Below are 51,161 nucleotides of genomic sequence, written 5' to 3'. Positions count from 1 at the left end.
CCGCGCCGCCTCCGCCGCGAGACGCTCCTGCTCCGCGCGCTCCGCCGCGGCCTTCTCCGCCGCCGCGCGCTCCGCGGCCGCCTTCTCCGCCTCGGCCTTCTCCGCCGCGGCCTTCTCCGCTGCCGCGCGCTCCGCCGCCGCCTTCTCCGCCGCTGCGCGCTCCGCGGCCTTCTCCGCCGCCGCTCGCTCCGCGGCCGCCTTCTCCGCCGCCGCGCGCTCCGCCGCGGCCTTCTCCGCCGCGGCCTTGTCGGCAGCCGCCTTCTCCGCCGCCGCACGCTCGGCGGCGGCCTTCTCCGCCGCCGCCTTCTCCGCGGCCGCTTTCTCCGCCGCGGCTTTCTCCGCGGCAGCCTTCTCCGCCGCGGCCTTGTCGGCGGCAGCCTTCTCCGCCGCAGCCTTCTCCGCCGCAGCCTTGTCGGCGGCAGCCTTCTCCGCCGCGGCTTTCTCCGCCGCCGCCTTGTCGGCGGCGGCCTTCTCTTGCGCCTGCTTCGCCGCGTTCTTGAGCGTCGAGTCGTCGATCTGCGTGGCCGTCTCGTCGGGGCGGCGCGCGGGCTTGGCCTTCGGCTCCGGGATCGACGGCGGCATCATGTGCGGAGGCACGACCGGCGGCGACAAGGTCTGGAGCGTGGGCTCGTCGTCGTCGTCCCACTCGTCGTCCGGCGGCGGCGGAACGGGCTGCGGCGGAGGTGGCGGCGGGGCCGCGACCGCGGGCGAGGACGACGTGGGCGCGGGCGGCGCCGCCGGCCCCGACTGCGAGACCGGCTGCGCGGCCCGCGTCGTCGTCGACTGCGCGACGACGTTCTTGATGACCTGCGGCTGGATCTGCGCCGTCGCCTTCACCGCCGTCATCGGCGTCGGCGGACGCTGGCCGCTCGCGGTCGGCGACGCGGGCTTCACCTGCGCGGGCGACGGCGTCGGAGGGGCGGCCGGGATGTTGCGGCTGCTCTGCGTGGCCGGCTTCGGCGCGGGAGGCGGCGCCGGCTTCGCGCCTTGCGGCTGCGTCGCGGTGGAGGAGGGGCGCGGCGCGGGAGGCGCCTCCCGCTTCGCGACGGTGAAACGTGCCTGGACGATGTCCTTCCGGAGGATCGCGGCGACGGCGATGACGCCGACGCCCTCGAGCTTCGTCGTCCACTGCACGGGCTTGTCGCTGAGCGAGTCGACGTAGCGAGCGCCGCCCATCGTCACGAGCATCTGCATGAGGCGCTCGTTGCTCGGCGCCTCGTCGTCGACGGGCTCGAACTTGCCTCCGATGTTCACGCTCGGAAGGCGATTCGTAACGAGCCCGAACTCCAATACTTCCGGGCGCGAGAGGTTCTTGAGGAGCTCCTCGATCGTTTTCATGAGGCAGCCGACGGCACGCTGTCCTCAGAGTACACAAATCCCTTCTGGGATGGCCAAAACGTCGACCACCCGTTCACGGCCGCGCGGGTCAGTGGCGCGTGAAGGGCGTTTTTCCGGCGTAAACCGCGCCGCGGCCGAGCTCGAACCCGATGCGGAGGAGCTGGTTGTACTTTGCAACCCGGTCCGAGCGCGACAGCGAGCCGGTCTTGATCTGACCCGCGTTCGTCGCGACCGCGAGGTCGGCGATGAACGTGTCCTCCGTCTCGCCGGAGCGGTGGCTGATGATGCTCCGGTAGCCGGCCTCGTGCGCCATCCGGATCGTGTCGAAGGTCTCGGTGAGCGATCCGATCTGGTTCAGCTTCACGAGGATCGAGTTCCCGATCCCCTGCTCGATGCCGCGCTTGAGCCGCTCGACGTTGGTGACGAAGAGGTCGTCGCCGACGAGCTGGACCTTCTTGCCGAGCTTGTCGGTCAAGGACTTCCAGGTCTCCCAGTCGTCCTCCGCGCAGCCGTCCTCGATCGAGATGAGCGGGTACTTGCTCGCGAGCGCCTCGTAGATGCCGACGAGCTCCGCGCCCGTGATCGTCTTCTTGTCGAAGGTGTACTTCTTCGAGCCCTTGTCGAAGAACTCGCTCGCGGCGCAGTCGAGCGCGAGGAAGAAGTCGGTGCCGGCCTTGTAGCCCGCGCTCTCGATCGCGCCCATCAGCGCCTGGATCGCGGCCTCGTTCGACTCGAGGCGCGGGGCGAAGCCGCCCTCGTCACCGACGGCGGTGACCATCCCCTTCTCCTTCAGGTTCTTCTTCAGCGCGGCGAAGACCTCGGCGCCGGCGCGGAGCGCGTCGTTGTAGTTGGCAATGCCGGCGGGCACGACCATGAACTCCTGGATCTCGAGCCCGTTGTCGGCGTGGGTGCCGCCGTTCAAGACGTTCATGAGCGGCGTCGGCAACACGCGCGCGTTCGCGCCGCCGAGGTAGCGCCAGAGCGGGAGGCCGACGACGTCCGCCGCCGCGCGCGCGACCGCCATCGACACGCCGAGGATCGCGTTCGCGCCGAGCTTCGACTTGTTCGGCGTGCCGTCCGCCTCGAGCAGCACCTTGTCGACCTCGGCCTGATCGAGCGAGTCGAGCCCGATGATGGAGGGGCCGAGCGTCTGGGTGACGTTGTCGACCGCCTTCTGCACGCCCTTGCCGCCGAAGCGCTTCTTGTCGCCGTCGCGGAGCTCGATCGCCTCGTGCTCGCCGGTCGACGCGCCGCTCGGCACGGCCGCGCGGCCGCGACCGCTCGCGGTCTGGACTTCGACTTCGACGGTGGGGTTTCCGCGCGAATCGAGGATTTCGCGCGCGATGACTGCGGTGATCTCGCTCATGGCGAGAGTCTTAGTCCAATGCCTGCCAGAAGTCGCGCGCCTCGTCCATCGTTCGCACCCGCCGCGCCGGGGGGAGGCTCTCGAGCAGCGCGCGCCCGTAGCCGCGCTTCGTCGCCCTGCGATCGAGAAGCGCCACGATCCCGGCGTCCTGGCGCGTCCGGATGAGCCGCCCGAAGCCTTGCTTCAGCGTGATCGCGGCGGCCGGGACGGTGTACTGCGTGAACGGGTTGCCGCCCTCGGCCTCGATCTTCGCGCTGCGCGCGGCGACGATCGGCTCGGTCGGCACCGCGAACGGGATCTTGTCGATCACCACCAGCCGGAGCGCGTGCCCCGGGACGTCGACCCCCTCCCAGAAGCTCATCGTCGCGACGAGGATCGCGTTCGTCGCCGCGCGGAAGCGCTCGAGCAGCGTGTGCTTCGGCGCCTCGCCTTGGAGGAGGAGCGGGCCGTGGAGCTCGGCGCGCGCGAGCTCGCCGTGGATCGCGCGCATCGCGCGGTTCGAGGTGCAGAGCACGAACGCGCCGCCGCCGGTCACGTCCGCGAGCTCCTTCGCGCGCCGCGCGCACGCCTGCTCGAAGCCGGGCGCGTTGGGCTCGGGCATGTCCTCCGCGACGTAGAACGCCGCGCGCGCCGCGAAGTCGAAGGGCGAGGGCACGACGAGCTCCTCCGTCCCGGCGTGCGCGCCGAGCCGGCCCTTCGCGAAGTGGAACGACGGCCCAGCGTGGGTCGCGGTCGCGAGCGTCGCGCTCGTGCAGACGACGCTCGCGACGCGATCGAACAGCTTCTCGCGCAGCACCGGCGACAGGTCCACCGGCGAGGCGCCGAGCGACACGCTCCGCTCCCGCGCGTCGATCCAGGTGATGCCGCCTTCGAAGCCGGTGCGCGCCTTCTGCATGAGGATCGCGTGCTCGGGGTGCCGCGGGAGCGAGCCCGGCGGCGGCTCGTCCTCGTCCGCGGTCCAGTGGGGAGCCTCCGCGCTCGCGTGCACCTTCCCGAGATCGGTCCTGAGCTCCGCCGCGCGCCGCGCGATCATCGCCATCGCGTCGTCCTCGTCGTGCGAGCCCGCGAGCGCGGCGAGCGCCTGCACCGCGACGTCGAGGCGCCCGATCCCTTCGCGGCGCGGCGGCGTCCACTCCTTCGCGGTGAGGAGGCGCCGCCCTTCGTCTCCCCTCCCCCGCCAGGCGAGGAAGAACGCGTGCGCCGCGCGCTCGACGTCGTCGAGGATCCGCATCGACGACGAGTCGAGGATCCGCGCGCCCAGCACCGCGCGCCGCGCGTCCGCCACCAGGCGATCGATACGCGCGGTGGAGATGCGCACGCCGAAGAAGTCCGTCGCGACGCCCTCGATCTGGTGCGCCTCGTCGAACACGACCGCGTCGTACGGCGGGATCGCGCCGCCGTAGCCGCCGTTCTTCCCCGTCTTGAGCGCGAGGTCGGCGAAGAAGAGGTGGTGGTTCACGACGATGACCTGCGCCGTCTCCGCCGCGCGCCGCATCCGCGTGACGTGGCACTCGTCGAAATACTTGCATCCTGCACCAATCCGGGTGTCGGTGCCCGAGTGCACGTCGCGCCACGCGGCGGCCTCCTCACCGAGCGCGCTGAGCTCCGCGCGGTCGCCGGTCTGGGTCTCGAGCGCCCATCGCTCGATCGCGACGAGCTCCGCGTTCACGGGCTCCCCGCTCCGCATCCGCTCGTGAAACCGCCGCTTGCACAAGTAGTTCGATAGGCCCTTCATCAAGGCGGCGCGCAGGTCGATCCCGTGCTCGGCGAGGACGGCACGCACGAACGGGATGTCCTTTTCGAAGATCTGCTCCTGGAGCGCGTGCGTCGCGGTCGACACGACGACGGTGCGCCCCGACAGCACGGCCGGCACGAGGTACGCGAACGTCTTCCCGGTCCCGGTCCCGGCCTCGACGAAGAGGTGCCGGTCCCGCTCGAGCGCGGCGTGGACCGCGCGCGCCATCGCGAGCTGCCCCTCCCGCGTCTCGTACCCCTCGAGCCTCCGCGCGAGCGGCGACCCGGGCCCGAGCACCTCGTCGACCGACGGCATCGCCCGTCCTTTCTACCGCAACTGCCGGAGCCGCGCGCCGAGGACGGGGAGTTTTTCCGTTCGATTCGGGGTCGCGTACCATGCTGGCGTGGGCCGGAATGCTCGGGCGAAGGCGAAGCCGCGGGTCGAGGCGCCGGCGATCGACCGGGCGGCCGGGTCGGCGCTCGGGCTGCGGCTCGCGATCGGGCGCGAAGGGCTCGGGATCGAGCTCGCGCGGACGGCCGCCCTCGCGTGCGTCGACGTCGTCGAGCTCGTCGTGCGCCTGCCGAACGTGCGGTTTCCGTTCGACGTCACCGGCGGCGTCACCAAGTTCCGCCATCGCCGCGGCGAGCTCGAGCGCGTCGCGATCGAGCTCGATGCGCGCAAGGTCGCGCGCTGGGCCGAGCCGCGGCTGCGAGGCCTCCTCGGACCGGAGCGGCCTACGCTCTCGATCCTCCCCCGCGCGTTCGGGGCGACGATCGCGGTCCTCGACGGGGCGGCCGTGGCCGCGCCGCCGGCGCTCGCGTTCGAGGTCGCGCTCGTCGCCGCGCCGCAGCCCGTCCTCGTCGTGCACGGCGCGCGCGGCGCGAACCTCCCCGCCCCCGCGACCGTCCTCGCGCTCCGCGCGATGACGATGCTCCTCGGCGAGCACGCGACCCGCGAAGGAGCGCGCTTCTCGCTCCCGCGGCTCGGGGCGCGGATCGCGCGCGCGCTCCTCCCCGACGCCGGCGTGCGCGCGCCCGGCGGCGACGACGTCGTCCTCGCCGGATCGGGCGAGAGCGACGGCGTGCTCTTCGTCGCGTTCGCGCGCGCGCCGGCCGAGCCCGCGATCCCGCGGCCCGCGACGCTCGCGCACGAGGCGGCGCTCCTCACCCGCGCGGCGGACGACGCGCGCTTCGCCGGCGACCACGCGCGGGCGCGGCAGCTCGACCTCGCGGCGCTCGAGCGCGCGCCGCGGCACGGCGAGATCGCGCGGCGCATCGCGGAGCTGGACGCCCACGCCGGCGGCCGCGCCGAGGCGGCGATCGCGACGCTGCGCTCCGCCGATCGCCTCCCCTACCAGGGCCAGCTCCTCGGCGACCTCCTCGTCGAGGCCGGCGACGCCGACGGCGCGATCGCCGCGCTCCTCCGCGAGGGCGAGCGCGATCCCGCCGCGCCGGTGGCGGCGCTCGCGTTCGCGCGCGCGGCGGCGCTCGCCGGCGATCCCGCCGACGCGCTGCGGTGGCTCGACGCCGCGATCGCGCGGTTGCCCGCGCTGCTCGAGCTGCGCTGGGAGCGCGCGACGCGGCGGCTCGCGCAGGGGCGCCTCGCCGACGCGCGCGCGGACTTCCAGGAGCTCGAGGCGGTCGCGATCGGGGCGCCGGAGCGCCACCGCGTGCTTCGCCGCGCGGCCGACGTCTACCGCGCGCGCGGCCTCGGCGCCGACGCCGCGCTGCTGTACGAGCGCGCGCTGCTCTATCGCCCCGACGATCCCGACGCCGTCGCCGGGCTCGGCGTCGCCCTCGCCGCGGAAGGACGCGGCGCGCGCGGCGCGACGCTGCTCGCGCGCGCGATCGAGCTCCGCGAGCGAGAGGTCCCGCCGCCGAACACGGCGTGGATGCAGGTCGCGCTCGCCCGCGTCCTCGCCGATCGCCTCGGCGATCGCTCCGCCGCGGTGGCGCGCCTTCGCCTCGTCGCCGACGAAGCGGCGGAGGCGATCGAGGCGCGCGGGCTCGAGGGCCGCTACCGCGCCGCGCTCGGCGACGCGGCCGGCGCCTCCCTCGCCTTCGCGCGGCTCCGCGAGCGCGCGGGCCGCGACCCCGCCGCGCTGCCGTGGCTCGACGAAGCGGCGACGTTCGAGGAGGGCCGCGGCGAGCTCGCCCTCGCGCAGGCCCACCTCGCCGTCGCGCTCGCGATCGCGCCGGACCACGCCGACCTCGACGGCCGCTACCGCACGATCGGCGCTCGCCTCGGCCGCGCGGCGCGGTCCGGCCACGACGCCCCGTTCGTGCCGAGCCACGACTCGCGCGAGGTCCGCATCGCGATCCTCCCCGAGCCCGACGTCCGCGACCGCGCCACCCTCGCCGCCCCGCCCGTGCCGGGCGACGTGAAGCCCGCGCCGGTCCGCGATCGCACCACCCTCGCCGCGCCGCCGGAGAGCACGGAGGACAAGCCCGCGCCGATCGTCGTCGAGCACCTCCTCGCGCGCGCGACGGAGAGCGCGTCGGAGAGCACGCGCGAGACGCTGAGCGCGCCGGCCTCCGGCCCCCGCGGCGCGTCCACGCCGGAGGAGGACGAGGTGAAGGTCGAGGCGCTCACGCGCACGCTCCAGGGCGATCCCACGAACGACGCCGTCGTCGACGAGCTCGCCGAGCGCCTCACCCGCCTCGGCCGCAGCATGGAGCTCCTCGCGCTCCTCTCCGCGCGCCTCGAGGACGCGCCGCCCGATCGACGCGCCGAGCTCCTCCCCCGCCACCACGCCGTCCTCGAGCGCCTCGAGCTCGAAGCCCGCGCCGCCGGCCGCGACGGCGAAGCGGACCTGTTCCGGATGGCGCGGGATTCTTCGTAGCGTCTCCTGAATTCGCGGGGCTGTGCCTTGCCTACATTGTCGGGGCAAGTCATACATCCCCACCATGAAAGCGAGGCTGTTCGCGCTGGGCCTGCTGATGCTGACCGCCGCTTGCGGGCAGGCTCCCGCTCCGGTGGCCGAGACGACGGCCGCCGTGAACGCGTGCACGGACGTCGGCGACGAGGAGCTCGACGCGCTCGTCGCCCGGTCGGCCGCGGGCGGTACGGAGCTCGCCGACGTGTTCCGATGCCTCTCGGAGGATCAGCAGCGGCACGTCATCGAGGACGCGGAGCTCGCGATCGACGAGGCCGCGGTCGACCTCTCGTCCGAGGAGGCTGCGCCGCTGCGGGCCCGTCTCATGCGCGAGGTCGAACGCGCCGCGCGCGTCTGGTGGGACACGATCCTCGAGGGCCCCTACAGCCTCGAGGGCGACGCGGAGATCCGCGACGTCGAGGAGCTCCTCTTGAACGGAAGGCGCATCGCGCTGCGGCTCTCGTTCGGCGCGCCGGCGGTGATGACCGAGTCGTGCGAGACGACGAACGACGAGTCCGACGAGGGCTGGCCGGAGGACTGCACGCGAGGCACGATCTCGCAGACCCTCTACTTCGACGAAGACCTCGACCCGATCGAGCCGCTCGCCGGCTACGCGGACTTCGACGACTGAGCGCGCTTCAGGCTCGGAGCGACGCTCGCACGTCGTCGATGGCGCGGTCGACGGCGGCTTCGCCGAGCTTGCAGGCGGAGGCGATCTTCGTGAGGACATTGCGTTCGACGTCGCTGACGTCGTCGCTCACCTGCGCGATGAGGGCGGCGATGCGGAGGACCTCGAGGGCTTGCTCCTCGCGCTGGATCCCCTCCGCGAGGCGCTCGACGCGGCGGTCGAGGCCGTCCTCCTGGAGCTGGTCGGCGAGGTCGGCGACGAGGTCGGCGACGTGGTTCTGCGGGACGGAGCCGCCGGTCGAGGCCGCGACGACGCGCTCGAACGTCGTCCGCTCCTCGTCGTCGAACACGCCGTCCGCGGTCGCGACGAGGTACGCGCCCTCGATGATCGCCTCGAAGAGCGCGGCGGCGAAGGGATCGAAGCCGGTCGGGATCGTGGACTCGCTCGTGGGACGCGCGCCGTAGGACGCGGCGGCGAGCATGAGGATCGAGCGATCGGTCGAGGCCTGCTTGTCCGTCACGTCCGCGCCGGCGACGTTCGCGCGCGCGACCTTGGCAAGGAGGTTGATTCGATCGTCGAGCTCTTGCATGTCGCTTGGGCCTCGGCGAATCATACGTTCAGCGCGGTCCGGGTGCGAGAAGGATCTCCACCTGCCCGTTCGCGTCGGACACCGCGCTCCCGATCTCGACCGGCGCCGGATCGGGCGTCTCGTCCTCGAGCTCGGTGCCGCGCGTCACGCCCGGCACCGCGAACACGCGGACCACCGCGTTCGCGACGACGGCCTCGATCCCGGGCCGCGGATCCCGAAGCGTGAACGTCAGCGGCGACGGCGCCGGGACCTGGATGTCGGGGAGCTCGGCCCGCTCGGTCGGGATCTGCGGGCGGACGACGACGCGCGGAAAGCCGCTCCCCTTCTTCGGGATGACCGTGATCACGTAGGGCCCCGGATCGAGCAGCATCTCGAACCGCCCCTCCGGTCCTGTCGTGCCGCGCCCTGGACGCGGGATCGGCAGCTCCGACGTGGTCCCGCTCTGCGGCGTCGCCAGGATCTCGGCCTCCGCGAGGGGACGGCCGTCGGTGAGGAGGACGCGCCCGAGCACGCGCGTCCGCCGCGGAGGCTGGAGCGTGAGGGCGGTGAGGTCGCGGTCGATGATGGCCGGCTGACGGTACTTCGCGAAGCCCGTCCCCTCCGCCGGCTCGACGACGACCCTGTATTCGCCGGGCGGAAGCACGGTCGCGAACCGACCGCTGTCGTCGGTGCTCACCTCGGTCTCGTAGGAGAGGAGCCTGCTCGGCGTGGCGGAGACGACGGTGATGGCGGTGCTCGTGAACGAGACGCGCGCGGGGTAGCCGAGCAGCTGCGAGTCGCCGTTCGGCTCGGCGACGACCCCCTCGACGCGCACCGGCGGCGGGATCGACGGATAGCTCAGCGTGCCGAACGAGCCGCTGAAGGGAACGGTCACGTAGCGCGGGACCGCGAGGTACGAGGCCGGCGGCGCGAGCACCGCCTCGACGTCGTTGCCGAGGCCGCCGGCGTCGGTCCGGCGCTCGCCGGTTGTGTCGACCTGCACGCGCGCGGATCGTCCGGTGAGCGTCCGCACGGTGGAGATCCGCCGGCGCGTGGGCATGTCCCGCAGCCAGACCTGCCAGCCATCGAGCCCCTCCTCGCGCTCGACGTCGAGGCTGCGCGACTGCGGCGGGTCGAGCGTCTCCTCGTCGAGGACGAACTCCTGGCCGAACAGCGTCGCCTTCGTCTCGGTTTGCGGCGGGAAGAGCTCGTCGAACGGAGGCTCGGGATAGAGGACGCGGAGGTACGTCCCCGCCGCGAGCGGCTGACTGAACTGCGCGAACGGGGCCTGTCCGCTCGGCGCGACTAGGGTCGGGAACGCGTTCGTCGGAGCGAGCGGGAGACCGCCGACGAGCGCGGAGGTCGCGGCGAGGGCTGCCGGCGAGAGCGGCGGTGCCGACGGAGACAACGGGGGAAGCGGAAACTGCGGCGTCCCCACCGGGAAGTAGGCGGCGCGGACGGGGATCGACGCTCGCTCGTCGAGCGGATAGCCCGCGCGGAGCGAGAGCGCGGCCGACACGCGGTAGGTGCCGCTCCCGAGGGTCAGGTCGCCGAGGCGAAGGCACGTCGGACGGATGCAGCGCGCGCCGGGACGCGGCGTCTCGGCGATCCTGCTCAAGAACGCCGGCTGTCCGCTCTCGTTGCTGTAGAACACGAACGTCGAGCCCGGCGCGTAGGACGACGACGTCGGGACGTTCACGACGATGAAGAACGGGAACTCGGGCCGGTTCAACGTGGTCGGGATCTCGCAGCGGCCTCGCCGGCAGCGCGGTGCCTGGCTCGCGCCCGCGGCGAACCCTTCGCACGGACACTCGTTGACGGGGGCGTTCGTGAGCGGGACGGGCTCGATCGGCCTGCACGCCGCGCCGAGGACGACGGCGATCGCCGCGCCGCCCGCCGCGCGCAGGATCACAGACCGGCCTCCACCGACAGGAGCGCGGAGGCGTCCGGCTGGAGCCCGGACTCGACCGGCGGGCAGCCCGCGAAGTCGCCGCTCGGGTTGTAGAACCACGACACGCTGTCGCCGCCGCTCGCCGGCAGGGCGTGGGGATCGGACTCGCTGAGCGTCGTCGCGACCACCACCTCGATGACGTGACAGCGGGGCGGCGTCCGCTCCGGATCCGGGTTCGGGATCGTGATCTCGAGCACGCGCGGCACGCTCGCGGTGACGCCGATCTCGAGGGTGCTCTCGTCGCGCGAGACGAAGCCTTCGCGCGTGAGCGGGTTGAAGTCGACGAAGTAGCTGTAGAAGAACGAGGCGCGCGGGTTCGTGAGGCTGACCGGGACGATGAACTTGTCCGGCCACCGCGTGACGATGCGGTCGGCCGGCGGCACCACGCTCGTCCGCAAGATGCGGGGCGGCTGCGGCGGCAGGACCGGCAGGTCGGTCGCGGGCTCCGCGATGACGCAAGCGCCCACCACCGCGGCGGTGATCGCGAGGCCGGCGGCGAGGCGGAGGTTCATACCGGTCGGAGCTTACCGGAAGCGAGGCGCTGCGCGGCCTGGGTCGGGAGGTGCCAGCGCGCGTCGGCGTATTCGGGGCGGACCGCGAGGCGGAGGAGGTCCGCGAGCGCCGGCAGCTGCCGCGCGAGGCGCTCGAGGCCGCCGGGACGCTCGAGGTCGGCCGCGTCCGCCTGCGGGAACTCGAGGAGCGTGCGCCGCGCGGCGTGGCCGAAGTCGCCGGTGAGGAACATGCCGACGCGGCGCGCGCTCTGCTTCGCGCGCTCGAGGACGAGCTCGAACGGCGTCGCGTCCGCGTCGCCGAGGAGCTCCTTCAACCGGCGCTGCGTGCGCGGGGCGAGGGTCTGCCACAGCATGTCCGCGAGCTGCGCGTCCTTGCGATCGATCGTGACCGCGCCCGGCGGGCCGAACGCGCCGACGAGGACCGTCCAGAGCGCGCGCGCCTCCGCGTCGCCGAGCCCGACGAGCAGCGCGTTCTGCGGGAGCACCGCCGCGAGCGCGGCGCCGAGGATCCAGCGGAGATCGGTCGTGTCCTCCGTCGCGTCGCCGGTGAGCACCGCCGCCGGCGACGCCGTGAGCGCGACCGAGAGCGAGAGCGGCGTCCCCGCCTCCGCGAGCGGGAGCTCCCCGCGCTGCGGCGCGCCGAGGCCGATCGTGCGCTTGTGGAAGAGGGTGAAGCGCGGCGGATCGAGGAGCCGGAGCGAGACCTCGTAGAGGCGCGAGAGCGCGGTGGCGCCGCCGGGCACGACCCGCTCGAGGCCGTTGAGGCCTGCCGCGGCGGGCGACTTCGCGAAGATGGCCGGCGCGCCGTCCCACGCGACGCCGAGCGCCTCGCCGCCCGGCTCGTGCGAGTGGCGCGTGAGGAGCGTGAGGATCCCGGGCTGCGCGTTCTGGGCGCTGAGCGGAGGCGGCGGGAGCGGGCCGGCGCCGGGATCGAACGCGCGGAGCACGTGGTCGATCGCGCGGACGTAGTTCGTGTTCTGGTCCGCCTTCGCCGCGTCGCGGAGCGCGACGAGGCGCGCGGCGACGCCGGGCGCGAGCTCGACCGCCTGCCGCCGCACCTTGATCAGGACCGCGCGCTGCGACGGCTCGTCCGAGAGGAGCTGATCGAGCATGTCGGCCGCCTCGATCGAGCCCTCGCGGAGCGCCTCGGTGAGGAGCTTCTCCGCCTCCTCGCGGCGGTTGTTGATGAGGCGCGCCTTCGCCTTCGCGACCTTCCCCGCCGGCGTGGTCGGGATCTCGCTGATCGAGACCGGGGCCGGCGTCTCCTCGAGGACGGGCGCCTCCGGCGGCGGCGGGCGGTCCGAGCCGAGCGGAGGGTGGCGGATCGACTGGACCGCCGCCTCGTCCACCGTCGACACGACGATCGGCGGGGGAGGCTTCGGGATGTTCGGTATTTCCAGCGAAATCCGCGGATTCGGGACATTCATCGCAACCGGCGAAGGCGCCGGGCTCTCCGCCGTCGCCTCCGTCGTGCCGAGGGGCGGCGTCGCGGTGCGCGCCGGCATCGGTCCCGCGCGCACCGCCGCCATCTGCGGGGTCGAGGGCTGGCGGCCGCGGAACGCCTCGAGCTCGGTGCGGAGCGCGCTCGCGAGCTCGGGCGACGCGGCGTCGATCGCCTCGCGCATCGTGCGATCGCCCTCGAGCCGATCGGCCGGGCTCTGCGAGCGGAGGAGCGCGCGCGCGAGCTCGGCGAGGACCTCCCCGCGCTCCCTCCCCTCGAGCGAGTCGGCGAGCGTCTTGATCATCGGCTTCGCCTTCGCGAAGTCGCTGCGCGCGAGCGCGAGCTTCGCCATGCGGCGGAGCGCGTCGAGCCGCGTGTCGTTGTCCTTCGCCGCCTCGGTGAGAAAGCGCTGCGTCGCGGCGACGTCGCCGGCGCTCGCCGCGCTCTCCGCCGCCGCGAGCGCGACGCGGCCGGGGCGGCGGAGGCCGAGGAGGTTGCCGTAGACCGCCTCGGTGTAGAACCGGTATGCCTCCTCGTGGCGGTGCGCCTTCGCCGCGCGCTCCGCGAGCCCGAGCGCGATGAGCGGCTGCGCGCCGACCTCGGCCAGGGTCTTCCGCAAGATCGCGGTGCCGGCGCCGACGCCGTCGAGGACGTCCTCTGCCTCCGCGACGAGGAAGGCGCGGAGGGCGAGGTCCTCCGGCTCGAGCGGCGACGTCTCTGCGGCCTTCGTCGCCTCGATGAGGCGGCCGAGCGACGCGATCGTCGCGCGCGCGTCGTCCTTCGTCCCCGCGCCGCGGAGGCGGTACTCGAGGCCGCGCGCGAAGAGCTGCGTCGACGCGATGTCGGGCGCGAGCCGCGCGGCGTCGCGGGCGCGGGTGAGCGACGCGTCGCGATCGCCGGAGCGCGCGGCCGCCTGCGCCGCCTCGACGAGCAGCTCGCTGCGGACGCGCGGCTCCTCGACCGAGATGCGCGCGAGCTCGGCGAGCGCGTTGCCGAGCTCCACCGGCGCGCCCGCCGCGCGCGCGACCTCGACCCGCGCCTCGGCGACGGCGAGGACGTTCGGCGTCCGCGCGACGAGGTCCGCGATCCCGCGCTGCGCCTTCGGCAGATCGCCGATCGCGAGGAGCGCGCGCACGCGGCGCACGCCGAGGTTCACGAACTCGAGCTCCTCCGTCGTCGCGGCGAACAGCTTCTCGAGCGCGGGGAGCGCCTTCGCCGGCTCCCCCGCGCGCTCGTAGAGATCGGCGAGCCACCGCAGCGCGCTCGGGTTCCCGGGCTGATCGGCGAGCACGAGCTCGAGCTCGGCGCAGGCCTCCTCGATCCGACCGAGGCGCTGCTCGAGGATCGCCGCGCGGCGGAGGCGCACCGCGCGGACCTTCTCCTTGTCCTCCGGGCCGTCGCGCTTCGCGTAGCGGGAGGCGCGCTCGGCGAGGTGCTCCACGAGGTCGTCGAAGCTCGCGCGCGAGACGAGGAGCGCCTCGATCGCGGCGTCGGCGTCGGCGTCGTCGGGATCGACGTCCATCACCTCGCGCCACGCCGCCTCGGCCGCGTTGAGGGACCCGCGCGCGCCCTCGATCTGCGCGAGCCGCTTGAGCACGTCGCGGAGCTCCACGACCGCGCCCGCGGAGCGCGCGAGGACGGCGAGGTGCTGGAGCGCGTCGACCTGGACGTGATCGCGCCCCGCCCGCGCCGCGGCCTGCTCGACCGCGGCCCAGCGCTCGGCGGTGGGCTCCTCCGTCGCGGCCTGGAGGAGCGCGTCGGCCGCGCCGGCGGCGTCGCCGCCCTCGTCGCGGACGCGGGCGAGCTCGACCCAGCGCAGCGCGCGATCGGCGCTCGTGAAGTCCGGGCGCGCGAGCTCGCGCAGCACCGCGTCCTCGCTGCGGCCCGCCTTCACCAGCGCGCCGTTCAGCTCGTTCGCGACGTCCGGCTTCTGCTCCGGCGCCGCGATGACGGTGGCGCGCTCGAGGCGGCGGACCGCCTCCGCGGCGTCGCCCTTCTCGAGCGCCTTCCGCGCGACGCCGCGGAGCGCCTCCGTGCGGCGGAAGTTGCCCGCGCGCTTGTTGAGCCGCTCGAGCAGCGCGGTGTCGCCGTGCGCGATCACCGCGTCGTCGGCCTCGACCACGAGCGCGTCGTCGTCCCACTCCTTCTCGACCGCGCGGACGAGGCACTTCGCGCGTTTCTCGTGATCGCCGAGCTCCTTCGCGATCGCGGCGATGAGGCGGAGGAGCGCGATGCCGACGTTGGAGTACGGCTTTTCGACCTCGCCCATCACGCGGTCGAGCGCCGCGCGCGAGTCCGGCGCTCCCGCGAACAGGGCCGCGTGCGGGAGCAGGTCCACGTATTCGTCGACGTCGGCGTCGGCGCCGATCGCGCGCTCGAGCGAGCGCCAGCCCCACCCCGCGTCCCCGAACAGGGAGACCGCCATCGCGACGAACGTGATCGCGATGCGCGCGCCGTCGGGCCCCTCGAGGCCCTTCGCGAGCTGCTCGCTCGCGCGCTCGAGGCGGAGCGCGACCGCGGCGTCGTCCTCCGGCGCGAGCGTGACGATCGCGCGCGCGGCCTCGGCCAGCATCTCGAGCGCGCCCGGCGTCGGCACGAGGATGGTCGCCTTGAGGAGGAGGTCCATCTTCTGGCGCGTGCCTTCGAGGTCGGCCGCGGTCATGCTCGCCGCGCGATGGAGCCACGCCGCGCGCGCCCCCGCTCCGCGCGCGAGCTCGGCGACGTGCTCGACGGTGCGCACCGCGACGCCCTCGCGCTGCGCCTTCTTCGCCGTGCGCTGGAGGAGGAGGAGCGTGGAGCCCTCCGACGGCACCGCGATGAACGCCTGCGCCGCGTGCTTCAGCGCGAGCATGACGACGCCGCCCGCCTCGAAGAACCGCGCCGCGCGATGGTGCGCCGCGCGCCGGCCGAAGCGACCGCGCGCCCGCCGCGCGACCTGATCGTAGATCGCCGACATGTCCGGGACGCGCGCGAGCTCCGCGCACGCGACCTCCGCCGTCTCGAGCGCGTTCGCGTGACCGGGGTCGCGCTCGAGGGCCGTCTTCGCGAGCCCCAGCGCGCGCGCGAACGCCCGCACGTCGAGCGCGGCGCGCGCGGCCTCGGTCGCGATGACGCCGGAGCGCACGCGCACCTTCTCGCGGTCCACCAGCTCGGAGAGGCAGTCGACCGCGTACTGCGCGTCGGCGAACGAGGCGAGGTCCTGGCGCAGCGTCGCGTAGCCGTACGCGACGTCCTCCTGCGCGCCGCGGAGCCAGGCCTGGACCGCGCGCGGGCGATCGTCGGCCATGTCCCAGAGCGCGGCGCCGAGATCGCGGTACGCCTCCGCCGCCTGCGCGCCGTCCCCCTCCCCGTCCCGGAGCGCGGCGCGCGCCTCGAGGAGCGCGAGCTCGCCGTCCGGCGTCGTAGGCATCAGCGCGTCGATGCGCGCGGCGTGCGCGCGCAGGTCGACGCCCTCGCGCGCGGCGCGAGCGAGCGCGTCGGCCTCGGCGTCGGCGTCGCCGGCCTCGGCGTGGAGCGCCGCGAGCTCTCGGAGGAGCGGACCGCGCTCGGCGTGCGGCGCGCCCGCCGCGATCCAGCGCTCGATCAAGGTCGCGCGGAGCTTCGCGTCGCCAGTCTTCTCGATCGCACGGCGCAGCGTCGCGCTGCGCGGGCCGAGCACGTCGAGCGCGCGGCGCGCCACGGCGGCGGCGCGCTCGCGATCGAGGTCCACGAGCGTCTCGAGCGCGGGGCCGATCCGCTCGGCCATGTCGCGGCTCGGCTGCGGCTGCGGCGCGAGCCACACGAGCGCGTCGGCGAGCGCGCCGGCGTCGCCGGCGGAGAGCGCGCGGTCGACGAGCGCCTGCGCCGCCGCCGGCTCGCCGGGGCGGAGCGCGACGCGGCGGCGCGCCCAGCCCACCGCCGCCTTCGCGTCGCCGAGGAGCCCGAGCACGTCCGCGAGGCGCTCGCACCAGAGCGCGGAGGGGCCCGCCGCCTCGATCGCGCGCTCGATCGTCGCCTGCGCGAGGCGCCCGTCCGTCACCGCGACGAGCCGCGCGAGCATCACGTGCGCCCGCGTCTCGTGCCCCTCCGATCGGCTCGCGTACTCCGCCGCGCGCCGCGCGCCTTCGGCGTCGCCGTGGTCGGCGAGGATCTCCGCCGCCACCGCCGCGATCGCGCCGCCGGCGGAGAGGCCGCACGTCGGCGCGACCGCCGCGAGCGCGCGACCGCGCGTCTCCTGCTCGCCCGCGGCCGCGGCGGTGATCCACGCGACGGAGCACGTCCAGCGCGTCGCCGACTCCTCCGCGAACGCGCGGCACGCGTCGGAGGCGCCGCCGAGATCGCCCTTCCGCCGGAGCGCGGCGACGAGCACGCCGCGCACGCTCACGTTGGGTCCGCGCGCGTCGAGGCGCGCGCGCGCGACCTTCGCGATGGCGGCGTGATCGCCGACGCGCTCGGCGACGCGCACCGCCTCCGCGAAGATGCTCTCGTCCTCGATCGGCGCGCTCCACTGCGCGTCGAGCGAGCTGCGGGGGACGAGCGAGTCCTCCGCGAGCTCCACCAGCGCGCTCGCGAGATCGCGCGAGTCGTCGGGGAGGCTCCGCGCGATGCGGACGATCTCGAGGAGGGCGGCGACGCGCCCCTCCGCCGCCGACGTCTCGAGCGCGCGGCGCGCGAGGGCGAGCTCCTCCTCGTGGCGGCGCACCGCGCCTTCGAGGCGCGCGGCCGCGGCGCGGGCGCGCTCGTCGCCGGGATCGATCGACGTCATCGCGCGGTACGCCCACGCCGCGAGGAGCGGATCGCTCTTGTCCTCCGCCACCGCCGCGAGCTCGCGCGCGGCCGCGAGCCGGCCGTGCGTGTCGGCGCCGCCCATCACCCCGCGGATCAGCGCCTCGATCAGCCACGCCGCGTCGCCCGTCTTCGCCGCGAGCGCCGAGAGCGCGTGCATCGACTCCGCGTTCGAGGGATCGGCCGCGACCGCGCGCGCGTAGGCCTCGACCGCGCGCTCCGGCGCCGAGAGCGGACCGGCGAGGAGGCGGCCGAGCTCGCTCCAGCGCACGCTCGCGCGCGCGGTCTTGTCGCGCTCGGCGCGGAGCTCGAGGCGGACCGCGAGCGGCTCGTACGCGCCGACCTTCGCGAGCAGGTCGTCGAACGTGTCGGCGCCCGGCCCCTCCAGGACGCCGTCGAGCTGCTCGTCGAGCGCGGCGGCGAGCGCGCGGCTCGTCTGCCCCGCCTCCATCGCGCTCGCGCGGCGCGCCTCGTGGACCTCGCCCGCGGGCTCCTTCTTCGCCGCGAGCGCGCGCGCGTGCGAGCGCAGCACCTGGTCCGCCGCCTCCGCCCGCGCGCGCTCCTTGTACGCGTTCACCAGCGCCGCCGCCGCGAGCGAGCTCGACGGATCGAGCTCGAACGCGCGGAGCAGGTTCTCGATCTCGCCCTCCGCGTCGCCGCTCGCCGCGCGCCGGCGCGCCGCGTGGACGTAGGCCTCGGCGCCGACGCGCGCGGTCGGCATCCCCTCGCCCATCATGAAGCCGCCCGGCGCCGAGCCGCTCGCGGCCCACGCCGCGACCGCGCCGAGGAGCTCGTGCGGGAGCGCGTCGGCGGGGTCCTTCTCCGCCGCCTCCGCGAGCGCCTCCGCCGCGCCGATCGCGTCGCCCGCGCGCGCGTGGAGGACGCCGATCCGCACGAGCACCGCCGCGGCCGACGCGCCGGTCGCGACGCTCGCGAGCTTGCGCAGCTCGGAGGCGGCGAGGCTCGGCTCGCCGAGGCCTTCGAGCCAGCCGGTGAGCGCGTAGCGCAGCGATGGATCGTCCTGCGACGAGAGCGCGCGGAACGCGAGCTCCACCGCGAGCTCGAGCTCGGCGCCGCGCGCCGCGAGGAGCTCCGCGAGGCGCTTCGCGGCGGTGCGCTCCTCCGCCGGATCGCCGAGCGCGCGCGCGAGGTCGACGCGCGCGCGGAGCATCGCCTCGTCGGCGACGATCCCCTTCCGCCGCGTCGGCTCCTTCGGCGCGATCCGGCGGACGATCTTCGCGAGCGCCGACGACTTCACGTTCGATCCGTTCGCGTTCGCGTTCGCCACGCTCACCTCACCGTCAACGCAAACGGCACACAGACCGCCGTGCGTTCCCCCTCCGCGAGCGGCGCCATGCTCGTCACGAACGGCACCACGTCGGGCGCGACCCGCTCGAGCACCGCGAGCGGGCTCGTCCGCGCGCGCACCGCCTCCTCCACCCCGCCCGGCTCGAGGCCGTCGAAGAGCCCGCTCCGCCCCTGCACCGTCGCGACGTGCGCCTTGTCGTCGAGCTTCGCGAGCGAGCGCGCCTTCGCGATCGCCGCCCCGAGCCCGCCGATCTCGTCGACGAGCCCGAGGTCCTTGCCCGCGGTGCCGCTGAAGATCTTGCCCTCCGCGTTCGCCGCGACCTGCTCGCGCGTCACGGTGCGCCCGCGCGTCGAGCGCCCCTCCGAGACGCGGGAGAGGAACAGCTCGTAGACGCTCGTCATCGTCTCGAGCACGCGCGCGCGGGTGGGATCGTCCCACTTCACGAGCGGCGAGAGGTACGCCGCGCGCTCCGCCGCGCCGGGCTTCCCTTCGTTCGCGGGGAACGTCTCGGCGTGGACGCCGATGCGCTCGAGCGCGTCGCCGCCGCCGATCTTCCCGCCGACGACGCCGATCGATCCGACGATGCTCATCGGCTCGGCGAAGATGTAGTCCGCGCTCGACGCGAGGTAGTAGCCGCCGCTCGCGGCCATGTCGCCGACGCTGAAGACGAGCGGCTTCTTCTTCCGCAGCTTCATCAGGTGGTGCCACATGAGGTCGCTCGCGAGCGCGCTGCCGCCCGGCGAGTCGATGCGCACGACGACCGCCTTCACCGCGTCGTCCTTCTCGAGCTTGTCGATCGTGCGATCGAAGTCCTTCTCGACGATGCCGCCGCGACCGCCGAGGATCCCGTTGCCGCCCGCGCTCATCGAGATGCTGCCGGTCGCGCGGACGAGCGCGATCGGCCCCGTCACGCTGCTCTCGCCCGCGAGGGCGCGCACGAGGTCGTCGAAGTCGCCGTCGTCGTCCCCCGCCCCCGCGCCGAAGACGACGCGCTCGCGCGCGGCGCCCGACTCCTCGCGGAGCTTCTTCGCGCAGTCGTCCGCGTAGCCGACCTCGTCGACGAGGCCGAGGCTCTTCGCCTTCTCCGGCGCCCAGGGCCCGTCCTCGACGACCTCGGGCGTCGCCTTCGGGCGCGCCTCCGCGAGCGTCGTCGTCCACGCGGCGCGGAGGTCGGTGAGCACGCTCATGAGCGACGCGCGCGCCTCGGGTGAAGGTCCGTCGCGCGTGAGCGGCTCCTCCGCGCCCTTGAACTTGCCGACCTGGAGGAAGTCGATCGAGAGGTGCAGCTCGTCCGCGAGCAGCCTCCGCATGTAGACGATCTGCGCGGCGAGGCCGATCGACTCGACCTCGCCCGCGGGCGACACCCAGATCGACGAGCAGCCCTTCGCCGCGAGCATCAGCGTCGCGTTGGAGAGCCCGTCGGCGTGGCAGTAGACCTTCTTTTTCTCCTTGATCGCGGCGAGCATCTCCGCGATCTCCTGCGCGCGCGCCGCGCCGATCGACGCGCTGCCGAGCTTCACGAGGACGCCCTTCGAGCGATCGCCCTTGTCGTCCGCGACCTCTTTCGTCGCGCGGAGGAGCTCGTCGAAGGTCTTCCGCCCCGGCGCGGAGAACAGGCCGCCGGCGGACTGCTCCGGCACGCCGCCGGTGAGGTCGAGCACCGCGACGGCGGGGCCGGTCTTCTTCGGCGGATCGCTCTTCGGGCCTTCGGACTTCGGGCGTCCCTCGCACGCGAGGAGCGTCGCGAGCGACGTCGCGAGCGCGAGCAGGGCGGCGGCCCTCAACTCTCGCTCCGCTGCTTCACGCGCGCCGGGTAGGTGCCCTCCGGGCGCGTGTCGACGATCTCCTTGTACATCTTGCTCGCCGTCGCGTGATCCCCCGACTCCCACTCGACGTCGGCGAGGCCGATCAGCGCCGGCATGTAGTTCGGGTTGATCGCGAGCACGCGTTTGTACGCCGTGCGCGCGGCGGGGAGATCCTTCTGCTGGTACGCGAGGAGCGCGAGGCCGTTGAGCGCCTCCGAGTCGTTCGGGTTCTTGTCGATCGCCGCGTTGTAGAGCGTGCGCGCGCGCTCGAGGTCGCCCTTCGCCCGCGCGCGCTCGGCCTGCGCGAGCATCTCGCGCGGATCGGCGGGGACGCCGCCTCCACCCCCACCCTGCGCCGGCGCCGGGGCGGCGCCGCTCGGGCCTGGCTTCGGTTCGGTCGCGGCCGCGACGATCCCGGCGTCGCCCTTGCCCGCCGCGGGCTTCGCGCGATCGGCGAAGGCGCGGAGCAGGGGCAAGAGCGGGTGCGGGCGCGGCATCGCGTTGAGGCGGTCGACCTCCGCCTTCGCGCCCGCGACGTCGCCGGAGAGCGTGAGCGCGTACACGAGCGCGGCGCGGCCGCGGCCGGGGCCGGTCTCGACGCTGCTCGCGGTCTTGAGCTTCTCGACGAGCTGCGTCCACGGCGGCTCGGGATCGGTGAGGTCGAGCGCGGCGAGGACGTAGGCTGCCTCGGGCTGCGACGCGCTCCCGGCGATCTTCACCGCGAGCGCGCGGGCGCCGTCGCGATCGCCCTCGATGCGGAGCGCGTCGACCTTCGCGCGCACGGAGGCGGGGTCGTCGGGCGCGACCGCGAGCGCGTCGTCGGCCGCCTTCTTCGCGGCGGCGGCGAGCTCGATCACCTCGCCCTTCGCGATCCGCTGCTCGTCGGCGGCGTCGGGGGAGAGGAGGCGCTGCTTCAGCCACGGCAGGTCCGCGCGCGCGGCCGCGAGGCGCGCGCGCGCGAGGAGCACGTGCGGGTCCTTCTCCGCGAGCACGCTCGCCTTGTCGAAGCTCTCCTTCGCGAGATCGAGGTTGCCGTCGGCGAGCGCCTTCTCGCCGCTCACGAGCAGCCCGGCCACGCGCGGATCCGCTACCGGCGCGGAGGCGACGGGCTTGGTGGGGCCGGCGAGGATGCCGTTGTTCCGCGCCCAGAACGCCCCCACCCCGAGGAGCCCCGCGATGACGACGACGGCGACGATGAAGCCGCCCACCGGCCGCCGCGCCTTCGCGACCGGCAGCTCGGGCACCGACTCGTAGCCGGTCCGGCGATCGCGCTCCTCCTCGATCTCGGCGAGGAGCGACCGCGCGCGCGGCGGCGGCGCGGAGACCTTCACCGGCTCGGGCGGCGGCGGGGCCGGCGGCGGTGGGTTCGTGCGCACCGGCGGCGGCGGGTTCGTGCGCGTGCCGGCCGGCGGCGGGGTCGGCGGGGCGGAGCGGGCCTTCTCCGGGAGCGGCGGCGGAATGCTCGGGACGCTGGGGACGCTCGGCCGCTTGATCGGCACGGTGTGCATCGGCTCGCGACCGGCGCGCACCGGCACCGGGGGCGGGGTCGACTTCACGGGCGGGGGCCGCGGCGGCGCGGGGACGGGGCCGGGGCGCGGGATCGCTTCTTCGTTCGAGAGGGGACCGGTGCCGATGAGCGTCGCCTTCCCGGGCGCCCCGCCGATCGGCTCGATCGGCTCCGACGACGGCGGCGGCCCGGGAAATTCGGGCTTCGTCAGCTGCCGCGGCCGCACCTGCCCCTGCGCCTGCGCCTGTTGCGCCGCGGCGGCGGGCCCGAGGCCGTCCTGCGTCTTCGACGAGCGCGCGGGGCTCTGCCCCCTCTTCGCGGCCTCCCGCTGATCGAAGAACGGCGCGAGCTCCGGGATCTGGCCGATCGCCTTCGGCGGTAGGCCGCCGCGCGACAACCGGTCCGTGCGCTCGACGAGGTAGCCCTGAATGGCGCGCTGCAGCTCGCGGAGCGACGTGAAGACGAGCGTCCGCCCGTCGCCGGTGGTGACGTTCCAGTAGTCGGCGGCGACGTCGCCGCCCTCGCGCCGAATCTTGAACTTGTGCCCACAGTTGGTGCACTTCACGGTCGTCCCACGACCGCTCACGAGGGCGTCGTCGAACTCGTACTCGGTGTTGCACCGCTCGCACTTGACGTCCATCTCGAGGCTTTTCGACGCTATCACGGGTTTTGCACGAAGGCGGGTCTCTCAAGCAACGTCGGGGGCTCCGCCCCCGACACCCCCGCCCCAGACACGGCCCTCGCGCGGAGCGCTCGGGGCGCTTCGCGCCCGCTTGCGCGGCCGCTTCTGGGGCCCCGGGTTCTCGCGGGCGCTTCGGGGGCCCGGTCCTGGCTGGGGCGCTGGGTCCTGACTGGCGTGTCCACGGGGGGCGTGAACCGGTGTCCACGCATGGGCGTGAAGCTGCGAAAAATGCCGGGTGTTGCGTGGCTTGTCTGGGGCACGACGGTTGCTACCCTCAGATGGCCAATGATCATGAAGCGCCTGCTCGCGTTTGGTCTCTTCGGTCTCGGGACGGCGGTGCTCTTCGGCTGCCCGATCTACCCGTCGGATCGTGACCACCGCGTCTGCCTCGCGGGCGAGTGCTACGAGTGCCCCGACTCGTTCTACTCCGACGCGTGCAACGACTGGCGCTGCGATACGAGCAACGACTGCCCGAGCGGCTACACGTGCAACAGCGATCATCGCTGCAAGCTCACGAGCGGCACCCCGACCACGCCGCCGGCGGACGGCACGTGCGGGAAGCCGGCCGACTGCGCGCCGGGCACCTCCTGCGGCGCCGACAACAAGTGCCACGCCGGCGCGTGCGACGAGCTCGGCTGCCCCTCCGGCTTCGTCTGCGCGCTCCAGAGCGGCTCGAACGGCACACCCGAGTGCATCCCGATCGACGCGCAGACCGACGGCGGCTCGAGCACCTCGTCGTGCAAGAACGACCGCGACTGCCCGAGCCCGGCCGGCTCGCGCTGCCTCACCGGCAAGTGCGTCGCCCCCGGCGACCAGTGCGTCGACGCCACCCAGTGCGCGGCGGACGCGCAATGCGTGCAGGGTGCATGCACCCCGAAGTGCAGCGCGGTCAAGGCCTGTCCGACCGGCTACGCGTGCGACGTCGCGAAGGGCGTCTGCACCGGCGAGAACCCGAACCCGTGCAGCAGCTCCGCGCAGTGCACGAGCGGCAAGGGCACCGTCTGCGTGCAGGAGCACTGCGTCGAGCCGTGCGGCGCGGGCGGCACGTGCGCGGCGGGCCTCAAGTGCGTCGACGGCGGCTGCACCCCGGACCAGCAGCCGGTGTTCACGTGCGCGACGGACGGCCAGCAGGGCGAGTGCCAGCAGGGCAGCATCTGCCTCCGCCACAGCTGCTACATCGCGTGCGACGCCGACGCGGGCGCGGCGGCGTGCAAGAACGCCGACACCTTCAACACCTGCAAGTCGGTGACGACCAGCTCCGGCACCTACTCGGTCTGCGGCTCCACGAACAACCTCGGCTCGGAGTGCAACCCGACGAAGGCGTGCGGCCCCGCCCTCGTCTGCATCGACGGCTACTGCCGCTGAGCGCCGTCGGCCCGTCCTTCAGCGCTTCCGGCCCGCCGCGACGCCGACGTTCACGTCGAGCTCGAACGTCGCGTCGCTCCAGTACTTGTCGATCGCGTCGCGCACGTAGACGAACGGATCGAGCGGCCCGATCGGATCGGCCGCGGGCCCGAGCTCGGCGTGGAGCTCGGGCAGCAGGACGAGCCGGGTGACGGGGTCCTCGAAGAAGCGCCGTCCGCCTTCGAAGCGCAGCGTGCGCGTGCGGACGTCGACGGAGACCTTGTCGAGCCCGGCGTCCTCGAGCTCCCGCGCGAGCGACTCGTCGCTCGGCCGCGCGGCGGCGGCGGCGTCGACCGCGGCGGAGAGCCCGTCGATCTCGTGCTTCAGCGCGCACTCGCGCAAGAGGTCGTGCACCGCGAGGAACGAGCCGCGGAGCGGCATCGCGACGAGCACCTGCCCGCGCGGCGCGACGAGGCGCACGAGCTCCTCGACCACGGCCCGCCGCGCCGCGCGCTCCGACGGCGCGTGGAGCGTGAACGCGTGCGAGAACACGCCGGCGGGGAACGGGAGCGGGAGCGTCTCGCCGACGCGGTAATCGAACGCGATCCCCGCCCTCCCCTCCACGAGCGCGAGCGCCTTCGCGCGCGCGAGCTCGATCGCATGCGACGACGAATCGACGCCGTGCACGTGCGCGTTCGGCAGCTTCTCGATGAGCTCGCGATCGGGGTAGCCGGTGCGGCACCGCACGTGACAGACGCGCGCGTCCTTGCCCGCGACCATCTTGTGGAGCACGCGCTCCCCGAAGAAGGAGAGGTAACGCGGAACGACGTGCGTCTCGAAGACCGCCGTCTCCTCGTGTTTCATCGCAGGGGGCTCTGCCCCCCGCACCCCGCTGCTCGCCGACGCGGGTGGGAAGGGCGTTCCGATCCGGGCTGCAAAGCAGGGCCTCTTTAGCGGCGGCCCTTCTTTTGGGGCGGGGGCGGAGGGGGTTTGCGCGGGGGGACGGGGGACATTTCGGCGGCCATTTCTTCGAGGATCTCCTTGGCCTCGTGGGCGAGGTCGGCGATGGAGACGCGCTCGCCGCCTTCGTCGTCGTCGAGCTGGACCTGGCGGCCGTCCTTCTCGAGCTTCGCGAGGAACGGGATGGAAGCCGGATCGCCGAGCTCGGCCATGGCCTCGATCGCGGAGGCCACGACCTCCGCGTCCTCGTTCTGGAGGAAGCGGCCGAGCAGCTTCGCGCAGCCGGGCTCGCCGACCTCCGCGAGGAGGAACGGCAGCTCGCCGAGCGCCGCGCTGCCCTTCGGCAGGCGCTCGAGCGCGCGCTCGATGCCGAGGGCGACCTCCTTGAAGCGATCGAAGGCGAGCCCCTCGAGCCCCTCGCCCGCCGCGACGCGCGCCTCGGGCGACGGCCCGCCGAGGATGTCGATGAGGAGGTCGACGACCTTGTCGCCCTCGAGATCACCGAGGAGGAGCGCGATGCGGATGAGCCGGATCGTCGCCTCCGCCTCGTCCTCGAGCTTCAGCGCCTCCGCCGTCGCCTTCGCGAGCACGGGCACGAGCTTCGTGTCCCCCTCCCCGCGCAGCGCGCTGTGATGCGCCCGCGCGGCGCGCTCCGCATCGAACAATGCCGTCAGCGTCTCTTCGACAGAAGCCATCGCGCGCACTTCTAGCACGACCGCCCCTCCGAGCGGCGTCGCGTGGAAGTTCCCGGCGCCCTCCGCCTTTGCCGCGAACACGAGCGGGCATAGTCGGGGACGCTTGATAGTCTGTCGTTCATGAGCCGCTGGGCCTGGACGTTCGGTGCGATCGCGACGTTCGTGCTCCTCGGCGCGCGGTCGTCGGCGCTCGTCCCCGCGAAGCCGCGAGCCGCGCCCGCGCCGGCGCCGGGCGCGGCGACGCCGGACCTCCTCGCCGGCACCTGCCCGCCCGGCACCGCGCCGGACAACGACGCGTGCGTCCATCTCACCGTCCTCGACGAAGGCACCGCCGCGGAGTCGCGCACGAACACCCATCGCGAGCGCTCCGGCCGCTGGTCGACCTACGACCAGATCCCGCGCTTGCCCGAGCGGCCCGCCGACTACGACGCGTACCGCTACCCGATCCCGCCCGGCGTCGCCGGCGGCCACTACGTGGTGTCGGGCTACGACCTCGATCAACCCGACGCGAAGCAGCGCCGCGCGCCGACGCTCTCGCACGTCGGCCACGGCGCGGTCGATCTCCCCCAGGTGAAGGGCACGCCGGTCGCGATGATCGCGCTCGAGCACCAGGAGGGGCTCGCCGAGGTGCTCTACGCCGGCACCCTCTTCGGCACCACGGTGCTCACGCGGCACACGCTGCGTGAGGGTGGGCGGTTGCGCGACTACCTCATGCTCCTCGGCCACCTCGACACGATCGCGCCCGGGATCTCGGCCGGCGTGACGGTCCCGGAGGGCCAAACCGTCGGAACCGTGGGCGACTCGGCCTCGCCGCGCTTCGTCCACCTCCACCTCGAGGTGCGCCGCGTCCGCGACGGCGTCGACCTCGGCAAGGTCCCTGCCGGCGCCCCGATGATCGCAGACTCCGTCACCGTCGTCTGCGATCCCCGGAACGTGCTCCCGCTCAAGTGACAAGCCGCTTGCGTGATGGAGCCGCTCGCGTAGCGTTGAGTGACGGCCGTGTCTCTGCCCCACCCTTCCCGCACGGAAGACACGGTGTCGACCACCACACCGACAGACCCGAAAGCCCTCGTCTGTCCCCACTGCCGGGTCTCGTGGAACGAGACCGAGGCGCCGGGGGTCTGCCCCAACGACGGCAAGAGCCTGGTCCGCGCGAAGGAGCTCGCGGCGGCGGAGCACGACCCGATGGTCGGGCGCACGCTCGAGGGCCGCTACACGATCACCGCGCGCATGGGCTCGGGCTCGATGGGCACCGTCTACCGCGCGAAGCAGCACGCGATGGGCCGCGAGGTCGCGATCAAGATCCTGCGCGGCGACCGCGCGGTGGACGACTCCGCGAAGGCGCGCTTCCTCCGCGAGGCGCGCGCGAACTCCCTCCTCGCGTCGCCCAACACCGTCACCGTCTTCGACTTCGGCCAGTCCGAGAGCGGCGAGTTCTACCTCGCGATGGAGCTCCTCGAGGGCGAGAGCCTCGGCCAGCGCCTCTCCCGCCTCGGCCGCATCCCCGTCCCCCTCGCCGTCGACTGCGCGCGCCAGACGCTGCGCTCGCTCTCGGAGGCGCACGCGAAGGGCATCATCCATCGCGACCTCAAGCCCGACAACCTGTTCTTCGCGCGCATGCTGACGAGCGCGACCGCCTCTTCTCCCGCCGGCGACGGCCACGAGGAGATCGTGAAGGTCCTCGACTTCGGCATCGCGAAGATGGTGCGCGGCGGGAGCGTCGACAGCTCGCTCGACGTCGTCGAGACGCAGGCCGGCACCGTGTTCGGAACGCCGCGCTACATGAGCCCCGAGCAAGCGCAGGGCAAGCCCCTCGACGCGCGCACGGACCTCTACTCGCTCGGCGTCATCCTCTACCAGATGCTCACCGGCCGCCCGCCCTTCACCGACACCGACGCGGTCGTCGTGATGGCGCGTCACATCAAGTCGGTCCCGAAGCGCCCGAACGAGGCGGTGCCCGACGCGAACATCCCGAAGGAGCTCGAGGACGTCGTGATGCGTTCGCTCTCGAAGCTCCCGGAGGACCGGCAGGCGAGCGCCGACATCTTCGCCGGCGAGCTCCTCGCCGCGCTCGAGGCGCAGGGCGCCCTCACGAGCGGCGTCCGCGCGTCGATCACGAACGCGGCCGGCATCCGCGTCCCCGACTCGCTCCGCCCGCCGCCGATCTCGCTCCCCCCGCCGCCGGTGTCGCGCTCGAGCGGCCCGTCGCCCGGCGTCCTCGCGACGATCAGCGTCATGGTCATCCTCTGCGCGGCGGTCGCCGTCTACTACGGCATGGCCCGCCGCAAGCCCGCGCCGCCGGCGCCCGAGCCCGCCGTCACCGCGAGCGCGAGCGCGTCGCCGACCGAGAGCGCGCCGCCGCCGCCACCACCGCCGGAGCCGCTGCCTCCGCCGACCGCCCTCGTCGAGACGAAGCCGAGCGCCGCGCCGTCGGCGTCGACGCCGCCCCCGCCGAAGCACAAGCCGCGCGTGAAGCAACCGCCCGCCTCCGCCCCGGCGACGAACACCCCGAGCCCCGCGCCGCACCCCGCCCCGAGCCCGGCGCCGGCCTCGAGCTACGGCGTCTTCGAGTAGTGCGCGACGTCATCGCCGATCTCTCGGAGGCGATCCCGACCGGCGTGCTCGTCCGCTGGTCGTGCAAGCCCGGCGATCGCGTTCGCGGCGGCGACGTGATCGCGGAGATCGAGACCGACAAGGTGACCGCCGAGCTCGAGGCCCCGAGCGACGGCGTGATCGTCCAGCTCCTCGTCGCCGAGGGCGCCACCTTCGATCGCGGCGCTCCGCTCGCGCGGCTCGACCCCACCGGCACCGCCCCCGTCATCGCAGCGCCGCCTCCGGTCCGCGCCGCGCCGGTCGCGCCGGTCCGCGCCGAGCAACGCTGCCGCTTTTGCGATGCGCTCCGCATCGCCGGTCGCCACGACTGCCCCCGCTGCGGCGCCCCGCTCTGACTTCCGCATTTTCTGCGACGCGCGGGCGTGACAGAGGTGGCGGACGATGAAGAGGCTCGTCCTTGTGCTCTTTGGTCTGCTCGCCGTCGGGTGGCCTCGCGTGGCGTGGGCGCAGGTGAACGCCGAGGCGCTCCGCAGCACGCTCCGCGCGAACCCGAAGTTCCTGTGGTTCGACGCCGGGCTCGCGGGGCGCACCGGCAACACGCGAACGCTCACGTTCTCGGGCGCCGTCTTCGGCGGGCTCACCGGCGGCGACCACCTCGCCTTCATGCGCGCGTCGGCGGACTACGGCGAGGCGGTCGGCGTCACGACCGTGTCGCGCTGGACGGCGCATGCAAGATACAACTATCGCGCGACCGAGATCGTCGCGCTCGAGGCGCTCGCGCAGGTCCAGCACGATCGGTTCCGCCGCATGGCGGTGCGCGACCTCTACGGCGCCGGCCTCCGCTTCAACTACCTGAACTGGAAGTACCTCGAGCTCTTCGCCGGGACGACCTACCTGTTCGAGCACGAGAGGATCAGCGCGTCAGGACCCTACTTCGGCGAGAACAACTACTGGCACCGCTGGAGCAACTACGCCGGCGTCGACTTCCGCGCGACCCCCACCGTCGACCTCAGCTCCGTCACCTACGTCCAGCCGCGGTTCAACCAGTTCTCGGACTTCCGGCTCCTGAGCGAGACCTACGTCTCGTTCACGATCACGAAGATCCTGTCCGCGCGCGTCAGCGGGAGCCTCTGGTTCGACAACGACCCGCCGGCCGGCGTCCTCAAGTACGACCTCGAGATCAAGAACACCTTGACGATCAAGCTTCAATAAGCGGAAGCGTGGGCGACGCAAGTTGTGGGATCCCTGGCGATTCTGGTACCTTCGCCGAGGGCCATGGATCGCGCCGAGATCGACCGCCTCGTGCAGCGGCTCGTCGAGAATCCTCATGACGAGGAGGCGCTCGCGTACGCCCACGAATCGGGCGAGGCCGACCCCAAGAGCTACGCGATGTTCCTCGAGCGCGTCGGCGGGGAGACGCGCGACCGCGCCTACGCCGCGCACTGGCTCTCGGAGGCGGCGAACGTCTGGTCGACGACGCTTCACGACGTCCACCGCGCCGCCCGCATCCTCATGATGGCGCTCGAGAAGGACCCCACCGCGCAGGTGGCGGCCGAGCGCCTCGCCGAGCTCTATCGGAACAAGGGCGACAGCAAGGCCCTCGTCGCGCTCTACGACCGGCGCGCGAAGGCGCTCACGCCCCTCGCCGCGAACCAGCCCGAGATCCGGAGCGAGCTCGCCACGCTCTACGAGCAGCTCGCGCAGCTCTGGTCCGAGCCGCCGCTCAGCCAGCCGAAGAAGGCGATTGAGAGCTACAAGAAGGCGATCGAGTTCGACCCCACGAGCGCGTTCGCGATCTACAGCGCGCGCGAGCTGTACAAGCAGCTGCAGCAGTGGTCCGACGCGCTCCCGCTCTACGGCGCGGAGCTCGATCTCGAGCAGGACCCGCAGCGCCGCGTCGGCCTCCTCCGCGACGAGGCCGCGACGCGCAAGCTCGCCGGCGACCTCCAGGGCGCCACCCGCGCGCTCGCGATGGCGCGCGAGATCGACAGCTCCGATCCCGCGCTCCAGCAGGAGTACGCCTCGAGCGTCCTCGACCGGATCCAGGCCGGCGAGGCGGTCCCCGCCGACGAGCGCAACTACGCCGCCGAGCTCCTCGTCGCGCTCGCGGAGACCTACGAGGGCGAGCACGGCCTCGCCTACGCCGCCGCCGCGCTCGACATCGACGGCGGCAACGACCGCGCGATGCAGCTCCTCTTGCACTACGCGCGCGCGGTGGGGCAGCCGCCGGACATGCAGCAGCGCTGCAACGCGTACCTCTCGTCGAACCCCGCCGGGGAGATGGTGCAGGACGTCCGCTCCGCCCTCGCCTCCGCCGGCGTGAGCTCGATGACGTCGGAGCTCGCGCCCCACCACAAGGCGGGCGGCGGCGGCATGTTGTCCTCGCAGACGCAGGACCGCTCGATCCTCGAGGACACCGGCGTCGGACCGGCGACCGCGAAGCGCACGAGCATGGCCCCGCCGAAGACCTCGGCGCGCCCGAGCCCGATGATGGAGCCGGAGCCCGCGTCGGAGCGCGAGCCGGAGACCAGCTACGGCCGCGGCTCGCAGTCGATCCACCGGCGCGGCGGCGGCGATCTCACGCCCGACAAGATGCAGGGCATCCTCGACGCCGCGCAGATGCTCGTCGGCAAGGGCAAGAAGCCCGAGGCCTTCGCGAAGTACAAGGAAATCCTCGAGGCCGATCCCGCGCACCCCGAGGCGCTCTCGTGGACGGAGGACTACCTCCGCAGCAAGCGCGACTACGGCCAGCTCCGCGACGTGCTCCTCGCGTCGATCCGCGCGACGCCCAACGCGCCCGAGACGGTGGAGTCGCGCAAGGAGCGCCTCCGCGAGATCGCGGGGCTCTGCGAGGGCAACCTCCGCGACGTCGACGGCGCGATCTCGGCGTGGCGCCAGCTCCTCACCCTCGACCGCAAGGACGAGAGCGCGCGCACCGCGCTGATGCGCCTCCTCGAGAAGTCGCAGCGCTGGGACGAGCTCGCGAACGTGCTCGAGCAAGAGGCGACGATCGAGAGCGACGTCGAGACGAAGGTCTTCCTCGAGAAGCGCCTCGCGCGCCTGCAAGAGGACAAGCGCCGCGATCTCGTCGCGGCGGGCGACGCGTGGAGCCGCATCGCGCGCCTCGTCCCCGACGACGACCACGCCGTGCTCACCGCCTCGAAGCTCTTCGAGCGCGGCGATCGCAACGACCTCGCCGCCAGCGTCATCGCCGAGAGCGCGTCCGGGATCGACGATCCCGTCCCGCGCGGGATGCTCCTCCGCCGCCTCGCCGAGCTCCGCGAGCAGCTCGGCGAAGCGATCAAGGCGGGCGACTCCTACGCCGAGGCCGCCGACGCGCTCCGCGACGGGCGGCTTTGGGACGAGGCCGATCGCCTCTACTCCGGCGCCGAGAGCTGGGAGAAGGCCGCGAACGCGGCGTACCAGCGCGGCCTCCTCACCGGCGACCTCAAGCAGCAGGCCGCGTGTTACGCGCGCGCGGCGGAGTACCTCACGCGCGCGAGCCGCCCCGACGAGGCGCTCGTCCGCCTCGAGGAGGCGACCGAGTTCGATCCGCTCAACGACGACTACGCGAACCTGCTCGTCGATCGCTACAACCAGGCCGGCAACGTCGACAAGCTCGTCGCCTTCCTCACGAAGCGCGGCGACCGCCTGACCGATCGCAACAAGCGCATCTCGATCCGGCGCGAGGCGGCGACGCTCTGCGCGAGCCGGCAAGACGACAAGGAGCTCGCGCGCGAGCTGTGGCTGAAGCTCCTCGAGGACGGCGACGATCGCGAGGCGCTCGAGCGCCTCATCGACGACGCGGTCGAGCGCGAGGACCACACCGAGGCCGCGACGCTCCTCCGCCGCCTCGGCCAGAACACGGTCGACCGCGCGGAGAAGGCGCGCGTCGCGCTGCGCGAGGCGGAGCTCCTCGCCGACGGCGTCGGCGACATCGACACCGCGATCTCGCGCTACGAGATCATCCTCTCCGATCTCGATCCGACGTGCCGCCCCGCGCTCCAGGCGATCGCCGACCTGCAGGAGAACCGCGGCGCGCTCGCGGAGGCCGCCGACGCGCTCGAGCGCGAGCTGAAGCTCGTCGCCGACGTGCAGGAGCGCGGTCAGATCGCGGCCCGCCTCGCCCGCCTCTACGAGAAGCTCGACGATCCGCGGAACGCGATCCGCGCGCTCGACCTCGTGCGCAAGGCGGACCTCGAGGACTTCGACGCGCTGACGCGCCTCTGCGAGCTCTGCGAGATCACGGAGCAGTGGGGCCGCGTCGCGGAGCTCCTCGTCGAGCGGATCGAGATCGAGGCGGACGAGCGCGAGGTGGTGGGGCTCACGACGAAGCTCGCCGCGATCCTCGCCGACAAGCTCGATCGCGGCGACGAGGCGCTCGGCGCCCTCACCGACCTCGCCGATCAGGGCGAGCCCTCGGTGCGGACGGCTTACATCGAGCTCGGCGATCGCCTCGGCTGGAAGGGCATCGTCGCGAGCAAGCTGAAGGAGTGGTGGTTCGACGCGCGTCACGGCGTCGAGCGCACGAACGCCCTCCGCGGCGCGTTCGAGCGGTTCGCGGACGTGGGTCGCGACGCCGACGCCGTCACCGTCGCGATCGAGCTCGTTCGCACGAAGGGCGCCGACAAGAAGCTCGCCGATCACCTCGAGGAGCTCTCGGTGAAGACGGGCGATCACGACGCCCTCACCGTCGCGCACGACGTCCTCACGCGCGAGGTGCAGGGGGTCGAGCGCGCGCACGAGCTCGTGCGCCAAGCCGAGGTCCGCGCGCGCGCCGGCACCGCGCGCCAGGACGCGATGGCGCACGGCGAGCAAGGCATGGTCTTCGTGCCGCCGGCCGACGCGGAGCCTCTCCTCGAGCGCCTCGCCGCCCTCGCCGCGAAGCCGGCCGACGTCATCGATCTCTACGAGCGGCAGATCACGCGGAGCAAGGCGCCGCCGGATCGCGTCCGCGCGCTCGGCCGCGCCGCGCAGGTCGCGTCCACGCGCGGGCAGCCCGAGCGCGCGCGCGGCTTCTTCGAGCTCGGGCTCTCCGGCGCGCCGAGCGAGGAGACGGTCGCCGTGCTCGAGAACGCCGCCCACGAGGGCGACAAGATCAGCGGCGGCGATCGCCTCCGCCGCGCGCTCTGCGCCGCGCTCGCGGCCGGCGGCCACGGCGCGCGCGACGGCGGCCGCACGCGCGCGAACCTCCTCCGCCGCGCGGCCACGCTCGCGCACCGCGACCTCAACGACGCGGAGCAGGCGTTCACGTGGCTCGGCGACGCGCTCGTCGCGCACGTCGACGGCCTCACCCTCGACATGCTCGAGCAGCTCGGCCTCGACACGAACGACGCGCGCCGCGCCGAGAACGCGCTCACCCACGCGCTCTCCGAGGTCTTCGACGGCCCGCTCGTGCGCCAGCTCCTCGCCCGCCGCGCGAAGATCCGGCGCGAGCAGCTCCAGGAGCCGGTCAACGCCGCGACCGACCTGAAGAAGCTCCACGACCTCTCCCCCACCGATCAGCAGGTGATGGACGAGCTCGCGGGCCTCTTCATGGAGCTGAACGACTACAAGTCGCTCGTGCAGCTCTACGAAGACCAGATCCTCCGCGGCAAGGACATGAACGCGCGCGCCGAGCTCGCGCGCAAGGTCGCGCGCATCTGGGAGGAGCAGCTCGCCGACGCGCGCGAGGCCGCCGACGCGTGGCGCCGCGTGCTCCGCATGCGCGCGGGCGACGCGGAGGCGACGCAGGGCCTCGAGCGCGCGAAGACGAACCAGCTCAAGAAGCCGGAGGGCGATCCCGCGTTCGTCTACGCGCCGCCGAAGCTCGTCTCCGATCAGCCTGTGCCCCCGCCGTCGCGCGCCGGCGCGGCGCCGAAGAGCGTCTCGCAGCCGCCGCCCGCTCCGACCTCGCCGTCGCAGCCGCCCAAGCGTCCCTCCGCGTCGCGCGTCCCGGTCGCCGCGCCCGCGCCGCCGCCGGTCCCGTCGACGAGCGTGCCCACCATCGCGCGAGGTCCGTCGGTGCCGCCGCCGCGCGAGGAGACGCGCACGGGCGAGACCGCCGCGACCGCGCGCCCGATCGTGACCGGCCCGCGCTCGGCCTCGACCCCGCCGACGAAAGGCGTGAGCAGCATGCCGCCGCCGCTGCCACCGAAGGCGGCGGCGCCGGTCGAGGACGAGATCGACGCGCAGTTCGAGCGCCTCGAGTTCGGCGACTCACCGACGAGCTCCAGCATCGAAGCGGTCCCGCCCGTCCCCGTCCCGCCCGTCCCGCACGACGACACCGCGGCGACGCAGGCGCGTCCGCCCAAGAACGCGAACGGCAACCTCGGCGTGCGCCGTCCGCCCGGCCTCTCCTTCACCGCGACGCACGACGAGGCGACGGAGTCCGGCCAGATCGTGCCCGCCACGCTGAGCCGCGAGCCGAAGCGCGCCTCGCGCGTGCCGCCGTCGGCGCCCGCGTCGGAGCCCACCGGCGCGACGGGCGTCTCGACCGATCGCCCCGCGCAGCCGCCCGCGATCGACCTGCTCGGCGACAGCGAAGAGGTGAAGACGGTCGCGCCGGGCTCGAGCCCGAACGGCCCCGAGACGATCGACGGCGCGCCGCAGACGGCCCCCGGCGGCGTCGAGGACAACGACGACGACTTCGAGGATCCGACCGGCGCCGGCATGCACCTCGACCTCGAGTCGACGCACCCCGGCTCCGAGGACGGCATCATCATCGCCGACGACCTCGCCGAGTCGATGGACGACGAGACCGGCACCTCCCCGACGGTGCCGCCGTTCACGCGGAACGGCTAGAACCGCAGGACGCCGTTCTCGAGGCGCGCGACGCGGCCGAGCGGGAACGCGAAGTTGGGGGAGCCGTGGCCGAACGGCGCGTCCGCGTAGATCGGGACGCCGAGCTTCTTCGTGCGGTCGCGGAGGACGTGCTCGACGGTGACGCCGTCGGGGCCCGGATCGCACTGCGTGAAGCCGCCGAAGACGATCGCGCTCGCGCGGGCGAGGTGGCCGCCGAGGAGGAGCGCGGTGAGCATGCGGTCGATGCGGTACGGGCGCTCGGTGACGTCCTCGAGCACGAGGATCGCGCCCTTCGGCACGTCGAGGAGACCGCTCGCCGCCATCGCCTCGAGGAGCGCCAGGTTGCCGCCGAAGACGGGGCCTGTTGCGTCGCCGGGGACGATCGCGCGGAGGTCGCGCCACTCCGGCGGCGGGCCCGCCTCGAAGGCGGAGATGAGCGAGAGGCGCTCCGCGGCGGAGATCGAGCGGCCGAGGCCGGTCACGTTCGGCGCGTGCACGGTCGGGACGCCGCGCGAGCACGCGACGACGTGGAGCGCGGTCACGTCGCTGAAGCCGGCGAGGTGCTTGGGGCGCGCGGAGAAGTCGCGCCACGGCAGGCGATCGACGATGCGCATGATCCCGTAGCCGCCGCGTGCGGCGACGATCGCGCCGACGTCGGGATCGAGCATCGCGGCGGAGAGCACGGCCGCGCGCGTGTCGTCGTCCCCCGCGAGGTAGCCGTCCCGCGCGAGGACGCGGCCGTCGATGCGGAGCCGATACCGCGTCCGGAGCCACGCGAGCCCGCGAAATAGCTCGTTCCGATCGAACGGGCTCGCGGGCGCTGCGATCGCGATGAGCGAGCCGGGGCGGAGCGGCGGGGGAGGATTCAATTCGCCCGTGCATCGTACTAGCTTGGCACCGTGAACGAGACTCGTTCGCTCGCACGGCGTGGGATGTCGCGGCTTCGGTCGCTGGCGCCGCTCGCGCGCGGGCTCCTCTCCTCCGCGACGTCGAGCGTCGACGACTGGATGACGGCGAAGCTCGGCGAGGAGTTCAACGCCCGCCTCGCGCGCGTGCCGCTCAACCTCACCGCGACCGGCGTCGACCCGTTCGGGATGGACCCGGCGTGGACGAAGTACGCGCTCGCCTCGGCCGCGCTGCTGCATCGTCACTACTTCCGGACCGCCGTGCACGGCGCCGAGCACGTCCCCGCCACGCGCGTCCTCCTGATCTCCAACCACTCGGGCCAGATCCCGATCGACGCGGCGATGATCGGCGCGTCGCTCTTCATGGACGTCGAGCCGCCGCGCTTCATGCGCGCGATGGTCGAGAAGTGGACGCAGACGCTCCCGTTCGTGTCGCTCTTGTTCTCGCGCGTCGGTCAGGTGGTCGGCGTCCCCGAGAACGCGGAGCGCCTGCTCTCGGCGGAGGAGGCGCTCCTCGTTTTCCCCGAGGGCGCGCGCGGCATCTCGAAGCCGTTCACGAGGCGCTATCAGCTCTGCGACTTCGGCCTCGGCTTCATGCGGCTCGCGATGGAGACGAAGACGCCGATCGTGCCCGTCGCGGTGGTCGGCGGCGAGGAGCAGTACGTCTCGGTCGGCAACTTCACCTCGCTCGCGAAGGTGCTGCGCATGCCGAGCGCGCCGCCGATCCTCCCGCAGCTCCTCCTCCCCTTCGGCGCGCTGCCGCTCCCGACGAAGTACCGCATCTACTTCGGCGAGCCGATGCGCTTCGACGGCGATCCCGACGACGACGACGCCGTGATCGAGGAGAAGGTCCACGTCGTGAAGGCGACGATCCAGTCGATGCTGAACCGCGGCCTCAAGGAACGAAAGAGCGTCTTCTTCTGAGCGACCAAAGCGAGCTCGTGCCGCGTGCTATATCAGCACGCGGCCTAAATGCTCGACGCGCCCGACTCCCTCCCGCCGTCGTCGTTCCACCCGCCGCCGCCGCGGCCGCGCGGCGAGGGCATCGTCCTCGTCACCGGCGCGTGCGGTCGCCTCGGCAAGCAGGTCGTCCGCCTCCTCCATCGCGAGCGCGAGGTCGTCGGCGTCGATCGCCGTCCCTTCCCCGACAAGCCGAAGGACGTCCGCCACGAGCAGGTCGACATCCGCCGGAAGAAGCTGAAGGACATCTTCCGCTCCGAGCCGATCGAGGCGGTGGTGCACCTCGGCGTGATGCACGATCCGCGCGCGTCGCAGGCCGAGCATCACTCCTGGAACGTGGCGGGCTTCCAGAAGCTGATGGAGTACGTCGCGCAGTTCGACGTGCCGAAGCTCGTCGTCCTCTCGAGCGCCAACGTCTACGGCCCGCAGCCCGACAACGCGCAGTTCCTGAACGAAGACGCGCCGCTCCTCGGCGGCGCGCGCTTCGGCGAGATCCGCGACCTCATCGAGGTCGACATGCTCGCGCAGGGCTTCTTCTGGAAGCACCCCGACACCGAGACCGTCATCCTGCGCCCGGTCCACATCCTCGGCGGGGTCCACAACGCGGCCTCGAACTTCCTCCGCCTCCCCACCATCCCGCGCCTCCTCGGCTTCGACCCGATGATCCAGGTCATCCACGAGTCCGACGTCGTCCGCGCGCTCCGCGCCGCCCTCGCCCCCGGAAAGCGTGGAATCTACAACATCGCCGGCCCCGACCCGCTGCCGCTCTCGCACGCGATCAAGATCCTGGATCGTCCGAGCGTCCCGGTCCCTTACTCGCTCGGCAAGTCGCTCTTGAAGCGGCTGTGGTCGCTCCGCCTCACGACGTTCCCGGCGCCGGAGCTCGATCACATCCGCTTCGTCTGCATGGTCGACGACCGCCGCGCGCGCGCCGAGCTCGGCTACGCGCCCGCGACGCCGATCGCGGACACGGTCCTCAGCGTCGACGCCGACGCGCTCTGAGCGACGTAGCGCGCGCGCGGCCGGAGGAGGTGCCCTTCGCGCTGTTGCTCGAGCGCGTGCGCGATCCAACCGGCGAGCCGTCCGCACGCGAAGATCGCGAGCGGCGCCCCGCGCGGCAGGCCGAGCGCGCGCGCGAGCGCGACGAGGCCGACGTCGACGGTGGGCGCCTCGTGCTCGGCGAGCTTCATCGCGCTCGCGGCGGCGACGAGCACCCGCACGCCGCGGGCCCTCGGCGCGAGCTTCACTGCGCGATCGAGCAGCAGCGCGCCGCGCGGATCGCCGGCGGGATAGAGCGGATGCCCGAACCCGGGGACCGCCTCGCCGCGCGCGCGATGCTCCGCGATCGCGGCCGCGGCGTGCTCGGGCGCACCGATCGCGAGGGTGAGCTCCTCCACCGCGCGCGTCGCTCCGCCGTGCCGGGGGCCGGAGAGCGCCGCGAGCCCGGCGAGGACACACGCCGGCAGCGACGCACCCGCCGACGCCGCGACGCGCACGGCGAAGCTCGACACGTTGAGCTCGTGGTCGGCGCACAGCACGAGCGCCGCGTTCATCGCCGCGACCCGCGCACGCGTCGGCGCCGCCCCGAGCGCGATCAGCAGCGCCTCCGCGATCGACCCCGCCCGCTCCGCCCGCGCCACGACCGCCCCCCCGCGCGGCACCCCACACGCCACGACGAGCCGACGAACGAGCGCCATCACCACGCCCAAGCCCTCTGCCACGCCGCGCTCGCCATCCGCACCGAGCATGCTCACGCCGCGCATCGACGGAGCCAGCTCCGCCTCGACGCCATCGCGACGCGCCGCGGAGGTGGCCCGCCGCGGCGCCCCTTCGCGACGCGATGCGACGTTGCCACGCGGTGCCAGCTCCAGCGGCGCGCCTTCGCGGCGCGACGACGTGGCGCGACCACGCGGGGCCAGCTCCAGCGGCGCGCCTTCGCGTGATGTAGCCGCGGCGAGCGTGCTGGCGGTGAGCAGCATCGCGGCGAAGGCGTCGGCGCCGGATGGCAGTAGCGCGCGGAGCACGGACCATCGAACATCGCGTCGCCCAGACCCCGTCATCCGCCCGCCTCGCGCACGCGAGCTCGACGGGCGCTGCGACGGCGCGGGGGCCGGCGCGATCGTGTCCGCGACGGCGCCGTGGAGCAGCGCGCAGACGACCTCGAAGCTCACGCCCGACGCGACGAGGTCGACGGCGGCGTGGCCGCGGTAGATTGGGCCCCGTTCGGTGACGGTGCCGATGCTCGTGTCGAGGACCGGCTCGCCCCAGCGCAGCGCCGCCGCCGCGACCGCGCCGTGACCTGCGCGGGCATGCGCGCGCGTGCGGAGGCGCTCCACGTCCTCGCGCAGGTAGAGGCGCTCGCGTGTCCCCTTCCCCGCGTCGATGCTGCGGATGTGGCCGCGGCTGACGTACGCGTAGAGCGTCTGCGGCTTCACGTCGAGGAGCTCGCGCGCCCGCGCCGCGCTGACGTAGTCCGAACGTGCGCTCACGCCGCGATCATCGCCCGAGCGCACGTTGATTGTCGATCGCGCCTCGTTGATTCACGAATCCATCATGGCTCGCGCGCGCCGACACCCCATATCCGCGGCATGCCCAGCCCGATCGAAGCCAGCGGCCTCGAAGACGTCGTCGCCGCCTCCACCCGCCTCTCCGACGTCGACGGCGACGCCGGCCGCCTCGTCATCGCCGGCCTCCCGGTCGAGGACCTCGCCGGCAACGTCACCTTCGAGGAGGTCGTCCACCTCCTCTGGCACGGCCGCCTCCCGAACGACGACGAGCTCGCGAGCGTCCGCGCGAAGCTCGGCGCCGCCCGCGCCGCCGCGCGGTTCCACGCCGTCGACCTGCCCGACCCGATGGACGCGCTGCGCGCCCGCGCCGCGCAGCTCCCGAGCAACGACGATCGCTCCTTCGACGAGATGCTCCGCGTGCTCGGCGGCGTCGCCGTCGCCGCCGCCTCCTCCTCTGCGACGCGGCCCGATCCCGAGCTGAGCCACGCCGCCGACTACCTCCGGCTCGTCACCGGCTGCACGCCGAGCGCGGAGGCGACCGCCGCGCTCGATGCGTACCTCGTCACCGTCGTCGATCACGGGATGAACGCGTCGACCTTCACCGCGCGCGTCGTCGCGTCGACCGAGTCCGACACCGTGAGCGCGGTCGTCGCCGCGATCGGAGCGCTGAAGGGCAGGCTCCACGGCGGCGCGCCCGGCCCCGTCCTCGACATGCTCGACGCGATCGGCGACGCGACCGCCGCGCGCGAATGGCTGACCGCCGCCCTCGCGCGCGGCGAGCGCATCATGGGCATGGGCCACCGCATCTATCGCGTCCGCGACCCACGCGCCTTCGTCCTCGAACGCGCACTCTCCCGCCTCGAGACAGAACGCCGCAACGCCGACGCCAAGGCGAAGCCCCTCCGCGGACCCGACCCCGCGCACGCGGCGGAGCCCGACGCCGAGGCCAAGCCCCTCCGCGGGCGGCTCCACCTCGCGCGCGCGGTGGAGCGTGAGGCCGAGGCGCTGCTCGCGGCGAAGAGCCCCGCGCGCGCGCTCCGTGCGAACGTCGAGTTCTACACCGCGGTGCTGCTCGAGGCGGTCGGGCTTCCGCGCGCGATGTTCACGCCGACGTTCGCGGTGAGCCGCGCGGCGGGGTGGTGCGCGCACGTCGAGGAGCAGCGCCGCTGCGGGAAGCTCGTGCGCCCGCGCTCGCGCTACGTCGGCGAGCTCCTCACGGCGCGGTCGGATCGATCTCCTTGATCGTCTCGATCGCCTTCCCGTCGGCGCTGATCTTCCAGATGTCGACGAGGCTCGTCGTCTCCTCCGTCGCAGGATCGTAGTCGAGCTTCCCCGACGCGCCATCGACGTTGACCGGCTTCCCCTCCGCCACGTCGTTCGAGATCGCCGTCCAGTTCGCCGGCGTGATCGCGACCTCGGGCCCCGTCCGCGCGATCTTGCGGAGCCCGCGCGCGATCCCCTTCCCCGTGATCGTGCCCTGCTTCGACGCGAACGCGGTGCCGTAGAAGACGAGCCACGTCGCGTCGTACGCCTGCGGCGCGAAGCCGAGCGCGCTCGGGTCCTTTTTGAACGCCGCGCTGTAGCTCGTCTTGAAGAGCTCGAAGGTGGGCCCCTTCGGGACCGCGGGCCGGCTCCCGGTGACGCGCGGGAAGATCGTCGACGCCGCGGCGACGCCGTTGAGCACGTCCGTGTTCGCCGCGCTGTCGGTGAGGAACAGCGGGACGTCCTTGTAGCTCTCGAGCGTGCTCGCCGCGTTCAGGAACGAGACGACGTCGGGCGTCTGCGACGAGAAGAAGAGCACGAAGTCCGGCGGCGGCGCGGCGGCGGCGGCCACGATCGCCGCGTCGCGCTCGCTCGCGGTCGTGTACGCGATCGTGTTCGCGGCGCGCCCGTCCTTCGCGAAGGCCTGGGTGAAGACCTCCGCGAGCGAGGAGCCGTACGGCCCCTCCTCCGCGATGACGACGACGCGCTTCGCGTCCGCCTTCACCTCGACGATCTGGCGCGCGATCGCGTTCCCCTGCAGCGTGTCCGGCGCGACCGTGCGCCAGAACAGACCGGGCTCGTCGTCGCTCGGCGCCGCGACGTCGCGCGTCGTGAGCTCGGGGCTCGACGCCGACGGCGACATCACGAGCACGTCCTTGCCCTTCAGCGCTTCGAGGACGAGGAGCGCGTCGCCGGAGGCGCTCGGCCCGATGATCGCCGGCACGCCGAGCACGTCGCTCAGGTACTTCGCGTTCTCGACCGCGGCCTCTCCGCGCTTGAGCGAGTCGTACTTCGCGTCCTCCGCGACGTCGCACTGCACGACGCCGAAGAGGCGGCCGTCGAGGCCCTTCGCTTCGTTCACCTGCATCGTCGCGAGCCGGATCGCCGCCTCGCGATCGCGCTGCGTCTCGACCGAACGGTCCATCAGCGAGCCGAGCGTGATGATGCCCGCGTAGCTCTCCGGGCGCGTGAGGAGGTCGACCGGGAACGCCGCCTCGCAGCGCGGGTTCGGCCCCGCGCGCTCGCAGAGACCGCTCGCGCCGCAGACGAGCCCGCCGCCGAAGGCCGCGCGGCAGTCCGCGGTCGACGTGCAGCTGTCGGGCACGGAGCGCGTGAGGGTGCAGCTCGCGACGGCGGCGAGGAGGAGCGGGGCTGCGCGGAGGCTAAAACGTGCCAACGATCGCCGCTCCCCTGCCCGTCGCCTTCACGCCGACCTTCACCGTCGACGGGGCCTCGCTCTTCTGCGTGAGGAGGAAGTACGCGCCGACGCCGCCGAGGACCACGCCCGACACGAGCGCGACGTCGGTGATGAGCCCGAGCGTCTTGTCCCGATCGATCGCGTCTTGTGCCTCCGACGTGCAGAGCCGTCCCGACGGCGCGTCGCGGCACCCCGCGTCGACGTCGCTCCGCGCCGAGAGCGTGAGCGCGCCGAACACGCCCGCGCCGACGAGCGCGAGGCCGCCGCCTCCGAGGAGGACGTACGGCAGGAGCGGCTTCGGCGGAGGGGGCGGCGGTGGCGGAGGAGGAGGCGGCGGAGGCTCGACCTTCGCGGCGGCGGCGGCGGCCTCTTCCTGTCGCTTCTTCTCCGCCGCGTCTTCCTCGGCTTTCTTCTCTTCGACGCGTTTCTTGAGATTGGCGATTCGCTTCTGGACGATGTCCTTGTCCTTCACCTTGCCGCTCGAGAGGTACTTCTCGAGCGCGTCGACCGCTTCTTGATAGCGACCGAGCCGCTCGAGCGCGTTCGACATCGCGAAGAGGAGCTGCGGGCGCGGCGAGAGGTCGTAGGCCTCCTGGAACTCCTTGTAGGCCTCCTCGTAGCGGCCCTCGGCGTAGTCCTTGTCGCCCTTGTGGAAGAGGTCGCGCGCGCGCAGGTCGGCGGCCTCCTTCTCCCCCTTCGGGGCGGCCGCTGCCGTCGGCGCGCTCGTCGCGAGAGCGACGGCGACCGCGAGCGTGATAGCGATGGACCGCCCTGTCATTCCCAGGGATCGATGTTATCCGTCTTCGGGCGGCCGTCCCCTTTCTTGCCGCCCGTCGCCTTGCCGCCCGCCTTTTGTGTCGGCTGATGCGTGGGGGTCGCGGAGGGGGCGGCGGCGATCGGCTTCAGCGGGATCATCACCGGCGGCGGGGAGTCGGCGTCGAACTCGCGCGTGTACGGCTCGTGGCCGGGCGCGGTGATGCGGAGGGCGTGCTTCGCTCCGTCCTTCGGGAGCGTCTTCACGATGCGGCCGGTGCCGGCGGCGGCGCCGTCGAGCTCGATCGCCGCGGTCGGCGGGTTGGCGGAGACGTCGAGCACGAAGGTGGCGGGCGCGGCGGAGGCGGCGGTCGTCGTCTCCCCCGTCTTGCCGCCGCCGACGCCGCCCTTCAGCACGATGACCGAGACGAGGATCGCCACGACGACGCTCGCGCCGACGACGGCGGTGATCAGGCCGTTGCCGCGCGGCGACGCGACGGGGCGGCCGGTCCCGTAGGTCGGGTACGTCGGCAGGCGCTCGAAGCCGGGCGGCGTGGTGCTCGGCGACGACGGCGGACCGCTGAACGCGTGCATGCCGCTCGGCTGCGAAGGATGGGTCGGGTACGTCGGGAACTGCGGGTTGGGGCCCGTCGCGGCGAACGGCTCCGGCGCCTTGCCCCCCTGGCCGCCCTTGCTCCCGGTCTGGACCGTCTCCGAGGTGGGCCCCGCCGCGCGGACCTCGCCGACGACCGGCACCTCGCCCGTCTTGCCCTGGAAGGTCGGCGCCCAGATGACGCGGGCGCGCTCGCTCGCGAACGGGAGGAGCGCCTCGCCGAGCGCGCGCATCGTGAGGAAGCGCTCCTCGGGGTGGAGCGCCATCGCGCGCTGGATGACGCGATCGAACGCGGGCGGCACGTTCGGGTTGCGGTTGGTCGCGGGCGGATATTCGCCTTTGCAGATCGCCATCGCGAGCGCGACGAAGTTGTTGCCGATCTCGGCGAACGGACGCGTCCCCGTCGCCGCCTCGTAGAGGATGACGCCCATCGAATACTGATCGGAGCGGCCGTCGGCCTGCTTGTCGGCGCGCATCAGCTCCGGCGACGCGTAGTGGGGCGTACCGACGAACGCGGAGTCGGTCGTGAGCGCGGACTCCTGCGCCTCGTGGACGAGCTTCGAGATGCCGAAGTCGAGGACCTTCGGGACGACCTCGCCGTTCCACGATCGCGAGAGGAAGATGTTCGACGGCTTGAGGTCGCGATGCACGATGCCGTGGTCGTGCGCGAAGTCGACCGCCGCGACGATCGGCAAGAGGATGTCGACGATGCGCTCGATCGCGATCGCCTTCTCGCGCCGGATCAGCGCCGAGAACGACTCGCCCTCGAGGTGCTCCATCACGAGGCATGGGAGGCCGCCCATCATCCCGACGTCGGTGACGTCGACGATGTTCGGGTGGCGGATGCGCGAGGCGAGCTGACCTTCGCGGAGGAAACGCGCGACCACGATCTCGTCGTCGAGGAACCGCTTGCGGAGCGTCTTGATCGCGACGCGTTTGTTCAGGCCTTTGTGAACGGCGTCGAAGACGTCGCCCATGCCTCCGGAGCCGAGCTTGCCCCGGATCTCGTAGCTGCCGAGCGTTCCCGCCGGCAGGGCGTCGAGCTTGTCGGCCACGAGGCCAGCGTATCAAAATGAGCCGACGATTGCCGGTTCGCGGGGCAAGCGCACTCAGTGGCAGGTGAGCGCCGTCGCACGCACCTCGGCCTGACCCTTCGCGAACGTGAGGTAGGCGACGACGGCGCGACCGTCCGGATCGACCGCGAGCGCCGGCGAGCCCGCGTTCGTGCCCGCCTCCGAGAGCACGAGGAGGCCGCCGCGCGGCGTGAGGTCGGGCCCGAGTCGCTGCGCGACGACGCGATGGGCGCCCGCGCCGCCGTCGGAGTACGCGAGGAGGAGCTCGCCGCTCGGGAGGTTCGCGAGCGCGGGCGACATGCCGTCCGCGAGCGCCTCCGGCTCCGACACCGTCGCGCGCGCGCCCTCGGTCGCGATCGCGGCGGTCATGATCGTGAAGCCGTCGCTGCCGCGCTCGGCCCACGCCATCACGCCGCCCTCCGGCATGGACGCGAGCGCAGGCGCGCCGAGCGTCCTCGTGCTCCGGACGACGGGCGTGAGCGGCCCGTGACCGGTGACGCCGACCCAATAGAGGCCGGGACGACGCACCGCCACGATCGTCGCGCCGTCGGGGCGCGTGAGCGCGCGCACGGTCTCGGGCGTCTTCGGCACCGCGCCGGGGATGCCCCACAAAAGCCGCTTCGGCTGCGACTCGTCGGTCGCGAACACGCCCCCCTTCTGCGCGGTGATGCGGAGAGAGGGCGTGACGGTGCGCGCGTCGCTCGCGTCGAGCCGCACCTGCATGCGCTCTTCCTCCGGATCGGAGCCGCGATCGATCGTGACGCGACCGACCGGCCAGATCGACTGCACGCGCAGCGTCTCCGCGGTGCGCAGCGTCGACGCGTCGAGCCGGATCCCGGTCGCCTCGTGCGGCGCGGACGCGAGCCCGATCCCGAAGCCGGACTCGAGCACGCTCGCGTCGAGGCCGGGCCCGAGCATCGCGCGCGGCGCGACGATCCGCGCGAGGTCCTCGACGCGGCAGCCCTCCGTCGGCGCGGCGAGCGGCACCGAGCCCGACGCGGGCGTCCCCACCGCGGTGCGCTCCGTGATCGCGACGCGGGCGTGGCGCGGCGTGGGCCGCGGCGGCTCGCGCGTGGCCCACACGTAGAGGAGGACCGACGCGGCGACGGCGACGTGCGACGCGGCGAAGAGGAGCACGTTGGCGCGCGCGAGCCGCGGGACCGGGACGCTGCGCGCGGTGTCGCCGGGCAGGCTCGTCATCGGAGGCCGCGCGTCGAACGACACCGGCGGCGCGGACGCGGGCGTCGTCTGCTCCGTCGGCTCCGTGACGATCACCGACGCGAGGGGCACCGGCACCGTGTCTCGCCGCCGGACGATCGGCTCGACGAACGGCGGCGGCATCGTGCGCACCGTCGAGCTCGCGAGCTCTTGCAAGGTGGGGCGCTGCGTCGGCGGCGGCGGGCGCGTGGTCTTGAGGCTGCGATCGCTCTCGTCGGCCTCGAGGTCGGAGGCGGAGAGCTCCTCGACGAGCTTCGGCGCGAGCTGGTTCGGCACGGTGACGCGATCGCTCGGGCGGTCGTCGTCGTCCGGGATCAGGTCGTCGCTCGAGAGCACCTCGACGACGGGCGGAAGCATCGACGCGAGCTGCGTGTCCCACGCGGCGTCGACCTCGTCGAGCGTGGGCGCGGGCGGCCGCACCGCGAGCCGCGGTCCGCCGAACGTGGGCGGCGGCGGCGGCACCGCGAGCCGCGGTCCGCCCGCGATCGCGCCGAGCACCGGAGCTCCTTGCCCGCCGAACACGAGCGTCTGCCGCTTCTCGTCGGTCCCCATCCGCGCCGACCCCTTTAGCACTGGTTGATGGCTGCGCACCTCGGTTTCGTGGTGGGGGTTCACCCCCGGTGGCGCGCACGGGACCGCCTTCATGCTATGAAGCCGTCGTTCGTTGGCGTCGCACGTCCTTCCCTTCGAGAAGCCGATCGTCGAGCTCGTGGCCCGGGTGAAGGAGCTGCGTGCGCTCGCGGAGAACGACAAGAAATTCGAGCAGGAGCTGCGGCGCCTCGAGGCACAGTGCGGCAAACTTGCGCGCGAGCTGTTCGCGGACCTCTCTCCCTGGCAAAAGGTCCAGCTCTCGCGTCATCCCAACCGGCCCTACACGCTCGACTTCGTCCCGTACCTGTTCACGGACTTCCAGGAGCTGCACGGCGATCGCGTCTTCGGCGACGACGCGGCGATCGTCGCGGGCCTCGCGCGCTTCCACGGGCGGAGCGTCGTCGTCGTCGGCCATCAGAAGGGCCGCGGCGCGAAGGAGAACGTGAAGCGGAACTTCGGGATGCCGCACCCGGAGGGCTATCGCAAGGCGCGCCGGATGTACGATCTCGCCTCGCGCTTCGGCCTCCCGATCTTCACCTTCATCGACACGCCGGGCGCGTACCCGGGCCTCGGCGCGGAGGAGCGCGGGCAGAGCGAGGCGATCGGCGCGTGCCTCGCGGCGATGTCGCGCGCCACCGTCCCGATCATCGCGACGATCGTCGGCGAAGGCGGCAGCGGCGGCGCGCTCGCGCTCGGCGTCGCGAACCGCGTCCACGTCCTCGAGTACGGCACGTACAGCGTCATCACGCCGGAGGGCTGCGCGTCGATCCTCTGGCGCGACGGCGCGAAGGCGGACGAGGCCGCGTCGCGCCTGCGCATGACGGCGCCGGAGCTCCTGAAGCTCGGCGTCGTCGACCGCGTGATCGAGGAGCCTGCGGGCGGCGCGCATCAGGACCCCGCCCTCGCGGCGAGGGCGGTCGACCTCTCCCTCCGCGAGACGCTGGCCGAGCTCCTCGAGCGCACGCCCGACGAGCTCGTCCGCGATCGCTACGACCGCTTCCGCGCGCTCGGCGCCTTCCTCGGCGGCGCCTGACCCCGCCGGCGGCGCGCGAGCAAGAGCCCGATCGCGAGCGGCGCGCCGATCAGCGCGAGCACGCTCGACGCCGCGCGCGGCGAAGCCGAGCACCCGGAGTCGTCCGTCGCGGGAGCGCCGCTGCCGCCCGAGCTGCTCGAGGTCGAGGCGTTCGTCCAGCTCGGCGGCCCCGCCTCCGGCGTACCGCCCGACGACGACGACGACGACGACGACGACGATGTCGATGATGACGACGATGACGACGATGACGACGTCGGCGTTCCCGGCTCGCACCGAAGCCGATCGATCGCGGCCCAACCCGCGCCCCCGTCGGGCAGGTAACACGAGGCCGGAACGAGGACGCAGCGCGCAGGGCCGGATCCCACGTCCGACGTGCACGCCTCACCCGCGGTCTTCCCGTCGCAGCTCCGATGGTTCGGGCTCTTCTCGCAGTGGGTCGCGACCATGCAGACGAGCGCGGGCTGGTTCCCGTCGCAGACGGCCGACGCGCAGACGCAGTCCTCGACCGATCCGACGCAGGTGCTGCAGCGCTCGAGCGGCGCTCCTCCGTTGCATGCGCTGACTGTGCCGGCGTCGCAAGGAGGAGGGCCCATCCCGCCTTCGGCGTACACACGCGCGGCCGCGAACGTGATGCCCATGGGGACGAGCAGCACGACCGCCGGCCAGACGACCGAGGACAGACCACCGACGAGAAAACGTGTACGACGCATGCACTCTCCCCCCATGCCACCGGACATGGAAAACGCCTTCGAAGCAGAGCACATGCCAGCTCGAAGGGCGCTCGTTCTCGCTCCTTCTCGCTCCTGCGCGAAGCCGGGCCCCTGACCTCGCCGTCGCGAACGGCACAGATTGGCATGCTCGGGCTACACGCCGCGCCCGGCGCCATGCTAGCTAGCGCGGCATGCCGGTCTCCATCTCGCTCGAAGGGAAAGTCGCGATCGTCACGGGTGCGAGCCGCGGGATCGGCGAGGCGATCGCGCGATCGTTCGCGGCGAACGGCGCGAAGGTCGTCCTCGCCTCGCGGAAGATCGAGGGGCTCACCGCGGTCGCGGAGTCGATCGGCTCGGATCGCGCGATCGCAGTCGCGGCCCACACCGGCAAGGAGGAGGACTGCGTGCGCCTCGTCGCGACCGCGGTCGAGAAGCTCGGAAAGGTCGACGTCCTCGTCAACAACGCGGCGACGAACCCGTACTTCGGGCCGATGCTCGACATCGACGAGGGCGCCTGGGACAAGACGTTCGAGGTCAACACGAAGGGCTATTTCTGGATGACGCGCGAGGTCGCGAAGCACCTCCGCGCGCGCGAGGCGCCGGGGTCGGTCATCCACATGGCGAGCGTCGCCGGCCTCATCGCGTCGCCCGCGCAGGCGGTCTACGGGATGACGAAGGCCGCGATCATCTCGATGACGAAGACGCTCGCGTACGAGCTCGCGCCGAACAAGATCCGCGTGAACGCGATCGCGCCCGGCTTCGTCGACACGAGGTTCGCGGCCGCGGTCCTCAAGAACGACGCGCTCCTCGACGAGGTCATCCGGATGACGCCGCTCCGCCGCTACGCCAAGCCCGACGAGATCGCCGGCGCCGCGCTCTACCTCGCGTCCGACGCCGCGAGCTACGTGACGGGGCACACCCTCGCGGTCGACGGAGGCATGACGATCGCGTGAGCGACGAAGCGCCGCCCGGCCCCGATCGGTCCGGCGAGCTCGTCGCCGGGAAGTACCGCTTGAACCTCCGCCTCGGCAGCGGCGGCATGGCCGAGGTGTGGTCCGCGACGAACCGCTTCACGGAGCGGGAGGTCGCGATCAAGCTCCTCGCGCGCGACATCGCGGGGGCGCCCGACGCGACCGCGCGTTTCCTCAACGAGGCGAAGGTCTCGGCGCGCGTCGGTCATCCGAACATCGTCGAGGTCCTCGACGTGGGGCAGGCCGAGGACGGCCAGCTGTTCCTCGTGATGGAGCTCCTCACCGGCTACACGCTCGAGACGGCGCTCCGGCGGCAGACCCCGCCGATGACGACGCACGAGCTCGCGGCGGTGATGCTCGAGGTCGCGTCCGCGCTCGAGGCCGCGCACGCGGCGGGGATCGTCCATCGCGACCTCAAGCCGACGAACGTGTTCCTCCACAAGACGAAGCACGGCGTCCGCGCGAAGCTCCTCGACTTCGGGGTGAGCAAGTTCCGGAGCGAAGACGAGCCGTCGATCACGATCGCCGGCACCGTCCTCGGCTCGCCGCTCTACATGAGCCCCGAGCAGGCGCGCGGCGAGACCGACGTCGACGGACGCAGCGACGTCTTCGCGTTCGGCGGCCTCCTCTTCGAGGCGCTCACGGGCCACCGCGCGTACGAAGCAAAGAACTTCAACGCGCTCATCGTCAAGATCGCGACCTCACGCCCAAAGGACATCGACGCCGAGGCGCCGCACCTCCCGGCGTCGCTGCGCGCGGTCGTACGCGCATGCCTCGAGCCCGACCTCACGCGCCGCGCCCCCGGCCTCACGGAGGTGCTCACCCTCCTCCGCGCCGCGCTGCCCGACCTCGCCGCGTCGCCGCAAGCTCTCCCCTCCGCGATGGTGCCGTCATCGCTCTTCGACCCCGACGCAACCAACGCGCTCCCCGTCTTCACCCCCCACTCCCCCGCCGCTTCGCACGAGCACGCTCCCGCGCAAGCCGCGAGCGCACACGCACACGACCTCGCCCGAGCCGCGAGCGCACACGCACACGACCTCGCGCGAGCCGCGAGCGCACACGTACACGACCATGCCCGAGCCGCGAGCGCACACGCACACGACCTCGCGCGAGCCGCGAGCGCGGACGCGGGGGCGCCGCTCTTTCCCGAGCACACTGCGTACGAGGCCGCGCTCTCGCCGCGTGAGGCGCTGCGGCCGTCGCCGTGGTTGCCCGTCGTGTGCGGAGCGATCGTCATCGCCGGGCTCGCGGTGTATTCGCAGCGCGCGCCTGCGCCGCCGGTCGTCGTCTCGGCTCCGACGACGACTCCGGCTCCAGCTCCGGCGCAGGTCGCGGCCGCGACGCGCCTCGAGGTCGCGGCGTCGCCGGGGAGCTGCGCGATCAGCGTCGACGGCGTCGCGCGCGGGACGACGCCGGTGACGCTCGACGATCTGAGCGCGGGCGAGCACGCGCTCGAGTGTCGTCCTCCGTCCGGACCTGCGCGCGCGGCGACGGTCACGCTCGAGGCGAGCCGCACGCTCCGCTACCGCTTCCTGTTCCCCTGACCATGATCCGACCCCAGCCCCCCTGGGTTCGGACGGGTCCATTCTGATCCGGTGGCAATCCGCGCGGAACGAAATCCCCTGCGAGCGGCATTCAGAAGCGTGGAACACCTCCTGCATTATGATGTTCGGGCTCATGCGGGGTTTGGCGGCAGTCGGCGCGATCGCGCTCTCGTTCGTGGCGTGCACGGCGGCGCCGGACGAGCCGCCGATCGGCCAGTCCGCGCAGGCGATCATCGGCGGCACGACCTCGCCCTCGTCGCAGGACGCGACCGTCCTCCTCTCGGAGCGCGGTTACCCGAGCTGCACCGCGGTGCTCATCGCGCCGAACCTCGTCCTCACCGCGCGCCACTGCGTGACGGACATCAATTACCGGAGCGAGTGCGGCGGACCGCTCGGCAGAAGCGCGCCGCCGACCGCGCTCACCGTCTCCGTCGGCGCCTACACGTATCCGGACGACTACGTCGCGCGCGGCACTCGCCTCTTCGTCCCCGACGCGGACCATATCTGCGGCGCCGACATCGCGCTCGTGCTCCTCGACAACGACGTGAAGGGCGTCACTCCGGTCAAGGTGCGCTTCACCGGCCCGGCGCTGGGCGACGTGACGACCGCGGTCGGCTACGGCGACAACAGCGGCTCGCGCGATCAACGGACCGACGTCCGCGTCCTCGCGATCGGCCCGTCGCAGTCGACGTATCGCACGCAGGGCGGCTACCCGATCGCGATGAACATCATGGCCGACGAGATCTCGACGAGCGAGTCGACGTGCTTCGGCGACAGCGGCGGCCCG

General features: G+C 73.3%; 33 protein-coding genes (1 of these 33 cut by a window edge). 15 read left to right on the top strand and 18 right to left on the bottom strand.

The features are described from left to right. From KF837_34265 to KF837_34255, 3 genes are all read right to left on the bottom strand, one after another. The coding region (locus KF837_34265) for a histone H1-like repetitive region-containing protein (protein ID MBX3232441.1) at window positions 1-1,338 on the bottom strand (1,338 nt) is incomplete at its 3' end. Between the two features lie 88 nt (window positions 1,339-1,426). Continuing rightward, a complete protein-coding gene (gene eno, locus KF837_34260; GenBank protein MBX3232440.1) occupies window positions 1,427-2,704 on the bottom strand; it encodes a phosphopyruvate hydratase in 1,278 nt (425 codons plus the stop codon). A 10-nt stretch (window positions 2,705-2,714) separates the two neighbouring features. After that, the gene (locus KF837_34255; protein MBX3232439.1) at window positions 2,715-4,754 is read right to left on the bottom strand and encodes an ATP-dependent DNA helicase; all 2,040 of its coding nucleotides are present in this window, start codon (window positions 4,752-4,754) and stop codon (window positions 2,715-2,717) included. Between the two features lie 88 nt (window positions 4,755-4,842). Here KF837_34255 and KF837_34250 point away from each other — a divergent pair, with 88 nt between their 5' ends. Both KF837_34250 and KF837_34245 read left to right on the top strand, forming a co-directional pair. Beyond that, complete coding sequence (locus KF837_34250; protein MBX3232438.1) at window positions 4,843-7,281, top strand: hypothetical protein; 2,439 nt, start codon at window positions 4,843-4,845, stop codon at window positions 7,279-7,281. 64 nt (window positions 7,282-7,345) lie between these two features. Then, window positions 7,346-7,945 (top strand): hypothetical protein, encoded by a 600-nt coding sequence (locus KF837_34245; protein MBX3232437.1) that lies wholly within the window; start codon window positions 7,346-7,348, stop codon window positions 7,943-7,945. Between the two features lie 7 nt (window positions 7,946-7,952). Here KF837_34245 and KF837_34240 read toward each other — a convergent pair whose 3' ends face one another. From KF837_34240 to KF837_34215, 6 genes are read right to left on the bottom strand one after another with little or no spacing between them, the layout of a single operon-like run. Continuing rightward, complete coding sequence (locus KF837_34240; protein MBX3232436.1) at window positions 7,953-8,531, bottom strand: tellurite resistance TerB family protein; 579 nt, start codon at window positions 8,529-8,531, stop codon at window positions 7,953-7,955. 28 nt (window positions 8,532-8,559) lie between these two features. After that, window positions 8,560-10,422, bottom strand: a complete 1,863-nt coding sequence (locus tag KF837_34235) for a carboxypeptidase regulatory-like domain-containing protein (GenBank protein MBX3232435.1) — start codon at window positions 10,420-10,422, stop codon at window positions 8,560-8,562. Continuing rightward, the gene (locus tag KF837_34230; protein MBX3232434.1) at window positions 10,419-10,973 is read right to left on the bottom strand and encodes a hypothetical protein; all 555 of its coding nucleotides are present in this window, start codon (window positions 10,971-10,973) and stop codon (window positions 10,419-10,421) included. Before KF837_34230 ends, KF837_34235 begins: the two co-directional genes overlap by 4 nt. Continuing rightward, window positions 10,970-18,466 carry a hypothetical protein gene (locus KF837_34225; GenBank protein MBX3232433.1) on the bottom strand — a complete coding sequence of 2,499 codons (7,497 nt, stop codon included), beginning with the start codon at window positions 18,464-18,466 and terminating at the stop codon, window positions 10,970-10,972. The genes KF837_34230 and KF837_34225 overlap by 4 nt, the downstream gene beginning before the upstream one ends. Window positions 18,467-18,468: 2 nt before the next feature. Next, window positions 18,469-20,271: a S49 family peptidase gene (locus KF837_34220; protein MBX3232432.1), complete on the bottom strand. Its 1,803-nt coding sequence runs from the start codon at window positions 20,269-20,271 to the stop codon at window positions 18,469-18,471. Next, the gene (locus KF837_34215; protein MBX3232431.1) at window positions 20,268-22,439 is read right to left on the bottom strand and encodes a zinc-ribbon domain-containing protein; all 2,172 of its coding nucleotides are present in this window, start codon (window positions 22,437-22,439) and stop codon (window positions 20,268-20,270) included. Before KF837_34215 ends, KF837_34220 begins: the two co-directional genes overlap by 4 nt. Window positions 22,440-22,772: 333 nt before the next feature. On the opposite strand from KF837_34215, the gene KF837_34210 reads away from it, so the two are divergent. Next, entirely contained in the window at window positions 22,773-23,846 is a 1,074-nt protein-coding gene (locus KF837_34210) for a hypothetical protein (protein ID MBX3232430.1), read from the top strand. Window positions 23,847-23,864: 18 nt separating this feature from the next. Here the strand turns inward: KF837_34210 and KF837_34205 are convergent, their stop codons facing one another. Together KF837_34205 and KF837_34200 are read right to left on the bottom strand one after the other, a co-directional pair. Then, on the bottom strand, window positions 23,865-24,689 hold the full coding sequence (locus KF837_34205; GenBank protein ID MBX3232429.1) for a class I SAM-dependent methyltransferase: 825 nt from the start codon (window positions 24,687-24,689) through the stop codon (window positions 23,865-23,867). Window positions 24,690-24,775: 86 nt separating this feature from the next. Continuing rightward, a complete protein-coding gene (locus KF837_34200; GenBank protein ID MBX3232428.1) occupies window positions 24,776-25,480 on the bottom strand; it encodes a HEAT repeat domain-containing protein in 705 nt (234 codons plus the stop codon). 120 nt (window positions 25,481-25,600) lie between these two features. Between KF837_34200 and KF837_34195 the strand changes: the two genes are divergently transcribed. The 5 genes from KF837_34195 to KF837_34175 all read left to right on the top strand — a co-directional run bounded on the left by KF837_34195 (window position 25,601) and on the right by KF837_34175 (window position 34,816). Further along, entirely contained in the window at window positions 25,601-26,431 is an 831-nt protein-coding gene (locus KF837_34195; protein MBX3232427.1) for a peptidoglycan DD-metalloendopeptidase family protein, read from the top strand. A gap of 234 nt (window positions 26,432-26,665) precedes the next feature. Then, entirely contained in the window at window positions 26,666-28,054 is a 1,389-nt protein-coding gene (locus KF837_34190) for a serine/threonine protein kinase (protein MBX3232426.1), read from the top strand. Beyond that, window positions 28,054-28,428: a lipoyl domain-containing protein gene (locus KF837_34185; GenBank protein ID MBX3232425.1), complete on the top strand. Its 375-nt coding sequence runs from the start codon at window positions 28,054-28,056 to the stop codon at window positions 28,426-28,428. Before KF837_34190 ends, KF837_34185 begins: the two co-directional genes overlap by 1 nt. Before the next feature lie 46 nt (window positions 28,429-28,474). After that, window positions 28,475-29,245 carry a DUF481 domain-containing protein gene (locus tag KF837_34180; protein MBX3232424.1) on the top strand — a complete coding sequence of 257 codons (771 nt, stop codon included), beginning with the start codon at window positions 28,475-28,477 and terminating at the stop codon, window positions 29,243-29,245. A gap of 63 nt (window positions 29,246-29,308) precedes the next feature. After that, window positions 29,309-34,816, top strand: coding sequence for a hypothetical protein (locus KF837_34175; protein MBX3232423.1), 5,508 nt, complete (start codon window positions 29,309-29,311; stop codon window positions 34,814-34,816). Here the strand turns inward: KF837_34175 and KF837_34170 are convergent. Continuing rightward, window positions 34,813-35,685: an LD-carboxypeptidase gene (locus tag KF837_34170; GenBank protein MBX3232422.1), complete on the bottom strand. Its 873-nt coding sequence runs from the start codon at window positions 35,683-35,685 to the stop codon at window positions 34,813-34,815. The genes KF837_34175 and KF837_34170 overlap by 4 nt on opposite strands. Before the next feature lie 63 nt (window positions 35,686-35,748). On the opposite strand from KF837_34170, the gene KF837_34165 reads away from it, so the two are divergent. Both KF837_34165 and KF837_34160 read left to right on the top strand, forming a co-directional pair. Continuing rightward, window positions 35,749-36,645, top strand: a complete 897-nt coding sequence (locus KF837_34165; GenBank protein ID MBX3232421.1) for an acyltransferase family protein — start codon at window positions 35,749-35,751, stop codon at window positions 36,643-36,645. Window positions 36,646-36,693: 48 nt separating this feature from the next. Then, the gene (locus KF837_34160; GenBank protein ID MBX3232420.1) at window positions 36,694-37,683 is read left to right on the top strand and encodes an SDR family oxidoreductase; all 990 of its coding nucleotides are present in this window, start codon (window positions 36,694-36,696) and stop codon (window positions 37,681-37,683) included. Here the strand turns inward: KF837_34160 and KF837_34155 are convergent. Further along, window positions 37,623-38,741 (bottom strand): citrate synthase, encoded by a 1,119-nt coding sequence (locus tag KF837_34155; GenBank protein MBX3232419.1) that lies wholly within the window; start codon window positions 38,739-38,741, stop codon window positions 37,623-37,625. The two genes, KF837_34160 and KF837_34155, sit on opposite strands and share 61 nt — an antisense overlap. Window positions 38,742-39,269: 528 nt before the next feature. On the opposite strand from KF837_34155, the gene KF837_34150 reads away from it, so the two are divergent. Then, complete coding sequence (locus tag KF837_34150) at window positions 39,270-40,430, top strand: citrate synthase (GenBank protein MBX3232418.1); 1,161 nt, start codon at window positions 39,270-39,272, stop codon at window positions 40,428-40,430. Here KF837_34150 and KF837_34145 read toward each other — a convergent pair. From KF837_34145 to KF837_34130, 4 genes are read right to left on the bottom strand one after another with little or no spacing between them, the layout of a single operon-like run. Then, entirely contained in the window at window positions 40,402-41,847 is a 1,446-nt protein-coding gene (locus KF837_34145; protein MBX3232417.1) for an ABC transporter substrate-binding protein, read from the bottom strand. The genes KF837_34150 and KF837_34145 overlap by 29 nt on opposite strands. Further along, entirely contained in the window at window positions 41,834-42,646 is an 813-nt protein-coding gene (locus KF837_34140; protein MBX3232416.1) for a tetratricopeptide repeat protein, read from the bottom strand. The genes KF837_34145 and KF837_34140 overlap by 14 nt, the downstream gene beginning before the upstream one ends. Further along, the gene (locus KF837_34135; protein MBX3232415.1) at window positions 42,643-44,289 is read right to left on the bottom strand and encodes a serine/threonine protein kinase; all 1,647 of its coding nucleotides are present in this window, start codon (window positions 44,287-44,289) and stop codon (window positions 42,643-42,645) included. The genes KF837_34140 and KF837_34135 overlap by 4 nt, the downstream gene beginning before the upstream one ends. A gap of 54 nt (window positions 44,290-44,343) precedes the next feature. Beyond that, entirely contained in the window at window positions 44,344-46,077 is a 1,734-nt protein-coding gene (locus tag KF837_34130; GenBank protein ID MBX3232414.1) for a hypothetical protein, read from the bottom strand. Between the two features lie 112 nt (window positions 46,078-46,189). Between KF837_34130 and KF837_34125 the strand changes: the two genes are divergently transcribed. Next, the gene (locus KF837_34125; GenBank protein ID MBX3232413.1) at window positions 46,190-47,149 is read left to right on the top strand and encodes an acetyl-CoA carboxylase carboxyltransferase subunit alpha; all 960 of its coding nucleotides are present in this window, start codon (window positions 46,190-46,192) and stop codon (window positions 47,147-47,149) included. Here the strand turns inward: KF837_34125 and KF837_34120 are convergent. Then, window positions 47,104-47,859 (bottom strand): hypothetical protein, encoded by a 756-nt coding sequence (locus KF837_34120; GenBank protein ID MBX3232412.1) that lies wholly within the window; start codon window positions 47,857-47,859, stop codon window positions 47,104-47,106. The two genes, KF837_34125 and KF837_34120, sit on opposite strands and share 46 nt — an antisense overlap. 191 nt (window positions 47,860-48,050) lie before the next feature. On the opposite strand from KF837_34120, the gene KF837_34115 reads away from it, so the two are divergent. The 3 genes from KF837_34115 to KF837_34105 all read left to right on the top strand — a co-directional run. Further along, entirely contained in the window at window positions 48,051-48,812 is a 762-nt protein-coding gene (locus KF837_34115) for a glucose 1-dehydrogenase (protein ID MBX3232411.1), read from the top strand. Continuing rightward, window positions 48,809-50,374: a serine/threonine protein kinase gene (locus KF837_34110; protein MBX3232410.1), complete on the top strand. Its 1,566-nt coding sequence runs from the start codon at window positions 48,809-48,811 to the stop codon at window positions 50,372-50,374. The genes KF837_34115 and KF837_34110 overlap by 4 nt, the downstream gene beginning before the upstream one ends. Before the next feature lie 133 nt (window positions 50,375-50,507). Next, window positions 50,508-51,161, top strand: the 5' portion of a protein-coding gene (locus KF837_34105; protein ID MBX3232409.1) for a trypsin-like serine protease. Its footprint extends 396 nt past the window's final position; 654 of the gene's 1,050 nt are visible here — the first part of the coding sequence; its start codon is at window positions 50,508-50,510; its stop codon lies off the right edge, out of view.

It is taken from the genome of Labilithrix sp., assembly GCA_019637155.1.
In the GTDB taxonomy this organism is placed as follows: Bacteria; Myxococcota_A; Polyangia; order Polyangiales; family Polyangiaceae; genus Labilithrix.
This window is presented reverse-complemented; position numbering and strand designations above follow the sequence as displayed.

Excerpts from the sequence above, each read along its gene's own strand:
- KF837_34215 (MBX3232431.1), bottom strand. The coding sequence starts at position 22,439 with ATGGACGTCAAGTGCGAGCGGTGCAACACCGAGTACGAGTTCGACGAC.
- KF837_34115 (MBX3232411.1), top strand. The coding sequence starts at position 48,051 with ATGCCGGTCTCCATCTCGCTCGAAGGGAAAGTCGCGATCGTCACGGGT.
- KF837_34230 (MBX3232434.1), bottom strand. The coding sequence starts at position 10,973 with ATGAACCTCCGCCTCGCCGCCGGCCTCGCGATCACCGCCGCGGTGGTG.
- KF837_34155 (MBX3232419.1), bottom strand. The coding sequence starts at position 38,741 with ATGACGGGGTCTGGGCGACGCGATGTTCGATGGTCCGTGCTCCGCGCG.
- KF837_34175 (MBX3232423.1), top strand. The coding sequence starts at position 29,309 with ATGGATCGCGCCGAGATCGACCGCCTCGTGCAGCGGCTCGTCGAGAAT.
- KF837_34245 (MBX3232437.1), top strand. The coding sequence starts at position 7,346 with ATGAAAGCGAGGCTGTTCGCGCTGGGCCTGCTGATGCTGACCGCCGCT.
- KF837_34160 (MBX3232420.1), top strand. The coding sequence starts at position 36,694 with ATGCTCGACGCGCCCGACTCCCTCCCGCCGTCGTCGTTCCACCCGCCG.
- KF837_34190 (MBX3232426.1), top strand. The coding sequence starts at position 26,666 with ATGGTCGGGCGCACGCTCGAGGGCCGCTACACGATCACCGCGCGCATG.
- KF837_34130 (MBX3232414.1), bottom strand. The coding sequence starts at position 46,077 with ATGGGGACCGACGAGAAGCGGCAGACGCTCGTGTTCGGCGGGCAAGGA.
- KF837_34200 (MBX3232428.1), bottom strand. The coding sequence starts at position 25,480 with ATGGCTTCTGTCGAAGAGACGCTGACGGCATTGTTCGATGCGGAGCGC.
- KF837_34120 (MBX3232412.1), bottom strand. The coding sequence starts at position 47,859 with ATGCGTCGTACACGTTTTCTCGTCGGTGGTCTGTCCTCGGTCGTCTGG.
- KF837_34210 (MBX3232430.1), top strand. The coding sequence starts at position 22,773 with ATGAAGCGCCTGCTCGCGTTTGGTCTCTTCGGTCTCGGGACGGCGGTG.
- KF837_34205 (MBX3232429.1), bottom strand. The coding sequence starts at position 24,689 with ATGAAACACGAGGAGACGGCGGTCTTCGAGACGCACGTCGTTCCGCGT.
- eno (MBX3232440.1), bottom strand. The coding sequence starts at position 2,704 with ATGAGCGAGATCACCGCAGTCATCGCGCGCGAAATCCTCGATTCGCGC.
- KF837_34140 (MBX3232416.1), bottom strand. The coding sequence starts at position 42,646 with ATGACAGGGCGGTCCATCGCTATCACGCTCGCGGTCGCCGTCGCTCTC.
- KF837_34150 (MBX3232418.1), top strand. The coding sequence starts at position 39,270 with ATGCCCAGCCCGATCGAAGCCAGCGGCCTCGAAGACGTCGTCGCCGCC.
- KF837_34255 (MBX3232439.1), bottom strand. The coding sequence starts at position 4,754 with ATGCCGTCGGTCGACGAGGTGCTCGGGCCCGGGTCGCCGCTCGCGCGG.
- KF837_34180 (MBX3232424.1), top strand. The coding sequence starts at position 28,475 with ATGAAGAGGCTCGTCCTTGTGCTCTTTGGTCTGCTCGCCGTCGGGTGG.
- KF837_34165 (MBX3232421.1), top strand. The coding sequence starts at position 35,749 with ATGTCGCGGCTTCGGTCGCTGGCGCCGCTCGCGCGCGGGCTCCTCTCC.
- KF837_34195 (MBX3232427.1), top strand. The coding sequence starts at position 25,601 with ATGAGCCGCTGGGCCTGGACGTTCGGTGCGATCGCGACGTTCGTGCTC.
- KF837_34240 (MBX3232436.1), bottom strand. The coding sequence starts at position 8,531 with ATGCAAGAGCTCGACGATCGAATCAACCTCCTTGCCAAGGTCGCGCGC.